At 70.0% G+C, this 56,946-nt stretch carries 50 protein-coding genes and 1 tRNA gene (2 of these 51 cut by a window edge); 32 read left to right on the forward strand and 19 right to left on the reverse strand.

The genetic code is table 11. The annotated features are described in order from the left end of the window. Positions 1–222, forward strand: partial view of an ArnT family glycosyltransferase gene (locus ABT254_RS26950; RefSeq protein ID WP_351475080.1) — the 3' portion only. It extends 2,052 nt beyond the left edge of the window; 222 of the gene's 2,274 nt are visible here — the last part of the coding sequence; the start codon falls outside the window, past its left edge; the stop codon is at positions 220–222. A 136-nt stretch (positions 223–358) separates the two neighbouring features. After that, on the forward strand, positions 359–1,162 hold the full coding sequence (locus ABT254_RS26955; protein ID WP_351475083.1) for an endonuclease I family protein: 804 nt from the start codon (positions 359–361) through the stop codon (positions 1,160–1,162). A gap of 83 nt (positions 1,163–1,245) precedes the next feature. On the opposite strand, the gene ABT254_RS26960 is transcribed toward ABT254_RS26955, so the two are convergent. From ABT254_RS26960 to ABT254_RS26975, 4 genes are all read right to left on the reverse strand, one after another. Then, the gene (locus ABT254_RS26960; protein ID WP_351475086.1) at positions 1,246–1,374 is read right to left on the reverse strand and encodes a hypothetical protein; all 129 of its coding nucleotides are present in this window, start codon (positions 1,372–1,374) and stop codon (positions 1,246–1,248) included. A gap of 32 nt (positions 1,375–1,406) precedes the next feature. After that, positions 1,407–3,092 (reverse strand): thiamine pyrophosphate-binding protein, encoded by a 1,686-nt coding sequence (locus ABT254_RS26965; RefSeq protein ID WP_351475089.1) that lies wholly within the window; start codon positions 3,090–3,092, stop codon positions 1,407–1,409. Continuing rightward, complete coding sequence (speB, locus tag ABT254_RS26970) at positions 3,089–4,057, reverse strand: agmatinase (RefSeq protein ID WP_093721207.1); 969 nt, start codon at positions 4,055–4,057, stop codon at positions 3,089–3,091. Before speB ends, ABT254_RS26965 begins: the two co-directional genes overlap by 4 nt. 66 nt (positions 4,058–4,123) lie before the next feature. Beyond that, positions 4,124–5,584 carry a sodium:solute symporter family protein gene (locus ABT254_RS26975; RefSeq protein WP_351475092.1) on the reverse strand — a complete coding sequence of 487 codons (1,461 nt, stop codon included), beginning with the start codon at positions 5,582–5,584 and terminating at the stop codon, positions 4,124–4,126. A 122-nt stretch (positions 5,585–5,706) separates the two neighbouring features. Here ABT254_RS26975 and ABT254_RS26980 point away from each other — a divergent pair, with 122 nt between their 5' ends. Then, positions 5,707–7,179, forward strand: a complete 1,473-nt coding sequence (locus tag ABT254_RS26980) for a PucR family transcriptional regulator (RefSeq protein ID WP_351475095.1) — start codon at positions 5,707–5,709, stop codon at positions 7,177–7,179. Positions 7,180–7,287: 108 nt separating this feature from the next. Here ABT254_RS26980 and ABT254_RS26985 read toward each other — a convergent pair whose 3' ends face one another. Continuing rightward, positions 7,288–8,520 carry an RNA-guided endonuclease InsQ/TnpB family protein gene (locus ABT254_RS26985; RefSeq protein WP_351475097.1) on the reverse strand — a complete coding sequence of 411 codons (1,233 nt, stop codon included), beginning with the start codon at positions 8,518–8,520 and terminating at the stop codon, positions 7,288–7,290. Positions 8,521–8,930: 410 nt separating this feature from the next. Here ABT254_RS26985 and ABT254_RS26990 point away from each other — a divergent pair, with 410 nt between their 5' ends. The 4 genes from ABT254_RS26990 (at position 8,931) to ABT254_RS27005 (ending at position 13,384) form a co-directional block, all read left to right on the forward strand. Beyond that, positions 8,931–9,719, forward strand: a complete 789-nt coding sequence (locus ABT254_RS26990) for a phosphatase (protein ID WP_351475100.1) — start codon at positions 8,931–8,933, stop codon at positions 9,717–9,719. Between the two features lie 216 nt (positions 9,720–9,935). Then, a complete protein-coding gene (locus ABT254_RS26995; protein ID WP_351475102.1) occupies positions 9,936–10,346 on the forward strand; it encodes a hypothetical protein in 411 nt (136 codons plus the stop codon). A gap of 57 nt (positions 10,347–10,403) precedes the next feature. Beyond that, the gene (locus tag ABT254_RS27000; RefSeq protein WP_351475105.1) at positions 10,404–11,096 is read left to right on the forward strand and encodes an ABC transporter ATP-binding protein; all 693 of its coding nucleotides are present in this window, start codon (positions 10,404–10,406) and stop codon (positions 11,094–11,096) included. After that, entirely contained in the window at positions 11,093–13,384 is a 2,292-nt protein-coding gene (locus tag ABT254_RS27005) for an FtsX-like permease family protein (protein ID WP_351475108.1), read from the forward strand. The genes ABT254_RS27000 and ABT254_RS27005 overlap by 4 nt, the downstream gene beginning before the upstream one ends. Before the next feature lie 219 nt (positions 13,385–13,603). Here ABT254_RS27005 and ABT254_RS27010 read toward each other — a convergent pair whose 3' ends face one another. The 3 genes from ABT254_RS27010 to ABT254_RS27020 all read right to left on the reverse strand — a co-directional run bounded on the left by ABT254_RS27010 (position 13,604) and on the right by ABT254_RS27020 (position 16,387). Then, on the reverse strand, positions 13,604–14,479 hold the full coding sequence (locus tag ABT254_RS27010) for an acyl-CoA thioesterase (protein ID WP_351475111.1): 876 nt from the start codon (positions 14,477–14,479) through the stop codon (positions 13,604–13,606). A 46-nt stretch (positions 14,480–14,525) separates the two neighbouring features. Then, positions 14,526–15,683 carry an acyl-CoA dehydrogenase family protein gene (locus ABT254_RS27015; RefSeq protein ID WP_344402751.1) on the reverse strand — a complete coding sequence of 386 codons (1,158 nt, stop codon included), beginning with the start codon at positions 15,681–15,683 and terminating at the stop codon, positions 14,526–14,528. 107 nt (positions 15,684–15,790) lie between these two features. After that, a complete protein-coding gene (locus tag ABT254_RS27020) occupies positions 15,791–16,387 on the reverse strand; it encodes an SACE_7040 family transcriptional regulator (protein ID WP_351475115.1) in 597 nt (198 codons plus the stop codon). A 95-nt stretch (positions 16,388–16,482) separates the two neighbouring features. Here ABT254_RS27020 and ABT254_RS27025 point away from each other — a divergent pair, with 95 nt between their 5' ends. From ABT254_RS27025 to ABT254_RS27070, 10 genes are all read left to right on the forward strand, one after another. Next, positions 16,483–18,099 carry a carboxyl transferase domain-containing protein gene (locus tag ABT254_RS27025; RefSeq protein ID WP_351475118.1) on the forward strand — a complete coding sequence of 539 codons (1,617 nt, stop codon included), beginning with the start codon at positions 16,483–16,485 and terminating at the stop codon, positions 18,097–18,099. An 11-nt stretch (positions 18,100–18,110) separates the two neighbouring features. After that, on the forward strand, positions 18,111–20,039 hold the full coding sequence (locus ABT254_RS27030) for an acetyl/propionyl/methylcrotonyl-CoA carboxylase subunit alpha (RefSeq protein WP_351475121.1): 1,929 nt from the start codon (positions 18,111–18,113) through the stop codon (positions 20,037–20,039). Further along, positions 20,036–20,959 (forward strand): hydroxymethylglutaryl-CoA lyase, encoded by a 924-nt coding sequence (locus tag ABT254_RS27035; protein WP_351475123.1) that lies wholly within the window; start codon positions 20,036–20,038, stop codon positions 20,957–20,959. The genes ABT254_RS27030 and ABT254_RS27035 overlap by 4 nt, the downstream gene beginning before the upstream one ends. 8 nt (positions 20,960–20,967) lie before the next feature. Further along, complete coding sequence (locus tag ABT254_RS27040) at positions 20,968–22,128, forward strand: acyl-CoA dehydrogenase family protein (protein WP_351475125.1); 1,161 nt, start codon at positions 20,968–20,970, stop codon at positions 22,126–22,128. Positions 22,129–22,277: 149 nt separating this feature from the next. Continuing rightward, positions 22,278–23,324: an ABC transporter substrate-binding protein gene (locus ABT254_RS27045; protein WP_351475128.1), complete on the forward strand. Its 1,047-nt coding sequence runs from the start codon at positions 22,278–22,280 to the stop codon at positions 23,322–23,324. Between the two features lie 141 nt (positions 23,325–23,465). Continuing rightward, on the forward strand, positions 23,466–24,299 hold the full coding sequence (locus tag ABT254_RS27050; RefSeq protein WP_351475131.1) for a siderophore-interacting protein: 834 nt from the start codon (positions 23,466–23,468) through the stop codon (positions 24,297–24,299). 115 nt (positions 24,300–24,414) lie between these two features. Continuing rightward, positions 24,415–25,857 (forward strand): lysine decarboxylase DesA, encoded by a 1,443-nt coding sequence (gene desA / locus ABT254_RS27055; protein ID WP_351475134.1) that lies wholly within the window; start codon positions 24,415–24,417, stop codon positions 25,855–25,857. Then, a complete protein-coding gene (locus ABT254_RS27060; protein WP_351475137.1) occupies positions 25,841–27,124 on the forward strand; it encodes a lysine N(6)-hydroxylase/L-ornithine N(5)-oxygenase family protein in 1,284 nt (427 codons plus the stop codon). Before desA ends, ABT254_RS27060 begins: the two co-directional genes overlap by 17 nt. Next, the gene (locus ABT254_RS27065; RefSeq protein ID WP_351475140.1) at positions 27,121–27,663 is read left to right on the forward strand and encodes a GNAT family N-acetyltransferase; all 543 of its coding nucleotides are present in this window, start codon (positions 27,121–27,123) and stop codon (positions 27,661–27,663) included. The genes ABT254_RS27060 and ABT254_RS27065 overlap by 4 nt, the downstream gene beginning before the upstream one ends. Next, entirely contained in the window at positions 27,660–29,429 is a 1,770-nt protein-coding gene (locus ABT254_RS27070) for an IucA/IucC family protein (protein ID WP_351475143.1), read from the forward strand. The genes ABT254_RS27065 and ABT254_RS27070 overlap by 4 nt, the downstream gene beginning before the upstream one ends. Before the next feature lie 131 nt (positions 29,430–29,560). On the opposite strand, the gene ABT254_RS27075 is transcribed toward ABT254_RS27070, so the two are convergent. Next, the gene (locus ABT254_RS27075) at positions 29,561–31,147 is read right to left on the reverse strand and encodes a beta-N-acetylhexosaminidase (protein WP_351475146.1); all 1,587 of its coding nucleotides are present in this window, start codon (positions 31,145–31,147) and stop codon (positions 29,561–29,563) included. Positions 31,148–31,207: 60 nt separating this feature from the next. On the opposite strand from ABT254_RS27075, the gene ABT254_RS27080 reads away from it, so the two are divergent. Next, entirely contained in the window at positions 31,208–32,071 is an 864-nt protein-coding gene (locus tag ABT254_RS27080) for a DUF4429 domain-containing protein (RefSeq protein ID WP_351475149.1), read from the forward strand. 51 nt (positions 32,072–32,122) lie between these two features. Here ABT254_RS27080 and ABT254_RS27085 read toward each other — a convergent pair whose 3' ends face one another. After that, positions 32,123–33,688 (reverse strand): purple acid phosphatase family protein, encoded by a 1,566-nt coding sequence (locus tag ABT254_RS27085; protein ID WP_351475265.1) that lies wholly within the window; start codon positions 33,686–33,688, stop codon positions 32,123–32,125. 176 nt (positions 33,689–33,864) lie between these two features. Between ABT254_RS27085 and ABT254_RS27090 the strand changes: the two genes are divergently transcribed. Next, a complete protein-coding gene (locus ABT254_RS27090; RefSeq protein ID WP_115908018.1) occupies positions 33,865–34,122 on the forward strand; it encodes a hypothetical protein in 258 nt (85 codons plus the stop codon). A gap of 12 nt (positions 34,123–34,134) precedes the next feature. After that, positions 34,135–35,952 (forward strand): glutamine--fructose-6-phosphate transaminase (isomerizing), encoded by a 1,818-nt coding sequence (gene glmS / locus ABT254_RS27095; RefSeq protein WP_351475152.1) that lies wholly within the window; start codon positions 34,135–34,137, stop codon positions 35,950–35,952. A 174-nt stretch (positions 35,953–36,126) separates the two neighbouring features. On the opposite strand, the gene ABT254_RS27100 is transcribed toward glmS, so the two are convergent. Together ABT254_RS27100 and ABT254_RS27105 are read right to left on the reverse strand one after the other, a co-directional pair. Then, on the reverse strand, positions 36,127–36,693 hold the full coding sequence (locus ABT254_RS27100; protein WP_123965337.1) for a GPR1/FUN34/YaaH family transporter: 567 nt from the start codon (positions 36,691–36,693) through the stop codon (positions 36,127–36,129). Positions 36,694–36,843: 150 nt separating this feature from the next. Then, positions 36,844–37,371, reverse strand: a complete 528-nt coding sequence (locus tag ABT254_RS27105; protein WP_115908015.1) for a universal stress protein — start codon at positions 37,369–37,371, stop codon at positions 36,844–36,846. 333 nt (positions 37,372–37,704) lie between these two features. Between ABT254_RS27105 and ABT254_RS27110 the strand changes: the two genes are divergently transcribed. The 4 genes from ABT254_RS27110 (at position 37,705) to ABT254_RS27125 (ending at position 40,539) form a co-directional block, all read left to right on the forward strand. After that, entirely contained in the window at positions 37,705–38,037 is a 333-nt protein-coding gene (locus tag ABT254_RS27110; protein ID WP_351475157.1) for a hypothetical protein, read from the forward strand. Between the two features lie 377 nt (positions 38,038–38,414). Next, a complete protein-coding gene (locus ABT254_RS27115) occupies positions 38,415–39,650 on the forward strand; it encodes a helix-turn-helix domain-containing protein (RefSeq protein ID WP_351475160.1) in 1,236 nt (411 codons plus the stop codon). Between the two features lie 109 nt (positions 39,651–39,759). Next, positions 39,760–40,362 carry an oligoribonuclease gene (gene orn, locus ABT254_RS27120; protein ID WP_115908012.1) on the forward strand — a complete coding sequence of 201 codons (603 nt, stop codon included), beginning with the start codon at positions 39,760–39,762 and terminating at the stop codon, positions 40,360–40,362. A 104-nt stretch (positions 40,363–40,466) separates the two neighbouring features. After that, positions 40,467–40,539, forward strand: a tRNA-His gene (locus ABT254_RS27125). 228 nt (positions 40,540–40,767) lie between these two features. On the opposite strand, the gene ABT254_RS27130 is transcribed toward ABT254_RS27125, so the two are convergent. Then, positions 40,768–41,808, reverse strand: coding sequence for a LacI family DNA-binding transcriptional regulator (locus tag ABT254_RS27130; RefSeq protein WP_351475162.1), 1,041 nt, complete (start codon positions 41,806–41,808; stop codon positions 40,768–40,770). A 356-nt stretch (positions 41,809–42,164) separates the two neighbouring features. Between ABT254_RS27130 and ABT254_RS27135 the strand changes: the two genes are divergently transcribed. From ABT254_RS27135 to ABT254_RS27150, 4 genes are all read left to right on the forward strand, one after another. Then, positions 42,165–43,487, forward strand: coding sequence for an ABC transporter substrate-binding protein (locus ABT254_RS27135; RefSeq protein WP_351475165.1), 1,323 nt, complete (start codon positions 42,165–42,167; stop codon positions 43,485–43,487). After that, positions 43,484–44,515 (forward strand): carbohydrate ABC transporter permease, encoded by a 1,032-nt coding sequence (locus ABT254_RS27140; protein WP_351475167.1) that lies wholly within the window; start codon positions 43,484–43,486, stop codon positions 44,513–44,515. The genes ABT254_RS27135 and ABT254_RS27140 overlap by 4 nt, the downstream gene beginning before the upstream one ends. Next, a complete protein-coding gene (locus tag ABT254_RS27145) occupies positions 44,505–45,407 on the forward strand; it encodes a carbohydrate ABC transporter permease (protein WP_351475170.1) in 903 nt (300 codons plus the stop codon). Before ABT254_RS27140 ends, ABT254_RS27145 begins: the two co-directional genes overlap by 11 nt. 167 nt (positions 45,408–45,574) lie before the next feature. After that, complete coding sequence (locus tag ABT254_RS27150; RefSeq protein ID WP_351475173.1) at positions 45,575–47,014, forward strand: GH1 family beta-glucosidase; 1,440 nt, start codon at positions 45,575–45,577, stop codon at positions 47,012–47,014. Between the two features lie 91 nt (positions 47,015–47,105). On the opposite strand, the gene ABT254_RS27155 is transcribed toward ABT254_RS27150, so the two are convergent. The 3 genes from ABT254_RS27155 to ABT254_RS27165 all read right to left on the reverse strand — a co-directional run bounded on the left by ABT254_RS27155 (position 47,106) and on the right by ABT254_RS27165 (position 50,799). Next, entirely contained in the window at positions 47,106–48,554 is a 1,449-nt protein-coding gene (locus tag ABT254_RS27155; protein WP_351475176.1) for a glycoside hydrolase family 18 protein, read from the reverse strand. A gap of 170 nt (positions 48,555–48,724) precedes the next feature. Beyond that, a complete protein-coding gene (locus tag ABT254_RS27160) occupies positions 48,725–50,098 on the reverse strand; it encodes a sensor histidine kinase (protein WP_351475179.1) in 1,374 nt (457 codons plus the stop codon). Continuing rightward, positions 50,095–50,799: a response regulator transcription factor gene (locus ABT254_RS27165; RefSeq protein ID WP_351475182.1), complete on the reverse strand. Its 705-nt coding sequence runs from the start codon at positions 50,797–50,799 to the stop codon at positions 50,095–50,097. The genes ABT254_RS27160 and ABT254_RS27165 overlap by 4 nt, the downstream gene beginning before the upstream one ends. Positions 50,800–50,910: 111 nt before the next feature. Here ABT254_RS27165 and ABT254_RS27170 point away from each other — a divergent pair, with 111 nt between their 5' ends. Beyond that, entirely contained in the window at positions 50,911–51,426 is a 516-nt protein-coding gene (locus ABT254_RS27170; protein WP_351475185.1) for a hypothetical protein, read from the forward strand. Between the two features lie 12 nt (positions 51,427–51,438). Here ABT254_RS27170 and ABT254_RS27175 read toward each other — a convergent pair whose 3' ends face one another. Both ABT254_RS27175 and ABT254_RS27180 read right to left on the reverse strand, forming a co-directional pair. Then, positions 51,439–52,308, reverse strand: a complete 870-nt coding sequence (locus tag ABT254_RS27175) for a spermidine synthase (protein ID WP_351475188.1) — start codon at positions 52,306–52,308, stop codon at positions 51,439–51,441. Between the two features lie 60 nt (positions 52,309–52,368). Further along, positions 52,369–52,806 (reverse strand): hypothetical protein, encoded by a 438-nt coding sequence (locus tag ABT254_RS27180; RefSeq protein ID WP_351475191.1) that lies wholly within the window; start codon positions 52,804–52,806, stop codon positions 52,369–52,371. 288 nt (positions 52,807–53,094) lie between these two features. On the opposite strand from ABT254_RS27180, the gene ABT254_RS27185 reads away from it, so the two are divergent. Then, the gene (locus ABT254_RS27185) at positions 53,095–54,561 is read left to right on the forward strand and encodes an NsdA family TPR-like regulatory protein (RefSeq protein ID WP_351475194.1); all 1,467 of its coding nucleotides are present in this window, start codon (positions 53,095–53,097) and stop codon (positions 54,559–54,561) included. Positions 54,562–54,673: 112 nt separating this feature from the next. Here the strand turns inward: ABT254_RS27185 and ABT254_RS27190 are convergent, their stop codons facing one another. Continuing rightward, on the reverse strand, positions 54,674–55,273 hold the full coding sequence (locus ABT254_RS27190; protein ID WP_351475197.1) for a histidine phosphatase family protein: 600 nt from the start codon (positions 55,271–55,273) through the stop codon (positions 54,674–54,676). A gap of 193 nt (positions 55,274–55,466) precedes the next feature. Between ABT254_RS27190 and ABT254_RS27195 the strand changes: the two genes are divergently transcribed. After that, complete coding sequence (locus ABT254_RS27195) at positions 55,467–56,414, forward strand: phosphatase PAP2 family protein (RefSeq protein WP_351475200.1); 948 nt, start codon at positions 55,467–55,469, stop codon at positions 56,412–56,414. Continuing rightward, positions 56,365–56,946, forward strand: partial view of a hypothetical protein gene (locus tag ABT254_RS27200; RefSeq protein ID WP_351475203.1) — the 5' portion only. Its footprint extends 558 nt past the window's final position; the window shows 582 of its 1,140 coding nt (coding positions 1–582); its start codon is at positions 56,365–56,367; the stop codon falls past the right edge of the window. Before ABT254_RS27195 ends, ABT254_RS27200 begins: the two co-directional genes overlap by 50 nt.

Genomic DNA, 56,946 nt, shown 5'->3' on the forward strand with positions numbered 1-56,946 from the left:
ATCCAGATCGGCAGCGCAGGCATGGGCGGCGGCCCCGGTGGCGGCAGCAACCTCAGCACCGAGGTGTCGAACTGGGTGCAGCAGCACGGCACGGCGGTCAAGGAGAGCGCCTACAGCAAGAGTTCGACCTCGAACGCGACCCCGAACACGAACTCCTCGTCGTCCTCGTCCGGTTCGAACTCGTCGTCGCTCTATCGCCTGGACCCGTCGGACGTCAGCTGACGGACTCCGACACCGAGGGGCCCCGGCCACATTGGCCGGGGCCCCTTTTTACGTCCCGTTTACCTGCTTGACCTCATGTCCATGTCACCCTCCTTCTTGCCGCCTCCATTCAACCCGCGTAGATGGGAACCCCCACATGACGGCGACACGCACCCGCCGCTGGAAGTCGGTGGCCTGGGCCACCGCGGCCGTCCTGGTCGGCCTCACCGCCCCGGCCCTGACGGCGACTCCGGCCGGCGCCACGACGGCCGACTACGACTCGACGTACTACAAGAACGCGATCGGAAAGTCGGGCGCGAGCCTCAAGTCGTCCCTGCACACGATCATCAGCAGCCAGACGAAGATCTCGTACTCCGCGGTCTGGAACGCGCTGAAGGTCACCGACCAGGACCCCAACAACAGCAACAACGTGATCCTGCTGTACAGCGGCGTCTCCCGCGCCAAGTCCCTGAGCGGCGGTGACGTCGGCGACTGGAACCGCGAGCACGTATGGGCCAAGTCCCACGGCGACTTCGGCGAGGTGACCGGGCCCGGCACCGACCTGCACCACCTGCGCCCCGCGGACGTCCAGGTCAACAGCACCCGCGGCAACCTGGACTTCGACGAGGGCGGCAGCGCGGTCACGGGCGGCGGCGGCAGCAAGGTCGACTCCGACTCCTTCGAGCCGCGCGACGCGGACAAGGGCGATGTCGCCCGCATGATCCTCTACATGGCCGTGCGCTACGACGGCGGCGACGGCTTCGCCGACCTGGAGCCCAACGAGAAGGTCAACAACGGCAGCAACCCGTACATCGGCAAGCTCTCGGTCCTCAAGCAGTGGAACGACGAGGACCCGCCGAGCGCCTTCGAGGAAAAGCGCAACCAGGTCATCTACGACACCTACCAGCACAACCGCAACCCGTTCATCGACCACCCGGAGTGGGTGGACGCGATCTGGTAGTCAGGCCCGAGCGGCCCCGGTGGCGGCGAGCCTGATCCGGGACCGGGACCGCTCCGCCCCGTCCGTCCAGCACTGCCGGATCACTACGGGACCGAGACGCCGTATCGCCGCAGCAGTCCGTCTACGTACGCCTCCAGGCGCTCTTCCACGAACTCCCGCACCAGCGGACCAAGCCGTTCACCGTCGTGGCCGTGTGTGAAGTCGAAGAGCATGTCTCCATTCACTCACGTCACTCAGCCTGCTCTCAGCCCAGATGCGTCGCCGCGAACATCCGCAGCACCGCCGGCAGAACCACCACGGACGGCCCGGCTGACGCCAGCGCCTTCGCCAGGTCCGTCTCGAGGGTCTCCGGCGTCGTACGCATCCCCGGCACCCCGAAGGACTCCGCCAGCGCGACATAGTCCGGCCGCGACAGCTCCGTCGCCGTCGCCTGGCCGAACGTGTCCGTCATGTACTCGCGCAGGATGCCGTAGCCGCCGTCGTCGACGATCAGCCAGGTGACGTTGAGGTCGTACTGGCGGGCCGTCGCCAGTTCCGCGATCGAGTACAGGGCGCCGCCGTCGCCCGAGACCGCCAGGACCGGTCGGGTCGGGTCGGCCGCCGCCGCGCCCAGGGCCGCCGGGAAGCCGTAGCCGAGGCCGCCGGCACCCTGGGCGGAGTGCAGGAGGTTGGGGCCCTTGGCGTCGAAGGCCGACCAGGCCCAGTAGGCGAGGATGGTCATGTCCCAGAAGGACGGGGAGTCGGCGGGCAGCGCCCGGCGGACGGAGGCCAGCACGTCCTGTTCCAGGGTGAGTTCCTGGGCGGCGATGCGATCGGTGACCTTCGACAGGACCGTACCGACCCGCTCCGGCGCCGTGGGGTCGGTGCGCTCCGACACCGTCTCCAGCAGCGCCTGCAACGCCAGGCGCGCATCCGCGTGGATGCCCAGCGCAGGGTGGTTGGACTCCAGTTTGCCGAGGTCCGCCTCGATCTGGATGACCCGGCCGCGGGGCTTGAACGTGTGGTAGTTGGAGGAGAGTTCGCCCAGGCCCGAGCCGACCACCAGCAGGACGTCCGCGTCCTCCAGGAAGTCCGTCGTGTGCCGGTCCTCAATCCAGGACTGGAGGGACAGCGGATGCTTCCAGGGGAAGGCCCCCTTGCCGCCCGGTGTCGTCACCACCGGCGCCTGCAACACCTCCGCCAGCTGCCGCAGCTTGCCCGAGGCGTCCGCCCGTACCACTCCCCCGCCCGCGATGATCGCCGGGCGTTCGGCGCGCGACAGCAGGTCGGCGGCCACGGCCGTCAGCTCGGGGCGCGGCACCACGTCCTCCGGTGTCGCGTCCACCCCCGTCACCACCGGCAGCGAGGTCTGCGCCAGCAGTACGTCCTGCGGGATCTCCACCCACACCGGTCCGTGCGGGGCGGTCAGGGCCGACTTCCAGGCCGCCGCGATCGCGGACGGGATCTGGGACTGGGTGCGGACCGTATGGACCGACTTCACCACGCCCCGGAACGAGGCCGCCTGGTCCGGGAGTTCGTGCAGATAGCCGTGCCTGCCGCCGCCCAGCCCCGCCGTCGGGATCTGGCTGCTGATCGCCAGCACGGGCGCCGAGGCCGCGGCCGCCTCCTGCAACGCGGCCAGGGAGGTCAGGGCTCCGGGGCCGGTCGACAGGAGCAGCGGTGCCGCCTCGCCCGTGATCCGGCCGTACGCGTCCGCCGCGAACCCCGCGTTGTTCTCCACCCGCAGGCCCACGTACCGCAGCGCCGACCGGCGCAGCGCGTCGAACATGCCCAGCGCGTGCTGGCCGGGCAGGCCGAAGACCGTCGTAGCGCCGAGTCCGGCGAGCGTCTCCACGACCAGGTCTCCGCCGTTGCGGCCGGGAGGAGGGTTCAGAGCGGCGGAGATCTGCGCCTCGGTCGGGCGGAGCTCCAGGTCGTGGTCGTGGGTCACTTCGCGCGGGCCTCGGCAATCTGGCGGGACATGATCGTGGTCAGTTCGTACGCCGTGTGGGACGCGGCCACCGACGTGATCTCCGCGTGATCGTACGCGGGGGCCACCTCGACGACGTCCGCCGAGACCAGGTTGCAGGAGGCGAGGCCGCGCAGGATCTCCAGCAGCTCGCGGGAGGTCATGCCGCCCGCCTCCGGGGTGCCCGTGCCGGGTGCGTGGGCCGGGTCGAGGCAGTCGATGTCGATCGAGATGTACAGCGGGCGGTCACCGATGCGCTGCCGCAGCTGGTCGGCGACCTCGTCGGCGCCCCGGCGGTAGATGTCCGCCGAGGTGACGATGCCGAAGCCCATCTTCTCGTCGTCGGTGAGGTCCTGCTTGCCGTAGAGCGGGCCGCGCGTGCCCACGTGGGAGAGCGCGGACGTGTCGAGGATGCCCTCCTCCACGGCCCGCCGGAACGGGGTCCCGTGCGTGTACTCGGCGCCGAAGTACGTGTCCCAGGTGTCGAGGTGGGCGTCGAAGTGGAGCAGGGCGACCGGGCCGTGCTTCTTCGCCACCGAGCGCAGGAGGGGCAGCGCGATGGTGTGGTCGCCGCCGAGGGTCATCAGACGGGCGCCCGTCCCCAGCAGCTCGTCCGCCGCGGCCTCGACGGTCTCCACGGCCTCGTTGATGTTGAACGGGTTCACCGCGATGTCCCCGCCGTCCGCCACCTGCGCCAGCGCGAACGGGGACGCGTCCTGCGCCGGGTTGTACGGCCGCAGCAGCCGGGACGCCTCACGGATCGCGTTGCCGCCGAAGCGGGCGCCCGGCCGGTACGAGACGCCCGAGTCGAACGGCACGCCCACCACGGCGACATCGGCGCGGCCGACCTCGTCGAGGCGGGGCAGCCGGGCGAAGGTCGCGGGTCCGGCGTACCGCGGGATGCGGGAGGAGTCGACGGGTCCGCGGGGCGTCTCGTTGCTGCTCATGACCTGATGCCTTCTTTCCTACGCTTCATCGCGTATGGAGTGATAAGTAATGATTCTCGTACGACTCTACTGGGCAGCCGGGACCGGTTCGGACGCGAGTTCGGAGGACCGTCCCGCGAGACGCTCGCGCCAGGTGGCGAGGACAAGCTCGTCCGTGGGCTTCGTCCCCAGGGAGACCGCCACATATGCGACGAGGGACGACAGAAGGCCGTAGTAGACGGGCTCGTTGGCGAGGATGCCGTAGCCGGCCATCAGGCCGATGACCGCGAGGCCACCGACGACCACGGAGGCGAGGGCGCCCTGCACGGTGCCGCGCTTCCACAGCAGGCCGCCCAGGATGGGCACGAGAAGCCCGCCGACCAGCAGGTTGTACGCCACCGTCAGCGCCTCGACGACGTTGTTGAGCGCGATCGCCGTACCGATCACCGCGAGGCCCATGATCAGGATGAAGGCGCGGTTGCCCTTGACCTCGTCGTGCTCGCCGTCGGACCTGCGTACGGCTCCCCGCAGCCGCGACCAGATGTCGTTGTTGGCCACGGTCGCGCAGGCGATCAGCGCGCCGGACGAGGTCGACATCACGGCGGCGAGCGCGGCGGCCAGCACCAATCCCCGCACACCGACGGGGAGTTCGTCCTTGACGATGGTCGCGAAGGCGTCGTCCGGGCTGCCCAGCTTCGGGTACAGCACCTTGGCGGCCGTACCGATGACGGCGCCGGCGAGGGCGTACGCCAGACAGTAGGTGCCCGCGACCGTGCCGCCCCACTTCGCGGTCGTGTCGCTGCGGGCGGTGAAGACGCGCTGCCAGATGTCCTGCCCGATGAGCATGCCGAACGTGTAGATCAGGACATAGGTGAAGATCGTCTCGCCTCCGATGCCCAGCGGGTCGAAGTACGCGGTGGGCAGCTTGGCCTTCATCTCGGAGAAACCGCCCGCCTTGACGACCGCGATCGGCAGCAGGAGCAGCAGCACGCCGATGGTCTTCACCACGAACTGCACCATGTCGGTGAGCGTGATCGACCACATGCCGCCGAGCGTCGAGTACGCGACCACGATCGAGCCGCCGAGGATGATCGCGACCGTGCGGTTCATGTCGAAGAGCACGTCGAAGATCGTGGCGTACGCGATGGTGGACGTCACCGCGAGCATGAGCGTGTACGCCCACATGACCACACCTGAGATGACGCCCGCGCGGCCGCCGTACCTGAGATCCAGCATCTCGGAGACGGTGTAGACCTTCAGGCGGGCGATGCGGGCGGAGAAGAAGACGGACAGGGCGAGCAGCCCGAGGCCGATGGTGAAGACCATCCAGGCGCCGGAGAGGCCGTACTGGTAGCCGAGGCCCACGCCGCCGATGGTGGACGCGCCGCCGAGGACGATCGCGGCCATGGTGCCGGAGTACATGGCGGGCCCGAGGCGGCGCCCCGCGACCAGGAACTCGCTCTTCGACCTGGCGCGGCGCATGCCCCACCAGCCCATGGCCAGCATTCCGGCCAGATAGACGACGATCACTGTGTAGTCGATGGCCACGGGGCCCTCCTTCGCTCGGTCTCGCCGGCGGGTGATGAGCACTGACACTAGGTGGCTGAAAAGCGACTGCGAAGTGTACGTTTCATCCATTCGAGCCGTACGGGGTGGAGGGAGCGCACACCATGCCGGACTCCGCGGTTCCCGCCACGCCACCCACGCCACCCGTGCCTCTTTCGGCACTCCTGGCCCGCGAGGACCTGGCGCTGCGGCAGATCGCCGGGCCGGCCGACCCCGGCATCGTCATCCACTGGGCGCACACCTCGGAGATGGCCGACCCGTACCCGTATCTGCTGGGCGGGGAGCTGCTGCTGACCGCCGGGGTCCATGTCCCGGAGGCCGCCGGTTCCGGCACGTACTTCGACGACTACGTGGCGAGGATCGTGGCGGCGGGCGGCGCGGCCCTCGGCTTCGGCCTGGCTCCCGTGCACGACACGGTGCCGCGCGCCCTGGTGGCGGCGTGCGACGCGCACGGGCTGCCGCTCGTCGAGGTCCCTGAGCAGACCACGTTCTCCGGCATCGCCCGTGCGGTCTGGCAGCTGATGGCCCAGGCCCGCCTCGCCGAACTGCGCCGGGTGACGGAGGCCCAGCAGAGCCTCGCGGCGGCGGCCTCCCGCCCGGACCCGGTGCCGTCGGTGCTGCGGCAGCTGGCCCAGCGGGTGAGCGGCCGGGCGGTGCTGTACGGGCCGGAGGGAACGGAGATCGCCTCCGTGGGGCGTCCGGTGGAGACCGGCGTCCGGGAGGCGCTGGCCCGGCTCGCGGAGGTCGTACGCCCCTCCGGTCCGGGGACGCCCACCTCCGCCACCGACACGGCCGCCGGCACCCACCTCGCCGCCTACGCCCTCGGTGCCGGGCAGGGTTTCGTGCTCGGGGTCGCCGCGCCGCAACGGGAACCCGGCGATCACACCATCGCCTCCGTGGCCACGGTCCTGCTCTCCCTCCTCACCGGCGAGCACCAGAGCGGCACGGGGGCGGCGCGGTCGTCCGCGCTGGTACGGCTGCTGCTGGGCGCACCGCCCGCCGAGGTGGCCGCCCTCCTCGGGCCCGGCCCCTGGCTCGTGGTGCACGCCCGGCCGGACGCCCAGGCACCCGACCCGGTGGCCGCCTCGGCCCTGGGCGCCGCCCTGGGGTCGCCGCTGGTCGACCTGGCCGACGATCTCGTACGGGTCCTGGTGCCCGCCGACCGCGAGCCGGCCGCGCAGCCGGGCTGGACGCTGGGCGTCAGCGCCGCCTCGGCCCCGTCCGGGTGGCCTGCCGCCGACACCCAGGCCGCCCGCGCGCTGGCCCGCGCCCGCGCCACCCGCGCGGCCCTGGTCCGGCACGGCGACCGGGCGGGCCTCGCCGACCTGGTGCCGCCCGAGGAGGCCGCGGCACACGCCCGGACGCTCCTCGCCCCGATCGCGGGCACCCCCGCGCTCGCCGAGACCCTGCGCGCCTGGCTGTCCCTGCACGGCAGTTGGGACCGTACGGCCGTCGCGCTGTCCGTGCACCGCAACACGGTCCGCCAGCGCATCGCCCGCTGCGCCACGCTCCTCGACACGGACCTGGACGACCCGGACGTACGCATGGAGCTGTGGTTCGCGCTGCGGCGGCAATAAACGCAGCAATGGCCCCGGAGGCAATAGGTACGCAGGTCAGGCAGGCAAGGGCCCCATGTCGCTGAGTACTTGAATCCTCCCCCCTCGTAAACGAGGGGGATTCCTGGCTCAGGCTGCCTCCGGGAGCGGCGCTCCCGGGGGTCTTACGCCGTCGGCGCCAGCCGGGTTGAGACCAGCCCGGACGAGCATCACGCGGGCGGAGTTCTTGTCCCGGGGGGACACGGTTCCGCACGCGGTGCAGGTATATGTTCGTTCCGACAGCGGCAGGGCGTGCTTGGCTCTCGCTCCGCAGTGCGCGCAGTCCATGGTGGTGTGGGCCGGGTGCACCAGGTGGACGATCCGGCCGTGCTTGCGGGCCATCTCCAGCAGGGCCTGTTTGGTGGCGCCAATCGCCGCGTCAGCGGCCTTGCGGGCCAGCTTCGACTTGGCGAGGAACCTGGGCCGGAAGTCCTCCACCGCCATCGCGTCGTGGTCGGTCACCACGCGCTTGGCCCATTTGCGGCTGGTGTCCTGCCGCTGCCGGGCGATCTTCGCGTAGGTCTTCGCTCGCCACTTCTTCGCCTCCCGGTAGCCCTTCGATCCGGCCTGCCCCTTCTTCGGCTGGCGGCGGGCCATCATCCGGTCGTAACGCTCCAGCTTGGCCTGGGCCTTCTTGCCGTGCTGGACGTGCGGGAGGTCGTGGACGTCGGAGGTGGTGGTCGCGGTCTGTTTCACGCCCCAGTCGATGCCGATCACCTGGCCGGTCTCCGGCAGCGACTGCACCTCGGCGGGGACCACGAACGAGCAGTACCAGTGCCCCAGCGTGTCCTGGTAGACACGCACCGAGGAGGCCTCGGCGGGCAACTCCCGCGACCACACCGGCGTCAGGACGATGCCCCCGGCCAGGTGCAGACGGCCGTCCTTCAGACGGAAGCCACGCTTGGTGTAGTTCAGGCTCGGCAGGGCCTCGCGCTTCTTCTTCCACCCCGGCATCCCGGCCCGCTGCCGCTGAGGAAGGCACTCGCGGATGTCCTTCTGCGCCTTCGCCCTGGACTTCCCGAAGTCGCGAATGACCTGCTGCTGCGGCACTGAGCTGCCCTCACGCAGCCACGGCGTCCCGGCGCGGGCCCCGGTCAGCATCTTGTCGAGCTGCGCCGGACCGCACGTCTCCTTGCCAGCGCCTTCGGGCCGGGTCTTGTTCCGGGCGTGGACCTGCTGAGACTTGGCCACGGACTCGTTCCACACCCACCGGCACCGGTCCCACTCGTCCAGCAGCCGGGCGAGCGCGGTGGACGACACGCGCAGGCGGAACGTCCACCGCGCATGCCCGGCTTCCTCCGTGACCGCCCCCACTACCGCCACACCCTCACCCCCTCTACGTCCCTCGAACCGAACGTCCGCAGCCCGCCGACGCCTTGCGATAAGACCGTACGTACGACAACCGCACGCCCGTACCCCGATAGCGCGTCCACCACTCCAACCAGCGACTACCGGTACACACGTTCGTATTTCCCCGGGTCCGTCAAGCAGCCATGCGGGTGCTCCGCGCCCACAAATCAGTGAGATCGTGCACCTGCTCGAGGTCGCGTGCGGCGCTCCCGTGACAGACGCCGGATCGCCCGGCGGCGATCCAGCTACCCCTGCCCCCCACGCGGGAAGCCGGATTCCTCCCCGGCGTGAAGGCCAGGGCATCCGCCGGTCACAAGGTGACGCGCGTCCCAGCGCGCCGGACGCCAGGGAATCGCGCAGGCGACTGCCTCACAATGGGTTTCATGCCGATACCCGGGACACCCAGCCGCGCCGAGCTCCTCGAGCACCTTGTGAAGACCCGCATCGCGGGCGACGTCGCCACCCCGCGCGAGAACAACCTCTCCCACTACCGACAGCTCTCGAACGGCGTCCGCAACTACTGGCTCGGACTGGAACTCGGCGACCGGTGGACCGACGAGCAGGACGTGCTCGCGGTGATGGCGGAGCGGGTGGGGGTGAACGACGACCCCGAGTACCGGTACGGCCAGGACACCATCGACCCCGAGCTGACGGTGGGCGGCCTGGAGCGGATGGCGGCCCGGCTGCGCAAGGCGGCCGAGGGGCAGCAGCGGGTGCTGTTCGCGACCGGCCACCCGGGCGGCCTGCTCGACGTGCACCGCGCCACGGCCGCCGCACTGCGCAAAGCCGGCTGCGAGATCGTCGTGATCCCGGAGGGCCTGCAGACCGACGAGGGCTACGTCTGGCAGCTCGCGGACGTGGCGGTCCTGGAGCACGGCGCCACCCTGTGGCACACGCACTCCGGCGAGCCGATGAAGGCCATCCTCACGGCACTCGAGGAGCAGGGCCGCCCGCTGCCGGACCTGGTAGTCGCCGACCACGGCTGGGCGGGCTACGCCGGCCAGCACGGCGTCGACTCCGTCGGCTACGCCGACTGCAACGACCCGGCACTCTTCCTCGCCGAGGCCGAGGGCACCGTACAGGTGACGGTCCCCCTCGACGACCATGTGCCGAGCCCGCGCCACTACGACCCGATGACGGCGTATCTGCTGGCGGAGGCGGGCCTGCAGTGACCCCCGGTCAATGATCATGTTCCGGCCAAGCGAAGGCAAGATCACCGCAAAGCCTTGAGCGGCATACCGGAATCAAAGAGGGCATATCTTCCGCTATTTCATCCCCCTCGGTGTTCGCAGTCGTTATTTTCGACGCGGCCCTGACACGACCGATCCAGGGCCGCACCTCGGCCTGACCCGCCGGGGCGCACAACCGAACACAAAACGGGAGAAAAAATGCGGAAGCTGGCAGTGGGCGCCTTTGCGGCGGCCCTCTTCGCCACGGGGGCAGGAACCGCTTTTGCCGCCTCTTGGCACACCATTCCGACGCTCAGCACCGGTGGGGCGGAGTTCAACTCGGGGCATTACACGTTCTGGCCCGCGAGCAAGAACCACGGTGGCTTCGAGTGGTACGGCAACCTCAATGACACCGACCACGGAGACGGGCACAACGTCTACATGCAGGTGAAGATCGAGGGCTACGACTGGAACCGTTACAACGGCAAGCAGAAGGCGTCGGTTCCTCTCGACTACATCAACTGGACCGGTGACGAGCAGTATGTCGAGGACGCGCACATACGTGTCTGCCGGGACAGGGGTTCGTTCCACCCTGACAACTGCTCCGTGACCAAGGAGTACAAGCGGTAGCAGACGCCGCACCGGCGAGATCCCGGGCCCAGGTGCGAACCTGGGCCCACCCGCTTCTTGGGGGAAGTCATCACTACGTCAGAAATCCTCTCCGCCACGGGAGTCGACCTCTCCTACGGCAACCAACCGGCCGTCCGCGACGCCCACCTCTCCCTCGCCCGCGGAGAAGTCGCCGCGGTCACCGGCCAGAGCGGCTCGGGCAAGTCATCGCTGCTCTACTGCCTGGCCGGCGTACTCCCTGCCACCCGCGGGCAGGTGCGCTTCGAGGGCCGGAATCTCGGCGACCTCGACGACGAGGAGATGAGCGCGCTGCGGCGGGAGCGCTTCGGATTCGTCTTCCAGTACGGCGAGTTGCTGCCCGAGCTGACCATCGAGGAGAACGCCGCCCTGCCGCTGCGCCTCGCCGGGCAGCGCAAGAAGCCCGCGCTGGCGGCGGCCGGTACGGTCCTGGACCGGCTGGGCCTCGGTGAGTTGCGTGAGCGCCGTCCCTCGCAGGTGTCGGGCGGTCAGAATCAGCGCGTGGCGGTGGCCCGCGCCCTGGTGCACCGTCCGGCCGTCGTTTTCGCGGACGAACCGACGGGGTCGCTGGACAGCGGCAATGCCTCCACCGTGCTGAAGGAGTTCCTGGACCTCGCCCGTTCCCAGGGCACCGCCGTCGTGCTGGTCACGCACGATCAGGCCGTCGCCGCGCAGGCCGACACCCACTACACGATGGCCGACGGCGTGCTCACTCCGCGGGGTGCGGCGTGAGGGAGTTCCTGCTCGGTCTGCGCCTGCTGTTCGGCGCCGGACGCGGCAACCGCGTCCGTTTCTTCCTGATGGCGGCCGGCGGGTCGCTCGGCGTCTGCTGCCTCGCCCTCGTCCTCACCATCCCGGCGATCCTCGACGCGCACGACGGACGGGCCGCCGCTCGGGAACCGAAGGCCACGTCGCGTCTCCAGGCGAATGCGACGCTCGTCCTCAAGCGGACGGATCCACATGGCTCCACGCCGTTCACCAGGGTCTTCATCGCCAAGGGCAGCAAAGGCGCCCAGCTTCCTCCGCCCGGCCTGAGTGAACTGCCGGGCCCCGGCGAGGTGTTCGTCTCCCCGCGCCTGCACGACCTGCTGCGTTCCGAGCCCCCGCTCAAAGGGCTGCTGCCGGGCCTTGAGAAGGGCCTGATCGGCAAGTCCGGCCTCACCGACCCCGACGAGCTGTATGCCTACGTCGGAACCACCCGCGACAAGGTCGCCCACGACAGCGACACAGGGACGCTGAAGTCTTTCGGCTACAGCTACGCCGCCACCCCCGCCGTGGACCCCTCCACGCTCACCAACCTGCGCTTCGCCCTGGCCACCCTGGTTCTGCTGCCGCTGGCCGTCTTCCTCTCCGTCTGCGCCCGGCTGTCCGCCGCAACCCGCAACCGCCGTCTCGCGTCTCTGCGGCTGCTGGGCCTGAGCACCAAGGGCACCCAGCGGGTGAACGCGGCCGAGACCGTGGTCGCAGCCCTGCTCGGCGCGGTCCTGGGCCTGGGCGAGTACTGGGTTCTCAATCAGGTGATGTCCCGCACCGGTCTGCCCGCCCTGCGCTGGTACCCGGCCGACGGTGCGCTGTCCTGGAGCACGGTCGCCGTCTGCCTGATCGGCAGCCCGGCACTGGCCTGGTTCGTCGGCCGGGCCAGTGCCCGGGGCGCGGCCGCCAATCCACTCGCGGTGCGGCGTACAGCCGTCGCGAAGCCGCCGAAGGTGTGGGGAGCCCTGGTGCTGGCCACGGGCCTTGGCATCGTCACAGGATTCTGTGCGACCGGCCTCACCAGCCATCCCCTCTCCGACACGGGCCCGTACGGCGTCCTTCTCATGGCCGGGCTGCTGTTCACCGGCACAGGGCTGGTGCTGACCCTGCCGTGGCTCTCGTATCTCCTCGCCCGCAAGGTGGCCCGAACCACCCAGTCCCTGACCCTCAGCCTGGCGATGCGCCGCAACGAAGTGGAACCGGGCAGCACCATGCGGGTCGTCACCGGTCTGGTGCTGCTCGTCTTCGCCGCTTCGCTCGCCCAGGGTGTGCTGATCGAGTTCGAGGAGGTCAGCAAGCCGAGCAGCCCCACTCAGGACTACTCCATATCGTTGTCGGCGATCAATGGACGGCAGCAGCGCCAACTCACCGATGTACCTGGCGTACGTGCGCATGCTCTGACCATGGACTCCTGGGTCGATCCGAACCACGACGGCCCCGACTTCCAGACCCAGGTCACCGCTCTGGTCGCCACCTGCACCCAGCTCGCCGAGTTCGTACGGCACTCCGAAGGGTGCGTGGACGGCAAGGTGCTGCGGCTCGTCAACCCCAATTCCAGCTCCGACCCGGGCGTTCACGTCGGGGCCTCCTTCCCCTACCGCTTCCGGCAGGACGGCCACCGCAGGACGTTGAACATCACGCTTCCGTCCGCAAAGGTCACGTACAGCGCGTACGAGCCGTCCGCAGCCGGTACCGCGGAGGTCCTCATCCCGCCGTCCGCCCTGCCCGCCTCGGTCCGCCCCGACTCGGCCCAGTACATCCTCACCAGCAGCTCCGACCGCCATGTCGTCCGGAAGGTCCTCGACGGCATCGGAGGCGTCGCGCCGACGGCCTCCGTCGACCCGATCGGCGTCAATGTCGACTCGCTCCAGCAGATCGCGGTGATCGAGACCCTGCTGGTCCTCGGCATGATCATGGGCATGGTCATCGGCGTGGCGGCATTCCTGGTCTCCGTCACCGACCGAGCAGTAGAGCGCCGCCCTCAAGTCACCGCGATCACCCTGATCGGCGCTCGGGCGAGAACCCTGCGCGCGGTCCAGAGCACCCAAGTCGTGCTGCCACTGGCCATCGGCCTCGCCCTGGCCCTGGTGACCGGCAAGCTGGCCGAGTCCAGCTACCTCATCGGCGGCGGCGGCGCGATCTTCTGGGACTTCTCCGGCATCCCGGTCCTGGCGTGTGCCGCACTGGGGGTGGTGGCCGTCGCCACGATCGGGACGCTTCCCCTGGTCGGCCGCCGCATCGACCCGGAACTCATCCGCCGGGACTGAATCCCACTGGCCGGTCCAACACCGTCGATCGATCCGGGGGCGCGCTCCACACGGGCGAGCCCCCGTACGACGTCCACGACGACGTGACGGCGGCCGGCGAGGCGTGCGAGCGGCTCGAAGAGCGGCGCGGTCACGTGCGGGGCGCGCTCCGGCCGGAACAAGTGCCCGGCGGGCTCGGCGAGCAGTTCGGCACGGTGTCCGCCGCCTCGGAGAGGCGTATCAACCGTGTTGGCGCGGGACCCGGACCAGACCTTCCTGGATCACCGAGATGGCCAGCCGGCCGTCCTGCGTGTAGATCCGCGCCTGGCCGAGCCCGCGGCCGCCGTGGCTCGTGGGCGACTCCTGGTCGTAGAGCAGCCATTCGTCGGCGCGGAAGGGCCGGTGGAACCACATGGCGTGGTCGAGCGAGGCGCCGACCACGTCGCCGACGGCCCAGCCGCCCCGGCCGTGCGCGAGCAGGATCGAGTCGAGCAGGGTCATGTCGGAGACGTACGTGGCGAGGACGACGTGCAGCAGCGGGTCGTCGTCCAGCTTGCCGTTGGTGCGGAACCACACCTGGGAGTGCGGCTCGCGCGGCTCGCCGAACTTGCCGTACGGGGGCTCCTCGACATAGCGCAGGTCGACGGCCTCCCGTGCCTCCAGGAACTTCTCCACGACCTCGGGCGCGATGTGGTCGTAGCCGCGCAGTCGCTCCTGGGATGTGGGCAGCGTGGCCGGGTCGGGCGCGGGCGGCATCGGGGTCTGGTGGTCGAGGCCGTCCTCGTGGACCTGGAAGGACGCCGACAGCGCGAAGATCGGCCTGCCGTGCTGGACCGCGATCGCCCGGCGGGTGGTGAAGGAGCGGCCGTCACGGATGCGTTCGACCGTGTACACGATGGGCGCGCCCGGGTCCCCGGGACGCAGGAAGTACGCGTGCAGGGAGTGGGCGTGCCGGTCCGCGGGGACCGTGCGCCCCGCGGCGACCAGCGCCTGGGCCGCGACCTGTCCGCCGAAGACGCGGGGGACGACGGCGGACCGGGACTGGCCGCGGAAGATGTTCTCCTCGATCTGCTCGAGGTCGAGCAGATCGAGGAGACCCTGTAGTGCCTGGCTCATGGCAGACAGTTGTACCCGCCAGTGATTTCTAGGGGTTTCCCGGGTCTTACAGGCCCATGTCCTTGGCGATGATCGTCTTCATGATCTCGCTGGTGCCGCCGTAGATGCGGTTGACGCGGTTGTCCGCGTACAGACGGGCGATCGGGTACTCGTTCATGAAGCCGTAGCCGCCGTGCAGCTGGAGGCAGCGGTCGATGACGCGGTGGGCGACCTCGGTGCAGAACAGCTTGGCGGAGGCGGCCTCGGCGGGCGTCAGCTCACCGGCGTCGAGGGCCTCAAGGGCGCGGTCGGCGACGGCCTCGGCGGCGTCCACCTCGGCCTGGCAGGCGGCCAGCTCGAACTTGGTGTTCTGGAAGGCGGCGACGGGCTTGCCGAAGACGGTGCGCTCCTGGACGTACTCCTTGGCGAACCGCACGGCGGCCTTGGCCTGCGCGTAGGCGCCGAAGGCGATGCCCCAGCGCTCGGAGGCGAGGTTGTGGCCCAGGTAGTAGAAGCCCTTGTTCTCCTCGCCGAGCAGGTCCTCGACCGGGACCTTCACGTCGACGAACGCCAGCTCGGCGGTGTCCGAGGTCTTCAGGCCCAGCTTGTCCAGCTTGCGGCCGATGGAGTAGCCCTCGGACTTGGTGTCCACGGCGAACAGGGAGATGCCGAAGCGGCGGTCCTCGGCGGTGGGCGCCGAGGTGCGGGCGCAGACGATCACACGGTCGGCGTGGACGCCACCGGTGATGAAGGTCTTGGCGCCGTTGAGGACGTAGTGCGTGCCGTCCTCGGAGAGCTTGGCGGTGGTCTTCATGCCCGCGAGGTCGGAGCCGGTGCCCGGCTCGGTCATCGCGAGGGCCCACATCTCCTCGCCGGAGACGAACTTCGGCAGGAAGCGCTTCTTCTGCTCGTCGGTGGCGAGCATCTTGATGTACGGCAGGCCGAGCAGCACGTGCACACCGGAGCCGCCGAACTGCACGCCCGCGCGCGCGGTCTCCTCGTACATCACGGCCTCGAACTTGTACGAGTCGATGCCGGCGCCGCCGTACTCCTCGTCCACGCGGATGCCGAAGATGCCGAGCTCGGCCAGCTTGTAGTAGAAGTCGCGCGGCGCCTGGCCGGCGGCGAACCACTCGTCGTAGACCGGGACGACCTCGGCCTCGATGAAGGCGCGCAGGGTCTCCCGGAACGCCTCGTGGTCCTCGTTGAACACCGTACGGCGCACCGCCGCCACCTCCACCTGGTCCTTGGGTCCATGTCTAAGCGCTTGCTCAGAACACCAAGGTACCGGCGGGTAAGGAGAGGCGTCCAGAGGTGATCCCGTAACGCTCGTCACTCCGCCGCGGCCGCCGCGAAGGCCCCCCGCGCCATCCGGTGCAGCAGCTCCGCCGTCGCCCCGCGGCCCGGGAGCGAGCCGGGGCGGCCCAGGTGCGGGGTCGAGTTCAGGAGGCCGAAGACCGAGTGCACGGCGGAGCGGGCGGCGGGTTCCGCGATGCCCGGATAGACCTTCCGCAGCACCTCCACCCACAGCTCGACGTACTGCCGCTGGAGCTGGCGCACCAGCTTGCGGTCGCTGTCCCGGAGGCGGTCCAGCTCGCGGTCGTGCAGGGTGATCAGGGGGCGGTCGTCGAGCGCGAAGTCGATGTGCCCTTCGATGAGCGAGTCGAGGACCGCGTCCGCGTCACCCCCGTCCGCCTCCGCCAGGCGCCGCTTGGCACCGGTCAGCAGCTGGCCGCTGATGCCCACCAGCAGCTCCGCGAGCATCGCGTCCTTGCCCGCGAAGTGGCGGTAGAGGCCGGGGCCGCTGATGCCGACGGCGGCTCCTATCTCGTCGACTCCGACCCCGTGGAAACCGCGCTCGGCGAACAGCCGCGCGGCCTCCTTGAGGATCTGCTCGCGGCGGGTGGGGGCGTCGGTTCTGGTGGCCATGAAGGTAATTCTAGACAGGGAGGTTAGCGGTCGTTAACCTGAAGGAAATGGTTAACGCTCATTAACAGTCGACCACTGGGTGAGGGGACCGCAGGATGCACGAGGCACCGGAGCTGACGAGCGCGGCAGACCCCGCGTCGGAGGCCTGGCGGGCCAACGAGGCGGCGCACCGCGCGCTCGTCGAGGAGCTGCGCGGCAAGCTGGCCGCGGCGCGGCTCGGCGGCGGCGAGAAGGCGCGGGCCAGGCACACCGCGCGCGGGAAGCTGCTGCCGAGGGACCGGGTGGACACACTGCTCGACCCGGGCTCACCGTTCCTGGAGCTGGCGCCTTTGGCGGCCGACGGGATGTACGAGGGGGCCGCCCCGGCCGCCGGGGTCATCGCGGGCATCGGGCGGGTCAGCGGGCGTGAGTGCGTGGTCGTCGCCAACGACGCCACCGTCAAGGGCGGGACGTACTACCCGATGACGGTGAAGAAGCACCTGCGCGCCCAGGAGGTGGCCCTGGAGAACCGCCTGCCGTGCATCTACCTGGTCGACTCCGGGGGCGCCTTCCTGCCCATGCAGGACGAGGTCTTCCCGGACCGTGAGCACTTCGGGCGGATCTTCTACAACCAGGCCCGGATGTCCGGGGCCGGGATCCCGCAGATCGCCGCGGTCCTCGGGTCCTGCACGGCCGGCGGGGCGTATGTCCCGGCGATGAGCGACGAGGCGGTCATCGTCCGCGGCCAGGGGACCATCTTCCTGGGCGGGCCTCCCCTGGTGAAGGCCGCCACCGGCGAAGTGGTGACCGCCGAGGAGCTCGGCGGCGGCGAGGTGCACTCCCGGGTCTCCGGTGTGACGGACCACCTGGCTCAGGACGACGCGCACGCGCTCAGGATCGTGCGGAACATCGCCGCCACGCTGCCCGCGCGCGGGCCGCTGCCCTGGGAGGTCACGGCGGCCGTGGAGCCCAAGGTGGATCCGTACGGCCTGTACGGCGCGGTGCCGGTCGATCCCCGCACCCCGTACGACGTCCGCGAGATCATCGCGCGCGTGGTCGACGGCTCCCGTTTCGCCGAGTTCAAGGCGGAGTTCGGGCAGACCCTGGTCACCGGCTTCGCCCGGATCCACGGCCATCCGGTCGGGATCGTCGCCAACAACGGCATCCTGTTCTCCGAGTCCGCCCAGAAGGGCGCCCACTTCATCGAGCTGTGCGACCAGCGCGGCATCCCGCTGCTGTTCCTTCAGAACATCTCCGGCTTCATGGTCGGCAAGGACTACGAGGCGGGCGGCATCGCCAAGCACGGCGCGAAGATGGTCACCGCCGTGGCCTGCACGCGCGTACCGAAGCTGACGGTCGTGGTCGGCGGCTCGTACGGCGCGGGCAACTACTCGATGTGCGGACGGGCCTACTCCCCCCGCTTCCTGTGGATGTGGCCCGGCGCCAAGATCTCCGTCATGGGCGGCGAACAGGCCGCCTCCGTCCTCGCGACCGTCAAGCGGGACCAGCTGGAGGCCCAGGGCCAGGACTGGCCGACGGAGGACGAGGAGGCCTTCAAGGCACCGATCCGGCAGCAGTACGAGCGCCAGGGCAACGCCTACTACGCCACCGCCCGTCTCTGGGACGACGGCGTGATCGACCCGCTGGAGACCCGCCAGGTGCTGGGTCTCGCGCTGACCGCCTGTGCCAACGCGCCGCTGGGTGAGCCCCGGTTCGGCGTCTTCCGGATGTGAGGAGGGGACCCATGTTCGACACAGTGCTCGTGGCCAACCGGGGCGAGATCGCCGTCCGCGTGATCCGTACGCTCCGCTCGCTGGGCGTGCGCTCGGTGGCCGTCTTCTCCGACGCCGACGCCGACGCACGGCACGTCCGCGAGGCCGACACGGCGGTACGGATCGGCCCGGCGCCCGCGGCGGAGAGCTATCTGTCGGTGGAGCGGCTGCTGGAGGCCGCCGCCCGCACCGGCGCGCAGGCGGTGCACCCGGGATACGGCTTCCTCGCGGAGAACGCCGGCTTCGCGCGCGCGTGCGCCGACGCCGGGCTCGTCTTCATCGGGCCGCCCGCCGAGGCCATCTCCCTCATGGGCGACAAGATCCGCGCCAAGGAGACGGTGAAGGCGGCCGGGGTGCCGGTCGTGCCCGGCTCCAGCGGCAGCGGGCTCTCCGACGCCGAACTCGCGGGCGCCGCCCGGGAGATCGGGATGCCGGTGCTGCTGAAGCCGTCGGCCGGCGGTGGTGGCAAGGGCATGCGGCTGGTGCGGGACGCGGAGCGGCTGGCGGACGAGATCGCCGCCGCCCGCCGCGAGGCCCGCGCCTCCTTCGGCGACGACACGCTCCTCGTGGAGCGCTGGGTGGACCGGCCCCGGCACATCGAGATCCAGGTCCTGGCGGACGGCCACGGGAACGTGGTGCACCTCGGCGAGCGCGAGTGCTCGCTGCAGCGCCGGCACCAGAAGATCATCGAGGAGGCGCCCAGCGTGCTCCTCGACGAGGAGACCCGGGCGGCGATGGGCGAGGCGGCGGTCCAGGCGGCCCGCTCGTGCGGGTACCGCGGCGCGGGCACGGTGGAGTTCATCGTGCCGGGCGGGGACCCCTCCTCGTACTACTTCATGGAGATGAACACCCGCCTCCAGGTCGAGCACCCGGTCACCGAGCTGATCACAGGACTCGACCTGGTGGAGTGGCAGCTGCGGGTGGCGGCGGGTGAGCAACTGCCGTACAAGCAGGGCGACATCACACTGACCGGGCACGCGATCGAAGCACGCGTGTGTGCCGAAGACCCCGCGCGAGGGTTCCTTCCCTCCGGTGGCACCGTGCTGCTGCTGCGCGAGCCGCAGGGCGACGGCATCCGCACCGACTCCGGGCTCAGCGAGGGCACTCAGGTCGGTTCGCTGTACGACCCGATGCTGTCCAAGGTGATCGCGTACGGGCCGGACCGGGAGACGGCGATCCGCAGGCTGCGGGCCGCCCTCGCGGAGACGGTGACGCTGGGCGTGCACACCAACGCCGGGTTCCTGCGGCGGCTGCTGGCCCATCCGGCCGTCGTCGCGGGCGAGTTGGACACCGGGCTTGTGGAGCGGGAGGTGGACGGCCTCGTCCCCACCGACGTGCCGGAGGAGGTGTACGAGGCGGCGGCGGCCGTACGGCTGGAGGCCCTGGAGCCGCGCGGGGAGGGCTGGACCGACCCGTTCTCGGTGCCGAGCGGATGGCGTCTGGGCGGGGCGCCGAAGCCCCTCGGCTTCCACCTCCGGGTGCAGGACCCCGTGGAGTACGTGCCACGCGGCAGCCACACCCTCACCGACGACACCGTGTCCGTCACCCTCGACGGCGTCCGCCACACCTTCCACCGCGCCGCCGACTGGATCGGCCGCGACGGCGACGCCTGGCACGTGCGCGACCACGACCCGGTCGCCGCCTCCCTCACCGGCGCGCGGCATGCGGGTGCCGACTCACTCACCGCCCCCATGCCCGGCACGGTCACGGTGGTGAAGGTCGCCGTCGGTGACGAGGTGAGCGCCGGACAGAGTCTGCTGGTCGTCGAGGCGATGAAGATGGAGCACGTCATCTCCGCCCCGCACGCCGGCACGGTCGCCGAACTGGACGTCACCCCGGGCACGACGGTCGCCATGGACCAGGTGCTCGCGGTCATCACGCCGGCCGAGGAGGAGAAATGACGCTGCCCATGGTCGTACCTGCCCCGGACCTGCCCTCCCGCGTCCGCATCCACGAGGTCGGCGCCCGTGACGGCCTGCAGAACGAGAAGTCGACGGTGCCGACTCAGGTGAAGGCGGAGTTCGTCCGCCGCCTGGCCGACGCGGGGCTCACGACGATCGAGGCGACCAGCTTCGTACATCCGAAGTGGGTGCCCCAACTCGCCGATGCCGAGCAGCTGTTCCCGCAGATCAGCGATCTCCCGGTGGACCTGCCGGTCCTCGTGCCCAACGAACGCGGCCTGGATCGCGCCCTGGCGCTCGGCGCCGGTCGTGTCGCGGTGTTCGCCAGCGCCACCGAGTCCTTCGCCAAGGCCAACCTCAACCGCACCCTGGACGAGGCGCTGGCCATGTTCGAGCCGGTGGTGGCCCGTGCCAAGTCCCAGCAGGTCCATGTCCGCGGCTATCTCTCCATGTGCTTCGGCGACCCCTGGGAGGGTGCGGTCCCGGTCCCCCAGGTCGTCCGTGTCGCCAGGGCCCTGCTGGACATGGGCTGCGACGAGCTGAGCCTGGGCGACACGATCGGGGTCGCGACACCGGGCCACGTACGCGCCCTGCTGACCGAACTGGACGTCCCCGTCGAGCAGGTCGGTGTCCACTTCCACGACACCTACGGCCAGGCCCTCGCCAACACCCTGGCCGCCCTCCAGCACGGCGTCACCACCGTCGACGCCTCCGCCGGCGGGCTCGGCGGCTGCCCGTACGCCAAGTCCGCCACCGGCAATCTCGCCACCGAAGACCTCGTGTGGATGCTTCAGGGTCTCGGCATCGACACCGGAGTCGACCTCGGCCGCCTCGTCGCCACCAGCGTGTGGATGGCCGAACAACTGGGCCGGCCCAGCCCGTCCCGCACCGTCCGAGCCCTCTCCCACCAGGAGCAGTGATCACAGCCATGGACTACCGACTCTCACCCGAGCTGGAGGAACTCCGCCGCACCGTCGAGGAGTTCGCACACGACGTCGTGGCGCCCAAGATCGGCGAGTTCTACGAGCACCACGAGTTCCCTTACGAGATCGTCCGCGAGATGGGCCGCATGGGCCTGTTCGGTCTGCCGTTCCCGGAGGAGTACGGCGGCATGGGCGGCGACTACCTGGCGCTGGGCGTGGCGCTGGAGGAGCTGGCACGCGTGGACTCGTCCGTGGCCATCACCCTGGAGGCCGGGGTCTCCCTGGGCGCCATGCCGGTCCATCTCTTCGGCACCGAGGAGCAGAAGCAGCAGTGGCTGCCCCGCCTGTGCTCGGGCGAGATCCTCGGCGCCTTCGGTCTCACGGAGCCGGACGGCGGCAGCGACGCCGGAGCCACCCGTACCACGGCCCGTCTGGACGAGGAGACGGACGAATGGGTGATCAACGGCACCAAGTGCTTCATCACCAACTCGGGCACGGACATCACGGGATTGGTCACGGTCACGGCGGTGACCGGCCGCAAGCCCGACGGCAAGCCCCTGATCTCCTCGATCATCGTCCCGTCCGGCACCCCGGGCTTCACGGTGGCGGCCCCGTACTCGAAGGTCGGCTGGAACGCCTCGGACACCCGTGAGCTGTCCTTCTCGGACGTCCGCGTCCCGGCCGCCAACCTGCTGGGCGAGCTGGGCCGCGGTTACGCCCAGTTCCTGCGCATCCTCGACGAGGGCCGGATCGCCATCGCCGCGCTCGCGACCGGCCTGGCTCAGGGCTGCGTGGACGAATCCGTGAAGTACGCGAAGGAGCGGCAGGCCTTCGGCCGTCCCATCGGCTCCAACCAGGCCATCCAGTTCAAGATCGCCGACATGGAGATGAAGGCCCACACCGCCCGTCTCGCCTGGCGCGACGCGGCCGCCCGTCTCGTGAGCGGCGCCCCCTTCAAGAAGGAGGCCGCGCTCGCGAAGCTCTACTCCTCCACCATCGCCGTCGACAACGCGCGGGAGGCCACTCAGATCCACGGCGGCTACGGGTTCATGAACGAGTATCCGGTGGCGCGGATGTGGCGCGACTCCAAGATCCTGGAGATCGGTGAGGGCACCAGCGAGGTCCAGCGGATGCTGATCGCACGGGAGTTGGGACTGGTGGGCTGACCGCGGCCGTCGCGTCGCGGCCCCTGTTCACAGGCTGCTGACAGGCTCGGGACCGGAGCGCCCGCACCCTGGACATCGAGTGAGGTTAGGCTAACCTACATTCCACGTTGTCCGGCGGGCGTTCCGCCCCGTTCGAAAGCAGCCACAGCATGTCCAACGCCAGAGCCACCCACCTGACCCGACGCGGCATCCTCGCCGCGGGCGGCGCCCTCGGCCTCGGAGCCGTGCTCGCGGCCTGCGGCGACGACGACGCGAAAAGCGGCGGCTCCGGCAACGGGACGACCGCCGCCAAGTCCGGCCCCTGGTCCTTCAAGGACGACCGCGGCACCACGGTGAAGCTGGACGAAGTGCCCGCGAACATCGTCGCGTTCACCGGTGTCGCCGCCGCTCTCCACGACTACGGCATCAGCGTCAAGGGCGTCTTCGGCCCGACGAAGACCGCGGACGGCAAGCCCGATGTCCAGGCCGGCGACATGGACATCAGCAAGGTCACGATCCTCGGCAACGTCTGGGACCAGTTCAACGTCGAGAAGTACGCGGCGCTCGCGCCCGACCTGCTCATCTCCACGATGTTCGACGACGCCGGCACGCTCTGGTACGTCCCCGAGGCCTCCAAGGACAAGATCGCCAAGCTGGCCCCCAGCGTCGGCATCTCCGTCTACGACCGCCAGCTGACCGGGCCGCTGCAGCGCATGTGGGCGCTCGCGGAGTCGCTCGGCGCGGACATGAGGACGGCCAAGGTCACCGAGGCGAAGCAGAAGTTCGAGGCGGCCGCCGCCCGGCTGCGCAAGGCCGCGAAGGCCAAGCCCGACATCAAGGTGATGGCCGGTTCCGCGAGCGACGCGCTCTTCTACGTGTCCGGCACGAACCTCTCGATCGACCTGGAGTACTTCAAGGCGCTCGGCGTGAACTTCGTCGAGCCGCCGGAGAAGGCGAAGGCCAAGGGCGGGGGCTGGTTCGAGTCGCTGAGCTGGGAGAACGTCGACAAGTACAAGGCTGACGTCATCATGATGGACGACCGGTCCTCGACCATTCAGCCGGCCGACATCACCAAGGCGACCTGGAAGAAGCTGCCGGCGGTGAAGGCGGGGCAGGTCATCTCTCGGTCGCCCGAGCCGATCTTGTCTTACGACAAGTGCACGCCGCTGCTCACGAATCTCGCCGAGGCGCTGGAGAACGCCAAGAAGGTCAGTTGACGTTTGAGGCCGTGGGTATCTGCGGGTCCATTGTGGCTGGTCGCGCCCACGCGGCGGAGCCGCATATCGATGCAGCCCCGCGCCCCTCAAGCCTGGTGCCCCTGCCCCCACTTACCACCTGACGGCAACTCAGGAGCCCATATGACCACCGCCATAGCCGCCCCGTTCCGTTTCTTCTCCCTCCAGGTCTTGCGGACGAGGCGGCTCGGGCCGTCTCTGGTGCGGGTCACCTTCGGTGGGGACGACCTGCAGGCATTTCGTTCCGACGGACAGGACCAGTCCCTGTCCCTCTTCCTGCCGCACCCCGGCCAGAGCGAGCCCGCCGTACCGTACGAACTCGGGGACGGGTGGTGGCAGGCCTGGCGTGAACTGCCGGACGACGTACGGGCGGTGATGCGGTCGTACACATTGCGGAGCCTGCGCCGCGACCCCGACGAGATCGACATCGACTTCGTGCTGCACACCCCCGCCGGCCCCGCCTCGCGGTGGGCCGCGAAGGCCGCCGCCGGTGATCGTGTCGTGCTGCTCGGGCCGGCGGTCGCGGACAATCGTGCGATCCGCTTCCGGCCGCCCTCGGACACCGATCTGATGCTGATCTGGGGGGACGAGACCGCCCTTCCGGCCGTGTCGGCGATCCTCGAGTCACTGCCGGCCGGGGCCCGCGCCCGGGTCTGGCTGGAGGTGCACGACGCCGGGGACATCCAGGACCTGGTGACCGCGGCCGACGCCGAGATCACCTGGCTGGTCCGGGACGCAGGCGCCGTCGAGGGGTCCCCCATGGCCCTCGACGCCCTGCGTACCGACCGACTGCCGCCCGCCGAGCATCCGTACGCCTGGATCGCGGGCGAGAGCGGAAGCGTGAAGCAACTGCGGCGGCACCTCGTCGGGGAGTGCGGCATCGACCGTCGGCGGGTCACCTTCGTCGGCTACTGGCGACAGGGCCTGAGCGAGGAGCAGTTGCGCGAACAGGAGTGACGGCGGTCACGGGAGGGGCAGGATCAACCCCAAATAAGTTAGGTTAGGCTTACCTAAGTTAATCGGGCCACCCTCGCTTCCGCCCGCACGGACTGTCCCCACCGGAGGACCCCCAATGCGCTCGCACCTGCTCAATGACCTGACCGCGGAGCACTACCGCCGCTCCGTGACCGAAGGAGTCGAGCGGGTGGCGGCCAAACTCGCCACCACCGACCGTCCGTTCACCGGTGTCACCGTCGACACCCTCGCTCCCCGGATCGACGCCATCGACCTCGACCGGCCACTCGGCGACACCGGCGCGGTCCTGGACGAGCTGGAGGACGTCTACCTCCGCGACGCGGTCTACTTCCACCACCCCCGCTACCTCGCCCACCTCAACTGCCCGGTCGTCATCCCGGCGGTACTCGGCGAGGCCGTCCTGTCCGCCGTCAACTCCTCCCTGGACACCTGGGACCAGTCGGCCGGCGGCACCCTGATCGAGCGCAAGCTCATCGACTGGACCACCGCCCGTATCGGTCTCGGCCCCGCCGCGGACGGTGTGTTCACCTCCGGCGGCAGCCAGTCCAATCTGCAGGCGCTGCTGCTGGCGAGGGAGGAGTCCAAGACCGACTCCCTCGCCAGACTGCGTGTCTTCGCCTCCGAGGTCAGTCACTTCAGCGTGAAGAAGTCCGCGAAACTGCTGGGCCTCGGGCAGGAGGCGGTGGTCTCCATCCCCGTCGGCCACGACAAGCGCATGCAGACCGTCGCCCTCGCCCGTGAGCTGGAGCGCTGCCGGAAGGACGGCCTGGTCCCCATGGCCGTCGTCGCCACCGCGGGCACCACCGACTTCGGCTCCATCGACCCGCTGCCGGAGATCGCCGAGCTGTGCGCCCAGTACGGCACCTGGCTGCACGTCGACGCCGCATACGGCTGCGGGCTGCTCGCCTCCCTCAAGTACCGGGACCGTATCGAGGGCATCGAACGTGCCGACTCGGTCACCGTCGACTACCACAAGTCCTTCTTCCAGCCGGTGAGTTCGTCCGCCGTGCTGGTACGGGACGCCTCCACCCTGCGCCACGCGACCTACCACGCGGAGTACCTCAACCCGCGCCGGATGGTCACCGAGCGCATCCCCAACCAGGTCGACAAGTCCCTGCAGACCACCCGCCGCTTCGACGCCCTCAAGCTGTGGATGACGCTGCGCGTGATGGGCGCCGACGGCATCGGCGAACTCTTCGACGAGGTCTGCGACCTGGCGGCGGAAGGCTGGAAGCTGCTCGCCGCCGACCCCCGCTTCGACGTGGTCGTCCAGCCCTCCCTCTCCACCCTCGTCTTCCGCTGCATCCCGGCCACCGTCACCGACCCGGCCGAGATCGACCGCGCCAACCTGTACGCCCGCAGGGCCCTGTTCGCCTCCGGTGACGCGGTGGTCGCGGGCACCAAGGTGGGCGGCCGCCACTACCTGAAGTTCACCCTGCTCAACCCCGAGACGACGACCGACGACATCGCCGCCGTCCTGGACCTGATAGCCGGCCACGCCGAGCAGTACCTGGGAGAGTCCCTTGACCGCGCGTCCTGAAAACCCGACCGGCACATATGACTTCGTGGGGATCGGGCTCGGCCCGTTCAACCTCGGCCTGGCCTGTCTGACCGAGCCGATCGCCGAGCTCGACGGTGTCTTCCTGGAGTCGAAGCCGGACTTCGAGTGGCACGCGGGCATGTTCCTGGACGGCGCCCATCTCCAGACCCCGTTCATGTCGGACCTGGTCACCCTCGCCGACCCGACCTCGCCGTACTCCTTCCTCAACTATCTGAAGGAGAAGGGCCGGCTGTACTCGTTCTACATCCGGGAGAACTTCTACCCGCTGCGCGTCGAGTACGACGACTACTGCCGCTGGGCCGCGAACAAGCTGAGCAGCGTCCGCTTCAGCACGACGGTCACCGAGGTGACGTACGACGAAGGCTCCGGGCACTACCTCGTCCGCACCGAGGGCGGAGACCTCCACCGGGCCCGCCACCTCGTCCTCGGCACGGGCACCCCGCCGCACATCCCCGAGTCCTGCCAGGGCCTGGGCGGCGACTTCATCCACAACTCCCGCTATCTGCAGCACAAGGAGCGGTTGCAGCGCAAGGGGTCGATCACGCTGGTCGGCAGCGGCCAGTCCGCCGCCGAGATCTACTACGACCTGCTCAGCGAGATCGACGTCCACGGCTACCGGCTGAACTGGGTCACCCGCTCGCCGCGCTTCTTCCCCCTCGAATACACCAAGCTCACCCTGGAGATGACCTCCCCGGAGTACATCGACTACTACCGGGAGCTGCCGGAGGCCACCCGCTACCGGCTCACGGCCGAGCAGAAGGGCCTGTTCAAGGGCATCGACGGCGACCTGATCAACGAGATCTTCGACCTGCTCTACCGGAAGAACCTCGGCGGCCCCGTGCCCACCCGTCTGCTCACCAACTCCTCGCTGACCGGCGCCCGTTACGAGAACGGCGCGTACACGCTCGCCTTCCGCCAGGAGGAGCAGGAGAAGGACTACGAGATCGAGTCCGAGGGGCTGATCCTGGCGACCGGCTACAAGTACGCCGAGCCGGAGTTCCTGAAGCCCGTACGCGACCGGCTGCTCTACGACTCGCACGGCAACTTCGACGTCGCCCGCAACTACGCCATCGACACCACCGGCCGGGGCGTCTTCCTGCAGAACGCCGGCGTGCACACCCACAGCATCACCAGCCCCGACCTGGGCATGGGCGCCTACCGCAACAGCTACATCATCCGCGAGCTGCTCGGCACCGAGTACTACCCGGTCGAGAAGACCATCGCGTTCCAGGAGTTCACCGCATGAGCCCGACGACCTTCACCTTCCGCCCCCTCGACCCGCTGTCCGACGCCGAACTCCTGCACAGCTGGGTCACCCACCCCAAGGCCGCGTTCTGGATGATGCAGGACGCCAGACTGGAGGACGTCGAGCGCGCCTACATGGAGATCGCCGCCGACGAGCACCATCACGCGCTGCTCGGACTCGGCGGGGACGGCGAACCCGCCTTCCTGATGGAGTACTACGACCCCGCCCACCGCGAACTGGTCGGCCTGTACGAGCCGCAGCCGGGCGACATCGGCATGCACTTCCTCACCCCCGCCACCGACACACCCGTGCACGGCTTCACCCGGGCCGTCATCACCGCTGTGATGGCACGCCTCTTCGAGGACCCGGCGGTACGACGCGTCGTCGTCGAGCCGGACGTCTCCAACACGGCCGTCCACGCCCTGAACGAGGCCGTCGGGTTCGTGCCCGAACGCGAGATCCAGAAGCCGGAGAAGACGGCCCTGCTGAGCTTCTGCACCCGCGAGCAGTTCTCCGCCACGACGGGGGTGCCCGCATGACCCTCGCCGACACCGTCGCCCACCTCTCCCCCGAACGCTGGGAGCAGGCCAACCGCCTCCTGGTCCGCAAGGCCCTCGCCGAGTTCGCGCACGAGCGCCTGATCACGCCGGAGCAGCAGGACGGCCGCTACGTCGTCCGCAGCGACGACGGCCTGACCCGGTACACCTTCACCGCGGTGATCCGCGCCCTCGACCACTGGCAGATCGACGCCGGCTCGATCACCCGCACCCGCGACGGCGCCGAACTCCCCCTCGCCGCCCTGGACTTCTTCATCGAGCTGAGGACGGCGCTGGGCCTGAGCGACGAGATCCTCCCCGTCTACCTGGAGGAGATCTCCTCCACCCTCTCCGGCACCTGCTACAAGCTCACCAAACCGCGGATCCCGGCCGCCGAGCTGGCCCGCTCCGGTTTCCAGGCGATAGAGACCGGTATGGCCGAGGGCCACCCCTGCTTCGTCGCCAACAACGGACGGCTCGGCTTCGGCATCCACGAGTACCTCTCGTACGCCCCCGAGACGGCGAGCCCGGTCCGTCTGGTGTGGCTGGCGGCCCACAAGTCGCGCGCCGCGTTCACGGCCGGGGTCGGGGTCGAGTACGAGGCCTTCCTGAGGGAGGAGCTGGGAAGTGTGACGCTGAACCGTTTCCGCGACACACTTTCCGAACGGGGCCTCGACCCGGACGACTACCTCCTCATCCCCGTCCACCCCTGGCAGTGGTGGAACAAGCTCACCGTCACCTTCGCCGCCGAGATCGCCCGCCGGCACCTGGTGTGCCTGGGCGAGGGCGACGACGAGTACCTGGCGCAGCAGTCCATCCGGACCTTCTTCAACAGCTCGCACCCCGAGAAGCACTATGTGAAGACCGCGCTGTCGGTCCTCAACATGGGCTTCATGCGCGGGCTGTCGGCCGCCTACATGGAGGCCACCCCCGCCATCAACGACTGGCTGGCCCAGCTCATCGAGGGCGACCCGGTGCTGAAGTCCACCGGCCTGTCGATCATCCGCGAGCGGGCCGCCGTCGGCTACCGGCACCTGGAGTACGAGAAGGCCACGGACCGCTACTCGCCGTACCGCAAGATGCTCGCGGCCCTCTGGCGCGAGAGCCCGGTCCCCGGCCTCCGGGACGGCGAGTCGCTCGCCACCATGGCCTCCCTCCTCCATGTCGACCACGAGGGCGCGTCCTTCGCGGGCGCGCTGATCGAGCAGTCGGGCCTGACGCCGACAGAGTGGCTGCGGCACTACCTGCGGGCGTACTTCACGCCCCTCCTGCACAGCTTCTACGCCTACGACCTGGTCTACATGCCGCACGGCGAGAACGTGATCCTGGTCCTGAGGGACGGGGGCGTGCAGCGGGCGATCTACAAGGACATCGCCGAGGAGATCGCGGTCATGGACCCGGACGCGGTGCTGCCGCCGGCCATCGAGCGGCTGCGCGTGGACGTCCCGGAGGACAAGAAACTCCTGTCGGTCTTCACGGACGTCTTCGACTGCTTCTTCCGCTTCCTCTCCGCGAACCTCGCCGCCGAGGGAATCCTGGAGGAGGACGACTTCTGGCGGACGGTCGCGGAGGTCACCCGCGAATACCAGGCGTCGGTGCCCGAACTCGCCGAGAAGTTCGAGCGGTACGACATGTTCGCCCCGGAGTTCGCCCTGTCCTGCCTCAACCGGCTCCAGCTGCGCAACAACCGGCAGATGGTCGACCTGACGGATCCGTCGGGCGCCCTCCAACTGGTCGGAACCCTCAAGAATCCCGTCGCGGGGCTCTGAATCAAGGCGGACGGGCACCCCCGGAGTACGGTCCTCCGGGGGTGCCCGTCGGGCTTTTAGGGGCGCGGGGCTGTATCAATTTGCGGCTCCGCCGCGTGGGCGCGACCAGCCCCCACCGGCCCGCAGGCGCATCACCGCGCGGAGGCCCATGGAACCTGCGGCGACCGGTAGTAGCCGATCCCCAGCGCATCCCACCGCGCAGCCTGCGCGGCAAGCCGCACCTTGTAGGCGTCCCAGTCGTGCGTGTCCGCCGGCGACCAGCCGAGCTCGGCCGCCCCCGCGAGCCGCGGGAACACCATGGAGTCGAGGTCGGCGTCCGTCACGATCGTCTCGGTCCACAGCGGGGCCTCGACGCCCCGGATGGCCGAACCGGGCGCTCCCGCGAGGTAGTTGCCGGGATCCCAGTCGTACGACCGCTTCACCTCCACCAGGCCGGCCCAGTCCTGCCCGAGCGGGGTGTCCTCGGTGTACTTCATGTCGAGGTAGATCCGGTCGGCGGGCGAGAGGATCAGCCCGGTCCCGTTCTGCGCGGCCTTCACGACCTGCGCCTTCTCCGCCGCGTCGGTGTCGTCCAGACCCCAGTACTGGGCCAGGGCCCCCTTCGCCGGGTGCGCGCCGGTGATCTGGTGCCAGGCGATCACCGTCTTGCCGTACTCGGCGACGACCGGCTGCACCCGGTCCATGAACTTCACATAGTCCTCGTGGCTGGTGGAGTGCGCCTCGTCGCCACCGATGTGGAGATAGCGGCCGGGCGTGATCGCGGCCAGCTCACGGATGACGTCGTCCACGAAGTCGTACGTGACGTCCTTGCCGACGCACAGGGAGCTGAAGCCGACTTCGGTGCCGGTGTACAGCGGGGGTGCCGTGCCGTTGCAGTTCAGTTGGGCGTACGAGGCGAGGGCCGCGTTGGTGTGGCCGGGCATGTCGATCTCGGGGACGACCTCCAGATAGCGGGAGGCGGCGTACCGGACGATCTCCTGGTAGTCGGCCTTGGTGTAGTAGCCCCCCTCGCCGCCGCCCACCTCCGTGGAGCCGCCGTAGGTCGCGAGCCGCGGCCAGGAGTCGACGGCGATGCGCCAGCCCTGGTCGTCGCTGAGGTGCAGATGCAGTTTGTTGATCTTGTACAGCGCCAACTCGTCCACGTAGCGCTTGACCTGGGCCACGGTGAAGAAGTGCCGGGAGACGTCGAGCATGGCGCCGCGGTAGGCGTAGCGCGGGCTGTCCTTGATCGTGCCGCCGGCCACCAGCCAGGGGCCCGGCTGCACGGAGTCCTTCTCGACCGCCGCCGGGAGCAGCTGGCGCAGGGTCTGGACGCCATGGAAGAGGCCGGCGGGCTCGGTGGCGGTGATGGTGATGCCGCCCTCTGAGCTGTCCAGGCGGTAGCCCTCCGCCCCGGGCCCGCCCTTCGTCTTCTGCTCCAGCCGCAGTCGGATGCCGCCGTGGCCCCGGTGGACCAGGGGCAGCCGGTAGCCGGTCGACGGGCGCAGGATGTCCGCGAGGTACTCGCCGATCCGGCGCACCCGCGGGGAGTCGTCGATGCGGATGGCGGTGGCGCCGGTGATGCGGTAGGGGGAGCCCCAGGCCTTGACGGACGCGGGCGCCGGAACCACCCGGCCGAGCGGGGTCGGGCTCGCTTTCGTCAGCATGGTCGCTCCTGACGTGAAAGTGCCGGCGGCCGCGACGAGCAGCAGCGACACCAGAACGCGGTGCAGTCTCACATGCGCTCCCTCCGATTGGTAGAGACCACTCTCCCGCAGATCCGATGAAACAATCCCCCCATGGCGGAAATCATCCAGAGGGACGGCACGTGGGTCTTCGACGGCGATGCCCTTCGACTGACGCCCGGGCGGGACAGAAACGTCAGCCTGCTCCGCCGCACGCTGGGTGAACTCGTCGTCCCGCTGGGCGCGTTGGCGGGGATCTCCTTCGAGCAGGGCAAGAAGTCGGGACGGCTGAGGCTGCGACTGCGCGACGGCGCCGACCCGCTCCTGCACGCCTCCGGAGGCCGCCTCACCGAGCCCAACGACCCCTATCAACTGCTGGTCGAGTCCGACCGCTACGGCGTCGCCGAGTACTTCACGGACGAGGTCCGAGGCGCCCTGCTCCTGGACGAGGTCGCGTCCGACCCGGTGGACGAGTACCTGCTCCCCGGCCCGTCCGTCCCGCTCTCCGTGTCCGCCGGGGACGGCACCGCCGGCTTCGACGGTGAGCACATCCGCCTGGAGTGGAACTGGAAGACGGAGGACGCCAAGGCCGCCGCGGGCGCCCGTACTCTGGCCGTCACCGATGTCGTCGCCGTGGAGTGGCAGCCCGCGGTCGGCCTGGAGAACGGGTATCTGCGCTTCACCGTGCGGGGCGCGGCCACCAAGGCGCCGCCCAAGTACGACCCCAACTCCGTGGAGCTGTGGGGCTTCAAGAAGGACCCGCTGATGGCGCTGGTCGCGGCGGCCGTGCAGGCCCGGCTGCCGCATCCCTCGGCGGCCCCCATGGACGTAGGGCCGAAGCCGTTGGAGGAGCCGCCCCGGGACGACCACGACGCGCTGCTGCGGCGGCTGCGGGAACTGGGTGAGCTGCACCGCACGGGAGTCCTGACGGACGAGGAGTTCACGATGGCCAAACAGGCGGTCCTCAAGCGCCTGTAGCGCCGGTGAGGGCCGCCTGTGACATGTACGCCCTGCCTTCGGGGTGTACGCCTACTTGGCCTTGCGCGCCACGGTGAAGTGGTCGATGCGGTCACCGGTCTCGGCGATGCCCGACACCTTCAGCTTGGCGTAGTGGCCGCGCGGCGCGGGCTCGACGTCCACCCGCAGGAAGGAGTAGTTGAGGTAGCGCACCCGGGACCAGGCGACGGTCTCGTTGACCTTGCCGTCCTTGGTGTTGATGAACGAGGCGACGGAGTCGACCTCGTGCTCGTGCCCCTCGTAGGAGTCCGGCGCGGTGAACGCGTACAGGCTGCGGCCCGCGGCGCCCGCCGTCACGTACACGACACCCTCGGTCTCGGGGTAGGCGGTCTCGCCGATCGGCAGCTTCTTGGCGACCTTGTCGCCCTTGATGACGTCGGTGCGCTCGTACTGGTGGTTGTGGCCGTTGATGACCAGGTCCACCGTGTACTTCTCGAACAACGGCACCCACTCCTGGCGCACGCCCCCCTCCGAGGCGTGCGCGGTGGAGGTGCAGTAGGCGCAGTGGTGGAAGAACACGACGATGAAGTCGATGTCCTTCGACGCCCGGAACTTCTTCAGCTGCGCCTCGAACCACTTGGTCTGGGTGCCGCCGGAGATGCCGAGGTTGGCGGGGATCTCGTACGACACGTCGTTCGGGTCGAGCGAGATGATCGCGGTGTTGCCGTGGACGAAGGAGTAGACCCCCGGCAGGTTCGCCTTGTCCGGCCCGTTGTCGGGGAGGGTGAAGCGGGCCTCCTCGCCGCCGTAGCCGTTGGGCGAGTACCAGGCCTCCATGTCGTGGTTGCCGTAACTCACCATCCACGGCACGGACTTGGCGACCGACTCGGTCTGGTACAGGAACTGGTCCCACACCCGTGAGTCGAAGCCGGTGTCTGCGGTCTTGCCCGCGCCGGCCGGGTCGGCGTAGGCGATGTCGCCGGCGTGCAGGTGGAAGGACGGGTTCTGGCCGAGGATCAGGCTGTCGTTGGCCAGACCGTGGTAGCTGACGCCCTGGTCGCCGAAGGCCGTGAAGGTGAACCGCTCCTTGCGGGAGGGCGCGGTGGTGAAGGTGCCCAGGGTGCCGAGCAGGTGCGGCTCGGCGGGGTCGAAGCCCTGGTGGCCGACGCCGTAGTAGTACGTCTTGCCCGGGCGCAGGTGGGTGAGCTTGGCGTGGATGTAGTACTGCGTGTGGTCGCCGCTGGCGCCGACACCGGCCGGGGTGTAGAGGCTGCGGACCTCGGCCTCGATCTTGCGGGAGAGGTCCCAGGGGTGGGCGCCGATGCGGATGAAGGGCTTCTTCACCGCGACCGGCACCTGCCAGGAGACGGTCATCTCGGTCCTGGCGTCGTTGCCGTAGGCGAGGTGGCGGCCGAACGGCGCGACGAGCGAGCCGTCGACCGTCTCTGTGGCGGGGGCGGTCCGCTGCGTGGGTACGGCGGCCTGGGCCACCGCACCCGGCACGAACGCGCCACCGGCGACGGCGCCGATCGTCACGGCGCCGCCTCTCATCAGGTTGCGCCGTGAGAATCTGGCGCGCAGGTACTCGTGCTGCTCGGCCATGCTCATGCGCTCGGCCAGCTGCTCCGGTACTCCCATACGAGGTATGTCCATGGCGTCTGAAACTCGTCCACATGAGCGACGGGGCACAAGACTCAGGATGGACAGTCCGCAAACAGAGATTCATAAGAACACCAAAGAGCCGCATCAGCAGGCCTGCCCGATATCGGGCAGGATTCTTGCGAAACGGCCTTCGGTACCTCAGGATCTACCGGGTGCACGAGGAACTTGTCGATCATCTGACGCGGTCCACGCCCCTCAGCAGGGGCGAGGCGCTGCGGGTGATCCAGGACGTGCTCGCCTACTTCGACGAGACGACCGAGGAGTACGTCCGTCGCCGCCACCGCGAGCTCCAGGCCCAGGGCCTGGTGAACGCGGAGATCTTCGAACGGATCGAGGCGGACCTGAAATACCGGGCGGTCGCGCCGCCGGAGCTTACGCTCAGGCAGTTGCGCCGCATCGTCTACGGCTAGGACTACGTATATATGTGCGGAATCGTCGGATACATCGGGAAGCGTGATGTGGCCCCCCTCCTGCTGGAGGGCCTGCAGCGCCTCGAATACCGCGGCTACGACTCGGCCGGCATCGTCGTGACGTCCCCCAAGACGGCCGGCCTGAAGCTGGTCAAGGCCAAGGGGCGGGTCCGCGACCTGGAGGCCAAGGTCCCGGCCCGCTTCAAGGGCACGACCGGCATCGCCCACACCCGCTGGGCCACCCACGGCGCCCCCTCCGACGTGAACGCGCACCCGCACCTGGACGCCGAGGGCAAGGTCGCCGTCGTCCACAACGGCATCATCGACAACGCCTCCGACCTGCGCCGCAAGCTGGAGGCCGACGGCGTCGAGTTCCTCTCCGAGACGGACACCGAGGTCCTCGTCCACCTCATCGCCCGCTCCCAGGCCGAGACGCTGGAGGAGAAGGTCCGCGAGACCCTCCGGGTCATCGAGGGCACCTACGGCATCGCGGTGATGCACGCCGACTTCCCGGACCGGATCGTGGTGGCCCGAAACGGCTCCCCGGTGGTCCTCGGCATCGGCGAGAAGGAGATGTTCGTCGCCTCGGACATCGCCGCCCTGGTCGCCCACACGCGGCAGATAGTGACTCTCGGCGACGGCGAGATGGCCACCCTCAAGGCCGACGACTTCCGCACGTACACCACGGAGGGCACCCGCACCACGGCGGAGCCCACCACCGTGGAGTGGGAGGCCGCCTCCTACGACATGGGCGGCCACGACACCTACATGCACAAGGAGGTCCACGAGCAGGCCGACGCCGTGGACCGCGTGCTGCGCGGCCGCATCGACGACCGCTTCTCCACCGTCCACCTCGGCGGCCTCAACCTGGACGCCCGTGAGGCCCGCCAGATCCGCCGGGTGAAGATCCTCGGCTGCGGCACCTCGTACCACGCGGGCATGATCGGCGCCCAGATGATCGAGGAGCTGGCCCGTATCCCCGCGGACGCCGAGCCGGCCTCCGAGTTCCGCTACCGCAACGCGGTCGTGGACCCCGACACCCTCTACGTGGCCGTCTCCCAGTCGGGTGAGACCTACGACGTGCTCGCGGCCGTCCAGGAGCTGAAGCGCAAGGGCGCCCGGGTCTTCGGCATCGTGAACGTGGTGGGCTCGGCGATCGCCCGCGAGGCGGACGCGGGTATCTACGTCCACGCGGGCCCCGAGGTCTGCGTGGTCTCGACCAAGTGCTTCACCAACACCACGGTCGCCTTCGCCCTGCTCGCCCTGCACCTGGGCCGCACCCGCGACCTCTCGGTCCGCGACGGCAAGCGGATCATCGAGGGCCTGCGCAAGCTGCCCGCCCAGATCACCGAGATCCTGGCGCAGGAGGAGGAGATCAAGAAGCTGGCCGAGCAGTACGCCGACGCCCGCTCGATGCTCTTCATCGGCCGCGTCCGGGGCTACCCGGTGGCCCGCGAGGCCTCCCTCAAGCTCAAGGAGGTCTCGTACATCCACGCCGAGGCCTACCCGGCCTCCGAGCTCAAGCACGGCCCCCTGGCCCTCATCGAGCCGGCCCTCCCCACGGTCGCGATCGTCCCCGACGACGACCTCCTGGAGAAGAACCGCGCCGCCATGGAGGAGATCAAGGCCCGCAGCGGCCGCATCCTCGCGGTGGCCCACCAGCACGAGGAGAAGGCCGACGAGACGATCGTCGTCCCGAAGAACGAGGACGAACTCGACCCCATCCTGATGGGCATCCCCCTCCAACTCCTCGCCTACCACACGGCTTTGGCCCTGGGCCGCGACATCGACAAGCCCAGGAACCTCGCCAAGTCGGTGACGGTCGAGTAGGAAGTCCCTGCGACGGCCGAAGCGATAATTGAGTAACCCCTACGGCGAGCAACCACGTCCGCGAGAGCGGCGCCGGTTTAGGCGCAAAAAGGGGAACGGACCCCCACGTGATGCCACCAATCACGGGGGGTCCGCTCCATTCGCCGGGGGCCGCCCAACCCCCGGCCTGCGCAGCTAGCCGGTGGCCGTCACGCCCCGACCGGCAGCACGCCGAGGAAGCACCGTCGGCCAGTGAGCCAACGCCGCCGTAGCCGCATACCAGGCAACCGCCCCGGCGGCCACGGCGAACCAGCCGCCCACCTTCGCGAGCGACCCGCTGGTCGCGAACTGCGCGATGGCGAGAAGCACCAGGGAGACGAAGAACAACCCGTAGGTGCCCTGCGTGAGTTGGTCCCCGCCCGCGAGGGTCAACGTCAGGGCCACGAGGGCGAACAGGGCCAGGAACAGCCCCGCCGCGTTGGCGGACATCGAGTTGCCGGCCGTCACGGCCCAGGTGAACCACAGCGCGCCGAGCGCCGAGTACGCCGTACCGTTGACGGAGTCACCGTCGCGGAAGGCGAGGAGTCCGGCGACGAAGAGCGCAACGCCGCCTACGTAGTGGGCCAGTGATACGGCGTCAGCGGCCGACACGCCATTGATCACGTCGGTGTATCCGAGTCCGAACGCCAACAGGGTGATACCCAGGGCGAGTCGGCCGACCACGGTAGTGGTTCCGCTTCCCGCGGAGACGTCGTTGTCCACGGCGGGCTCCCTTCATGCATGTGCAGTTGTGCGGTGACCGATATATGCCCTTCACAAAGGCACAAACACCTCTACGCGCGAGTAGCTTTGCGCGCTGCACAAAGGGATCAGTCCGTTCCCGGATCGCATCTCACCTGGGAGAACGAGGAGTTACGGAATGACAACGACGGGCCGCTTCGCCCGCTTGGCGAGCCGCCCCGCGACGGAGCCGAAAATCCGCCCCACGATGCCCTGCGTGGAGCCGACGACGATCGCGTCCGCCTCGTACTCCCGCCCCACCTCTTCGAGTTCGTGGCAGATGTCGCCGCCGCGCTCGACCAGGATCCAGGGCACCTCGGCCAGATAGTCCGCACAGGCGAGCTCGAGCCCCAGCACCTCGGTGCGGTGGTCCGGCACGTCGACGAAGACCGGCGGCTCACAGCCGGCCCACACCGTGGTGGGCAGTCGGTTGGCGACGTGCACGATGATCAGGCCCGATCCGGAACGGTGGGCCATGCCGATCGCATAGGCGAGGGCGCGCTCGCTGGACGTGGAACCGTCGAAGCCGACGACCACGCCGTGCTTGAAGGCTGGATCGCAGGAATGGCGTGGCTCTTCCGCCGCCTGGGGCTCGGCCGCCGTGGGATCGGCGACGGGGCGCTTGCGGTCCGCGGGTTCGAAGAATTCGTGACCGGCCATGGCTGTCTCGGCGTTTTGATCCTTTATCGGAGGGCCCGCGAGCGGAGCTCACTGATGGATGCGGTCGTGTGCGGCGGAGCTGTGTCCGGGAATCATCTTCCCAACCCCATACCCCCAAGGGTACGGCGGCACGCCTCCTTAGCCCAGATCCCGCCCACGGTGCGTGGGGGTTCCAGGGAGCATGCACGAGGTGCGCCCGTAACGCAATGGTTGCTGCCCTGTACAGGCGGTTTGCACAGGGTTCACTTGTCCGGGGGCCGGTGGCGGCGGCGCACAGTGACCGCCCGGTCGAACACGCGTTGAACACCGAGACCCAGGCACCAGGGAGCACGCATGTCCGGACCGCACCCCACCCCCGAGACTCCCCGCGCGACCGCCCCGCCCCAGGACACCGTGACCGATGTCGTCCGCTGGGCGGCGTTCAGCTGTGTCCTCGTCCCGGTGGTCCTTCTCTGGTACGGCACCTCGCTGGCCGGCGCCGCGGGCACGGCGTTCGGCCTCGCCGCCGTCACCGCGGTGTGCCGGCTGCTGCTGCGCCAGTCCGAGCGCGTGGCGGCCCGCCCGCGGAGCGAGGAATCACCCTCCCGTCGGGGCCGCCATCACAGGAGCGGCACGGGTGCTCACAGAGGGAGGCGTCACACTGGGGGAAGTACACCGGTCGGCTGACCGGTTTCCGCGCACGCGTCCGACGCTTTTCAGCCAACTTCTTGACCCGGTGCATCCCTTGTCCCGACCACCCCCCAACCCCCGTTCCACCTGCAGAGAAAGGGGTGCGGGGGCCCGGCGTACCCTACGTGGATTGGCCACTGCGACAAGGCGCACTTCCCTGCACGGCCCACGAGTGCAACGCTTCGTGATCGAATGCTTCACGCCAAGTTGCCATGTCGACATTGTGCCGGTTGCCGAACTGGTCACACCGGCACCGCGCGACACAGTAGATTCGATCTTGACGTCTTACGGCGGGGGACTCGTGCAGGACCGAGGGGAAACGTGCAGGAGCGACACAACCGAGGAGCCGCGACCACCGAGGGGGGCTTAGCAGTATGAGCCACGACTCCACTGCCGCGCCGGAAGCCGCGGCCCGGAAACTTTCCGGGCGACGCCGCAAGGAGATCGTCGCGGTGCTGCTGTTCAGCGGCGGCCCCATCTTCGAGAGTTCCATACCGCTGTCGGTGTTCGGGATCGACCGCCAGGACGCCGGCGTGCCGCGCTACCGACTGCTGGTGTGCGGCGGCGAGGAAGGCCCACTGCGGACCACGGGGGGCCTGGAACTCACCGCGCCACATGGCCTGGAGGCGATATCGCGCGCCGGCACGGTCGTCGTGCCGGCCTGGCGCTCGATCACGTCTCCGCCGCCGGAGGAGGCGCTCGACGCACTGCGCCGGGCGCACGAGGAGGGCGCCCGCATCGTCGGGCTGTGCACCGGCGCCTTCGTGCTGGCGGCGGCGGGCCTGCTGGACGGCCGCCCCGCGACGACACACTGGATGTACGCACCGACGCTGGCCAAGCGCTACCCGTCGGTGCACGTCGATCCGAGAGAGCTCTTCGTCGACGACGGCGATGTGCTGACCTCCGCCGGTACGGCGGCCGGAATCGACCTCTGTCTCCACATCGTGCGGACGGACCACGGCAACGAGGCGGCGGGCGCACTGGCCCGGCGTCTGGTCGTGCCGCCGCGCCGGTCGGGCGGTCAGGAGCGCTACCTCGATCGGTCTTTACCGGAGGAGATCGGCGCCGACCCGCTCGCGGAGGTCGTCGCCTGGGCGCTGGAGCACCTTCACGAGCAGTTCGACGTGGAGACCCTCGCCGCGCGTGCGTACATGAGCCGGCGCACCTTCGACCGCCGGTTCCGCTCGCTCACCGGCAGCGCCCCGCTGCAGTGGCTGATCACCCAGCGGGTGCTGCAGGCGCAGCGCCTCCTTGAGACGTCGGACTACTCGGTGGACGAGGTCGCGGGCCGCTGCGGCTTCCGTTCGCCGGTGGCCCTGCGCGGTCACTTCCGCCGTCAGCTGGGCTCGTCCCCGGCGGCCTACCGTGCCGCGTACCGCGCTCGCCGTCCACAGGGCGACAAGCCCGCCGACGTGGAAGGTGCGAGCGGGGCGCCGGGACCTGCGCCCCTGCTGCATCCGGAGGGGCCGGTTCCGCTGCAGAGCCGGCGCGCCGCGGCGAGTGCCCTCGGCTCGGGTCCGTCGCTTTCCGCCGCGACCGCGGCGGAGAACGGCCGCGAGGCCTATGTGACGAGCCGGGCGAGCCTGCCCGGGCAGCGCAGCGGTACATGACGGCGAGGAGGGGGCGGGTGACCGAGGCCACCCGCCCCCTCCCCCCGCACCCCTGCTCCTCGAACACCAGAGGGGCGGATTTTGCGGGCGCCAGCCTTAGGGTGGTCGCATGAACGATCGCATGGTGTGGATCGACTGCGAGATGACCGGCCTCTCGCTGTCCGACGACGCTCTCATCGAGGTGGCCGCCCTCGTCACCGACTCCGAGTTGAACATCCTCGGCGAGGGGGTCGACATCGTCATCCGTCCGCCGTCCAAGGCACTGGAGACGATGCCGGAGGTGGTGCGTCAGATGCACACCGCGTCCGGGCTGCTGGACGAACTCGCCGGCGGCACGACGGTGGCCGACGCGGAGGAACAGGTCCTCGCCTACGTCCGCGAGCACGTGAAGGAACCCGGCAAGGCCCCGCTGTGCGGCAACTCGGTCGGCACCGACCGCGGCTTCCTGCTCCGCGACATGCCGACGCTCGAGGACTATCTCCACTACCGGATCGTCGACGTGTCGAGCGTCAAGGAGCTCGCCCGGCGCTGGTACCCGCGGGCCTACTTCAACAGCCCCGAGAAGAACGGCAACCACCGCGCCCTCGCCGACATCCGCGAGTCCATCGCGGAACTGCGCTACTACCGCGAGGCGATCTTCGTGCCGCAGCCCGGCCCCGACTCCGACACCGCCAGGTCCATCGCCGCCAAGCACGTCCTGCCTGCGGAGTAACGCCCCCGAGAGGGCGCGGCAAAAGGCGTGCGCGAGCACCCCTTCGGACCCTGTACACTTTTTCTCGGCCGGTCGGAAAACCACGAAGTAAACCGCCGGTCGTGGTGGGTGTAGCTCAGCTGGTAGAGCACCTGGTTGTGGTCCAGGATGTCGCGGGTTCGAGTCCCGTCACTCACCCTGAGTAATCAGCCGGTGACCCTGAAGACAGGGTCACCGGCTGATTCGTTTCCGGTTCCGCTTCCACGTCTCGCACACCGACGGGATGGCTGCCCTCGACCGCGGCCGTGGCCTGTGCGGCCGGGCTTCTCCCGACGGGCGAGGAGCAGGAAGGCAAGCACTAACGCCGAAAGCGGCGGTCTCCCGCCCGCCCCCCTCCGACGTGCAGACGCACAGCCCGGGCGGAGCTCAGGACGACGTACGCGGCACCAGTTCCGTCGCCAGGACCACCTGGCGGCGTTCCAGGTCGCGGGAGACGGCCGGGCGGCGGTCGGCGATCTCGCCGAGGAGGAGGTCGATCATCCGGCGGCCCATTTCCTCGATGGGCTGGCGGACGCTGGTGAGGGGCGGGTCCATGTGGCGGGCGATGGCCGAGTCGTCGTAGCCGACGAGCGCCACGTCGTCGGGGATGCGGCGGCCCTCCTCGCGCAGGACCTGGCGGGCGCCGGCCGCCATCACGTCGGAGCCAGCGAAGACCGCGTCCAGGTCGGGGCAGCGGGCGAGCAGCCTGGTCATCGCCCGGCGGCCGCCCTCCTCGGTGAAGTCGCCCGGTTCGATGAGGAGTTCGTCGGCCTTTTGGCCCGCGTCGCACAGGGCGTCGCGGTAGCCGTCGACGCGGCGCTGGGCGCCGTAGACGTCGAGGCGGCCGGTGATGTGGGCTATCTTGCGGCGGCCCCGGGAGAGCAGGTGCTCCACCGCCGAGCGGCCACCGCCGTAGTTGTCCGAGTCCACCGAGGTCAGGGTCTCGGCGGCCGACCGGGGACCGCTGATCACGGCGGGGATCTCCAGCTGCGAGAGCAGGTCGGGGAGCGGGTCGTCCGCGTGCACCGAGACCAGCAGGACGCCGTCCACGCGGTGGGCGGCGAGGTACTGCGCGAGGCGGCGGCGCTCACGGTCGCTGCCCGCGAAGATCAGCAGGAGCTGCATCTCCGTCTCGGACAGCTCGGCGCCGACACCCTTCAGCATGTCCGAGAAGTACGGCTCCGCGAAGAAGCGGGTTTCCGGCTCGGGGACGACCAGGGCGATCGCGTCTGTGCGGTTCGCCGCGAGGGCGCGAGCGGCCGTGTTGGGGACGTATCCGAGTTCGGCCACCGCCGCCTCGACCGCCGCGCGGGTCGCGTCGCTGACGCGCGGCGAGCCGTTGATCACCCTCGAGACCGTGCCGCGGCCCACGCCGGCGCGGGCGGCAACCTCTTCGAGGGTGGGTCGACCACCGCTCCGGTTCCGCATCTGGCTCCGCCTTCCGCCGTTATTCCAGCTGGCCTGGAATCTAACAGTCCCGGGGGATCCGTGAACGTCCCCGGGGGCTACCGCCCCGGGCCCCAAGCCGATGGGCGCCGGGGCCCACGTACCGGACTCCTCTCGTCCAGTTAACGTCCCGATAACTGAACGCATCTCGCCACGTCGACTCCCTTGACACCCCCGCTCGAACCCGCGAACCTTCAACACATCACTTGTGGGAGCGCTCCCACAGTACCTGACACATACACATCCCGCACGTTCCCCGCCCGAGCCGCAGCGAGAATGAACGGGCCCAACAATGCAGTTGGCCGGGGGGTCGGCACGTCAGGCAACAGGAGGACGCAATGCGCACGAGTACCCGCCGGTCCCACCGGCTGATGGCCCTCGCGGCCGTCGCCGCGCTGACCACGGGACTGCTGGCCGGCTGCTCCAAGGACTCGGACAACAGCTCGTCGAACGACAGCGGCGGCAACAGCAAGGGCAAGACGACACTGACCATCGGCACCTTCGGTGTGTTCGGCTACAAGCAGGCCGGTCTCTACGACGAGTACATGAAGCTGCACCCGAACATCAGCATCAAGGAGAACGTCACCACCCGTACCGACGTGTACTGGCCGAAGGTCCTCACCCGGCTGCAGGCGGGCTCCGGCACCGACGACATCCAGGCGATCGAGGTCGGCAACATCACCGAGGCCGTGCAGACGCAGGGCGCCAAGTTCGTCGACCTCGGCAAGGACGTCGACAAGTCCCAGTGGCTGGACTGGAAGAACGCGCAGGCCACCACCAAGGACGGCAAGCTGATCGGACTCGGCACCGACGTCGGCCCGATGGCGATCTGTTACCGCAAGGACCTCTTCAAGAAGGCCGGCCTGGAGACGGACCGCACCAAGCTGGCCGCGCAGTGGAAGGGCGACTGGGCGAAGTACGTGGCCCTCGGCAAGGAGTACATGAAGAAGGCGCCCACGGGCACCAAGTTCGTGGACTCGGCCTCCTCCGTCTACAACGCGGCCCTCGGTGGCGGGTCGGAGCGCTACTACGACAAGGACGGCAACGTCGTCTGGGACAAGTCCGACGGCGTGAAGAAGGCTTGGGACGTCGCCATGACCGTGGCGACCAGCAACATGTCGGCGAAGCTGAAGCAGTTCGACCCGACCTGGGACCAAGGCTACGCCAAGGGCACCTTCGCGACGGTGGCCTGCCCGGCGTGGATGATCGGCTACATCGAGCAGAAGTCCGGTGCCTCCGGCAAGGGCAACTGGGACGTGGCGGCGGCCCCGACCGCGTCCAACTGGGGCGGCTCCTTCCTCGGCGTGCCGACGGCGGGCAAGCACCAGAAGGAGGCCATCGCCCTGGCGAAGTGGCTGACCGCGCCCGAGCAGCAGGCGAAGGTCTTCGCCAAGCAGGCCAGCTTCCCGTCGACCCCGTCGGCGTACGCGAGCCTGAAGCCGGCCGCGGACACCACGGCGTACTTCTCGAACGCGCCGATCACGCAGATCTTCGCCGACTCGGCGAAGACCATCCCGGTCCAGTACTTCGGCATCAAGGACCAGCCGATCAACACGGCGATCACCGACGTCGGCATCCTCCAGGTCGAGCAGAAGGGCAAGAGCCCGACGCAGGGCTGGGACGCGGCCAAGAACGAGGTCAAGGACGTGCTCGGCCAGTGACCAGCTCCCAGCAGGCTCTCGCGCATTCCGCGTCGAGCGCCGAGGCCGCGCCCGGCACCCCGCCGGGCGCGGCCCGGGGCGCTCACGGTCGCGGTACACCGCCGGGCCCCGACTCATGGCGCAGCCGGCTGTACCGCTGGGACATGAAGGCGTCCCCGTACGCGTTCATCGCCCCCTTCTTCATCGTCTTCGGGGCCTTCGGGCTCGTCCCGCTCCTCTATACGGCCTGGTATTCGCTGCACAACGTGCAGCTGTCCGGTCTGGACCACCAGACCTGGGCCGGCCTGGACAACTACAAGCACCTGCTGTCCTCGGAGTTCTTCTGGAACGCCCTGGAGAACACGTTCACCATCGGCGTGATCTCCACGGTGCCGCAGTTGCTGATGGCGATCGGGATCGCGCATCTGCTCAACTACCGGCTGCGCGGCTCGACCCTGTGGCGGGTCGTGATGCTCACCCCGTACGCCACCTCGGTGGCGGCGGCGACGCTGGTCTTCACGCTGCTGTACTCGTGGGACGGCGGAATGGTCAACTGGTTGCTCCATTTCGTGGGGGTCCACCCGATCAACTGGCGCGAGTCCGACTGGGGCGGACAGTTCGCCGTCTCCACGATCGTGATCTGGCGGTGGACGGGCTACAACGCGCTGATCTACCTCGCGGCCATGCAGGCGATCCCCTCCGACCTGTACGAGTCGGCGGCGATCGACGGCGCGGGCCGCTGGCAGCAGTTCCGCCATGTCACGATCCCGATGCTGCGGCCGACGATCCTGTTCACGGTGGTGGTCTCCACGATCGGCGCGACGCAGCTGTTCGGTGAGCCGCTCCTGTTCGGCGGGGTCAGCGGCTCGAAGGGCGGTTCCGCGCACCAGTACCAGACACTCGGCCTGTACATGTACGACCAGGGCTGGGGCATCGGCAACCTGGGCAAGGCCTCCGCGATCGCCTGGACGATGTTCCTGATCCTGCTGATCGTCGCCGCGATCAACCTGCTGATCACCCGACGGCTGAGGAAGTCCCATGACCAGTGAACTGACCCTTCCTCAGGCAAAGGTGAAGGGCGGGGGCCGGAGCCCCGGACGCCGCCGGGTACTCGGCGCGGGCAAGCAGATGCACGCGGGTCCGGTCACCTATCTCGTCCTGACGCTCTTCGCACTGATCTCGCTGGCCCCGCTGGTCTGGACGGCCATCGCGGCGTCGCGCAACAACGAGCGGCTCGCGCAGTCACCGCCGCCCCTGTGGTTCGGCGCGAACCTGTTCAAGAACCTGCAGGCCGCCTGGGACCAGGCCGGGCTCGGCACCGCGATGGTCAATTCCACGATCGTCGCCGGGACGATCACCATCGGTACGGTCCTGTTCTCCACGCTCGCCGGGTTCGCCTTCGCCAAGCTGCGGTTCAGGTTCTCGAGCACCCTGCTGCTGCTGACCATCGGCACGATGATGATCCCGCCGCAGCTGGCGGTCGTACCCCTGTATCTGTGGATGGCGGACCTGGGCTGGTCCAACCAGCTGCAGACGGTCATCCTGCCCACCCTGGTCAGTGCCTTCGGCACGTTCTTCATGCGGCAGTACCTGGTGCAGGCGCTGCCCACCGAGCTGATCGAGGCGGCCCGGGTGGACGGCGCGAGCAGCCTGAGAGTGGTGTGGCACGTGGTCTTCCCCGCGGCCCGTCCCGCGATGGCCGTGCTGGGCCTGCTGACCTTCGTGTTCGCCTGGAACGACTTCCTGTGGCCGATCATCGCCCTCAACCAGCAGAACCCGACCGTGCAGGTCGCCCTCAACTCACTCGGCACCGGTTATGTCCCGGACCAGGCGGTGATCATGGCGGGCGCGCTGCTGGGCACGCTGCCGCTGCTGATCGCGTTCATCCTGTTCGGCAAGCAGATCGTGGGCGGCATCATGCAGGGCGCGATCAAGGGCTGACGGTTCGGCGTCCCGGCCGCGTTCCGGTTCCGCCGTAGTCGTCGTACGTCCCCCGGGGGCCGGGTCAGCGCCGCCTCGGCCCCTCTTCTCCCCGCCGTTCCTCCCCCTGTCCCTCCCCCACCCCCTCCAACTCTTCGGTCTCGACGACCACTTATGGGAGCGCTTCCATGTCTGAGTCCGCACAGCCGGCGACCCCGGTGACCTTTCCCCCCGCCTTCCTCTGGGGTGCCGCGACCTCCGCGTACCAGATCGAGGGGGCGGTGCGGGAGGGCGGTCGTACGCCCTCGATCTGGGACACCTTCAGCCATACGCCGGGCAAGACCGCCGGCGGCGAGCACGGTGACATCGCTGTCGACCACTACCACCGGTACCGCGAGGACGTGGCGCTCATGGCCGAGCTGGGCCTGTCCGCGTACCGCTTCTCGATCTCCTGGTCGCGGGTGCAGCCGACGGGCCGGGGGCCTGCCGTGCAGGTCGGACTGGACTTCTACCGCCGGCTGGTCGACGAGCTGCTCGAGCACGGCATCAAGCCGGCCGTCACCCTCTACCACTGGGACCTGCCGCAGGAACTGGAGGACGCGGGCGGCTGGCCGGAGCGGGACACGGCGCTCAGGTTCGCCGAGTACGCGCAGATCGTGGGCGAGGCGCTGGGCGACCGGGTGGAGCAGTGGATCACCCTGAACGAGCCGTGGTGCAGCGCGTTCCTGGGCTACGGCTCCGGGGTGCACGCGCCGGGCCGGACGGACCCGGAGGCGTCCCTGAGGGCCGCTCACCACCTGAACCTGGCGCACGGGCTCGGCACCTCGGCCCTGCGGTCGGTGATGCCGGCCCGCAACTCGGTCGCGCTCAGCCTCAACTCCTCGGTGGTCAGGCCCCTTTCGCCGCAGGACCCGGGGGATCTGGCGGCGGTGCGGAAGATCGACGACCTGGCCAACGGCGTCTTCCACGGCCCGATCCTGCACGGGGCGTACCCGGAGTCGCTGTTCGCGGCGACCGAGCCGATCACCGACTGGTCGTACGTCCTCGACGGCGACCTGCGCGCGATCCACCAGCCGCTGGACGCGCTGGGCCTCAACTACTACACGCCCGCGCTGGTCTCGGCGGCCGAGGCCGATCCGAGCGCCCCGCGCGCGGACGGCCATGGCGCGAGCGACCACTCCCCCTGGCCGGGCGCGGACGACGTCGCCTTCCACCAGACGCCGGGCGAGCGCACCGAGATGGGCTGGACGATCGACCCGACGGGCCTGCACGAGCTGATCATGCGGTACACCCGCGAGGCCCCGGGACTGCCGCTGTACATCACCGAGAACGGCGCGGCCTACGACGACAAGCCCGACCCCGACGGCCGCGTCCACGACCCCGAGCGCATCGCCTACCTGGAGAAGCATCTCGCGGCGGTGCGCCGGGCGATCACCGACGGCGCGGATGTCCGCGGGTACTACCTGTGGTCCCTGATGGACAACTTCGAGTGGGCGTACGGGTACGAGAAGCGCTTCGGGGCGGTGTACGTCGACTACGCCACGCTTACTCGTACGCCGAAGTCGAGCGCCCTCTGGTATGGGCAGGCGGCTCGCACGGGGACGTTGCCTCCCGTGGCGGCGGACTGACCGGGGCGGGAGCCGGCGGCGGGGGGACGCCGCGCCCCGGCCGGGTGGGGGGAGGTCCGGCCGGGGCGCGTCAACCCCCGTTTCGCGGTGGTCAGTTGAAGGCTCCGAACGCCTTCGAGAAGGCGAACTTGTCCTGGGTGATCGAGCTGCAGGTGGCGTCGGCGGTGGGCTTGGTGCCGCCGGCGCACTGCTTGTCGCGGGTCGCCGACCACATCGACAGGCCACCGAGGCCCTTGGTCTTGGCGAAGGCCGTCAGCTGGGTGGCGTCGTCGACCTTGAAGATCTCGGACGAGACGTCGTTGACACCGATCATCGGCGTGACCGCGACCGTCTTCCAGGCGGCGGCGTCGGAGAGGCCGAGCACGCTCTTGACCTGCGCCTGCGTGGCGGTGGCCGCCTGCTCGGCGTAGGTGCCCATGTCGCCGCTGTAGGAGGCGCCGTAGTCCATGGCCATGATGTTGACGGTGTTGATCTTCGCGCCGTTGGACTTGGCGTTGGAGAGGAGGTTCACCCCGTCCTGGGTGAGGCCCTCGGGCATGACCGGAAGGGTGAAGGAGACATCCAGGCCGGGGTGGGCCGCCTGGAGCTTGGCTATCGCCTTCGCGCGGTTCGTGTTCGCCGTGGTGTTGGGGAGCGCGCCGCCCTCGACGTCGAAGTCGACCTTGGTCAGCTTGAACTGATCCACGACCTTGCCGTACGCCGTGGCCAGCGCGTCCGCCGAGGAGCACGTCGTCGCCAGTTCGGAACCGGAGGCGCCGCCGAAGGAGACGCGCACGTCGCCGCCCTTGGCGCGCAGTGCGCCGATCTGGGATGCCACTCCGTCGCTGCCGAGGTCGGTCACACCGCCCCACTTGGGTGTGCAGCCGCCGCCGTCGGTGACGAAGGCGAGGTTGTAGTTCTTCACGCCGGTCGCGTCGGCGCTCGCGAGGAGGTCGAAGGCGGGGTAGAGGGAGGTGTCGACGTAGGGGGCGAAGCCCGCGCTCGCCGTGGTGCCGGTGCCGGAGCTCTGGGTCGGGGTGGGGGTGGCCGTGGGGGTCGCCGTCCTGGTGGGAGTGGGCGTGGCGGTGGGCGTCGGGGACTGGGTCGGGCGGCCGCTCGGCTCGGGCGTCGGGCCGTCGTCGGCGGAACACTTGGCCCCGTCGACGAGACAACTGCTCGGGTTGCCGGTGCCGTTGACGACGAAGCCGACGGTGACGGACTTGCCGGGCGCGAGGCCGTCGGTGTCCCACTTGGCCGGTGTCACGGTGACGTGCTGTCCGCTCACGCTGGACTCGGCGTTCCACAGCGAGCTCAGCCTGGCGCCGGAGGGCAGGTCGAACTCCAGCTTCCAGCTCTTCTCCGTCTGCGCGGTGTTGTTCGTGACGACGTACTGCGCGGTGTAGCCGGTCGACCAGTCACTGGTCTTCGTGTACGCGGCGGCCACTCCTGCCGCCTGCGCGGTTCCGGTGAGCAGGAGCGCGCCGCCACCGATCACGGCCGCGGCGACCGCTCCGCCGATCGCCTTGTTCCTGCCACTGATCCTGCGCCGGTGCGTGCTCATGCGCGTGCCTGCCTTCGCTGTTCGCGGGGATTCACGGGGTGACCCGGGGTGGGTGCGGCAGCACGCTAGCGAGCCGGAATCGGGCAAAGTGCCTGATCCGGACGGGGGTTGAGGATCTTAGGGTGCGCTTAAGGAAGGGATCGGGGACGGTTAAAGGTAGAGACCAATTTCTAGACGAGTTTCTTCTGCCTGCGTCGCCGTACGGAGCGGTGACCCCGTCCGGGCGTCCGCTCCCGACCGTCCAGCTGGATCCAGATCCGCACCTCGGTCCCGCCGAGCACCGAGGACCCGATCCGCACGTCACCGCCGGTCGACTCGGCGAGCCGGCGCACGATGTCCAGGCCGAGCCCGGTGGATCCGTCGCTGCCGGAGCCCCGCCCGCGGGCCATGGCGGCCTCGGGGTCCTGGATCCCGGGGCCGGCGTCGGAGACCAGCACGATCACCGCGTCCTCCCCGTTGTGCAGGTCGACCGCGAAGGCCGTGCCCTCGGCGGTGTGCCGGAACACGTTGCCGAGCAGGGCGTCCAGTGCGGCCGCGAGGTCCGCCCGGGCCACGGGTATGCGCACCGGATGGTCGGCGCCGGCCATCCGCCACTTGCGGCCCTCGTCCTCGGCGAGCGCCGACCAGAACGCCATCCGCTCACGGACCACCTCGGCCGCGTCGCATCCGGCGCCGGGGCCGGCGGCCGCGGTCTGCGGTTTGGCGTCCCGGGCGGTCCGGATGATGGTGTCGACCTCGCGCTCCAGCTGGGCGACGGCGGCCCGGGTCTGCTCGGCGGCCGGACCTTCGCCGAGCGAGGCCGCGTTGAGGCGCAGCACGGTCAGCGGGGTGCGCAGCCGGTGGGACAGATCGGCCGCCAGCTCCCGCTCGTTCGCGAGGAGTTGTACGACCTGGTCGGCCATGGAGTTGAACGCGACCGCCGCCAGCCGCAGTTCGGTCGGCCCTTCCTCCGGCACCCGTGCCCCCAGCTTCCCCTCCCCCAGCTCGTGCGCGCTCTCGACCAGCTTCTGCGCGGGCTGCACCATCCGCACGCCCAGCCGGTCGGCGACCGCCACGGATCCGACGATCAGGGCGATCCCGACCCCCGCGAGCACCGCCCACGCGGTACCGACGCCGTTGCTGACCTCGGACTCGGGGACGTACACCTCGACGACGGCTATCGCGCCGGTGCTCAGCGCGACCGGCTGGAGCAGTGTCGAGCCGCCGGAGACCGCGGTGGTGGAGGCCCGGCCCAGCTTGCGCACGGTCGCGATGTCCTCGCGGGCGGCGCGCTGCCGCCCGATGTCGACGGCGGACTGTCCGGCGGCCGCGGGTATGTGCACCGCCATCCCGGAGTCCGAGCCGGCGGAGGCGACGACCCGCTCCAGCTGGTCGCGGTCGGTGGTGATGGACAGCGCCGGGGCGACCGCGGCGGCCTGCCGCTCGGCGTTGGAGAACGCACGGTCCCGGGCCATCTCCTTGATGACGAGCCCGAGCGGCACCGCGAAGGCGACCACGACCATGGCGGTGACCGCCAGACAGACCTTGACCAGTGCCCATCTCATCGCGGCGGCTCCCCACCCGGCGGCTCCAGCTTCACGCCGACGCCCCGCAGCGTGTGCAGATAGCGGGGCCGCGCAGCCGTCTCGCCCAGCTTCCGCCGCAGCCAGGACAGATGGACGTCGATGGTCTGGTCGTCGCCGTACGACTGCTGCCACACCTCGGCGAGGAGTTCCTTGCGGGGTACGACGACGCCCGGCCGGCCGGCCAGGAAGGCGAGCAGGTCGAACTCGCGGCGGGTGAGGTCGAGCCGCATGCCGTCCAGTTCGGCCTGGCGGCGCAGCGGGTCGACGGTGAGGCCGCCGACCCGCAGGACGGTGGAGGGCGTGGCGTCCGAGGGGGCGGACCGGGACCGTCGCAGGACCGCGGACATGCGCGCGGACAGGTGCTCGACGGAGAACGGCTTGGTCAGGTAGTCGTCGGCGCCCGCGTTGAGCAGGCGGACGATCTCCGTCTCGTCGTCCCGCGCGGTGGCGATGATCACCGGCACGTCGGTGATACCGCGCAGCATCTTCAGGGCCTCGGACCCGTCCAGATCGGGCAGTCCCAGGTCCAGAATCACCACGTCGAAACGGAAGTGGGCAACCTCGCGCAGCGCCTCCAGCGCCGTCCCGACACTGCGCACGGTGTGCGCGGCATCGGTCAGGTGCCGGATCAGCGCCGAACGTACGAACTGGTCGTCCTCGACCACGAGCACACTTGCCATGCGCGGCACCGTACGCCATGCGGAAGAGCCGCATCGGAGCCTGTGGACAACTCTTCGCTTGTGGACAACGGACGGGACACCTGTGGGACGCGTGAGGCAGTATGGCCCGCGATGCGCAGAGGACTCGTACACGTACTGGCTTGGTCGCTCGCCACGGGCGCGGCGGTCACGCTGTCGTGGTGGGGTGTCCACACGGTGATGGCGGGCACGGCGTACGACCCGCCGCGCGCCCTGCCGATCACGGCGGCGGACGCGACCACGCAGGAGTCGCAGCCGCTGGCGTCGTCGACGAGGCGGCCGTCGCCGTCACCGTCCAGGAGCACGGCCCGCACACCCTCCCCCACGCCCACGCCCACGACGTCGACCGCACCGCCACCGAGCCCCACCCCGACCTCCACCGCGTCCGGCCAGGTCAAGAGCTACGACACCGACGGCGGGCGGGTGGTCTTCGATCTGGGCAAGGCCTCCGCGACGCTTGTGTCGGCGACGCCGGGTTCCGGTTGGTCGATGCAGGTGTGGAAGACGGAGACCTGGATCCGGGTGGAGTTCACCTCGGGCACCAACAAGGTCTCGGTGATCTGCACCTGGCACGACGGGCCGCCGCATGTGGAGATCGGGAACTACTAGTCTCCCTGCGGATCAGCGGAACACCGAGGGCGGCGGCGCCGGTGAGGCGACCGCCGCCTCGTCCGTCACCGCGGTCGCCCCGCCGGTGAAGTCGAGGAGCGCGCGGCCGTGTTCGACGCGGCCGGGGTGGGGGTCGGAGGCCGCCCGGCGGGTCAGTTCCGCGATCGGCAGCGGGGCGTCGGAGGCGACGAGGACCGCGTTGCCGAAGCGCTTGCCGCGCAGCACGGTCGGGTCGGCGACCAGCGCGAGTTCGGGGAAACGGGCGGCCGCGGTGGCGATCTGGCCGCGGAGGTGGGCGAGCGGCGGCCCGTCGGCGATGTTGGCGGTGTAGCAGCCGCCCGGCTTCAGGACCCGGCGGACGTCGTCGAGGAACTCGGTCGAGGTGAGGTGGGCCGGGGTGCGGGCCCCGCTGAACACATCGGCGATGACGAGGTCGGCCCAGCCGTCGAGCACCTTGGCGAGCCCTTCGCGGGCGTCGACGGAACGCACCCTGATCCGGGCGTTCGGGTCCAACGGCAGCTCACGGCGGACCAGTTGGACGAGCGCGGCGTCCCGCTCGACGGCCTGCTGGGTGGAGCGGGGGCGGGTGGCGGCGACATAGCGGGCGAGGGTGAGTGCTCCGCCGCCGAGGTGCACGGCGTGCACGGGCTTGCCGGCCGGTGCGACGAGGTCGATGACATGCCCGAGCCGGCGCTGGTACTCGAAGGAGAGGTAGGAGGGGTCGTCCAGATCGACGTGCGACTGCGGCGCCCCGTCGATCAGCAGCGTCCAGGCCCGCGCCCGGTCCCTGTCCGGCATGAGCTCGGCGAGCCCGCCGTCGACGGCCTCGACGACCGCCTCGGCGCCGCCGCTTCCGCGCCGGGGGTTCCTGGACTTTCCCATTGCACCATTATCGGCGGCGCCGGGCGGCCACGCCTGCACGGGGTGGCACGAGCAACCAGGTCAGCGGCAGTTGTCCGCGGCCTCGATGATCCGTGCCGCCTCGCCCAGGGCGGCGCGCAGAACCGCCGGGTCGGTCGCGAGCTCGGCCTCGCCGGGCGGGAGCAGCCAGTCCGAGCCCCCCACGGGCGGCTCGGGGTTCAGTCTCAGACCGCGGCCGTCGGTCTCCGTACAGGTGCTGCCCGGGACGTCCCAGGCGGCGGCCGTACCGGGCGGCACGACGAAGCCGAGGGTGTTGCAGTCGTCGTCGTGCAGGACGGGGCCGACCGCGTCGCCCGCGCCGCGCCGCAGGATGTCGACGGCCTCCAGCCCCTGCCGGGTGGGCACGGTGACGAGATCGCACGCGCCGTCGGGGAGAGGCGGTTCGCCGCGCACCGGGGCCGGGGCGTTCGCCACGGTCGCGGGCGGCGTACGAGGAACGACGCTCTGTCTGGTCTCCATCCCGGCCTCCACCACGGAACCCCTCCTTCAACGAAGCGGGTCGGGAGTCGGGCGGCTCCCGGTCCGCAGGGTTCAACGCGGCTGCCGCGTCAACGGCTACGGCGGAAGTCAGCCACAAAGGATGGCAGTTCATGGCAGATCCCGTATGAGATATCCGGTTTGTAGCCAAACACAGCGTGAGCGGTCCGGCACAGCAGGTACGTTCTTCCCCGCTGGAGACAGGGCTCTACACGGACAACCCACCCTGAATCCGGCATGGTTCGACGGTTCGCACGAGAGGACCCGGCCATGGCGTCGTCACATCTGACCTCGTCCCAGCCCACGCCCCCCAGGCCACCGCGGCCGAACCTCGTCTTCCGGCAGTTGCGCGGACAGCGCTCGCCGGCCGAGTTCGCCGCCGCGGTGCGCCGGGCCGCGCGCGAGATCGGGGAGCGGGTCAGCTGCGACGCGCGCTACATCGGCCGGGTCGAGGCGGGCGAGATCCGCTGCCCCAACTACGCATACGAACGGGTGTTCCTGCACATGTTCCCCGGCCGCACCCTCACCGACCTGGGCTTCGCGCCCCGCTCGTCCGTCCGCGGACGCCGGGCGCACACCACCGGTGAGACACCGGGGGCGTACGAGCCGTATGAAACGCAGGACAACCCGGACCCGCAGGTCCCTTACCACCCGCAAGTCCCTTACGACCCGCATGGCCGTCACGAGAGCCATGCGCTTCACGAGAACTACGAGGAGAGCGACGTGCTGCGTCGCGCATTCATGACCGGCGGTGGCGCCACGGTGGCCGCCGCCTCGCTGGGCCCCATCGGGCTCGCCTTCGACGCCGCGGCAGCGGGACGTCCCGTCCGCCGCCCCGGCGCGAACGACGCGTACGCACTCGAAGAGGCCGTACGCAGAATCCGGCTGCTCGACGACCGGCACGGCGCGGACGGGCTCTACCGGCGCGCGTCCGCTCCCTTGCGCGCCGCCTATGCGCTCCTGGACGCCGGGGCGACCCGGCAGACGACCGCCGACCGTCTCCACTCGGGCGCCGGTGAACTCGCCATCTCCGTGGGCTGGCTGGCGCACGACTCGGGGCGGTTCGACGATGCCCGCTCGCACTATGCGGAGGCACTCGCGACCGCCCGGATGACCGGCGACGACGCCCTGGAGGCGCACGCCTTCTGCAACACGGCGTTCCTCGCGCGCGACGCCGGACGCCCGCGCGAGGCGGTCCGCGCCGCGCAGGCCGCACAACGCGTCGCCCGCCCCCTGGGCTCCGCCCGGCTGATGTCGCTGCTCGCGCTGCGCGAGGCGGGCGGCTGGGCGGGGCTCGCCGACCGCACCGCCTGCGAACAGGCGCTCGTCCGCGCGCAGACCCTCTTCGAGCGAGGCCCCTCGGACGCCGACCCCGAGTGGATGAGCTTCTACGGGGAGGCCGAGCTGGAGGGCCTGGAGGCGCAGTGCTGGTCGACGCTGGGCGACTGGCCGCGCGCCGCACGCCACGCGCGCCGCGCGGCCCAGCTCCAGAACCCGCACTTCACCCGCAACATCGCCCTCTACACGGCGGAACTGGCGGACGACCTGGCCAGAGGCGGCCGCCCGGACGAGGCGGCGACAGCCGGGATGCAGGTACTGGACCTCCTGGACCAGGTCCAGTCCTCCCGAGTCCAGACGATGCTGGCAGGAACAGCGAGGGTGCTGCTTCCGCACCGCCGGGCATCAGGCGTGTCGGAGTTTCTGGAGCGTCACGCTTCGCAGCCGCGTACAGCCTGACTTGTCCCAGCCTGCGGGCAGTCGTGCCGCTGGGGCGGCGCCCGTCCCAAAGAGAGCGGCACCCCGCAAGCGCGGGCAAGCGAACCCTCGCACCTGCGGCACCGGGCACAGCTCACACCCCGGTCAAGTGCCCCAGGTCGTTCCAGCTCTCAATGGCAGGCTCGCCATAAGCCCACCCCAACACCGACAACGACGTCGGGTTCAACCGAATCCGCGCGGCAAAGTCCAACGGCAGCCCCAACCACCGAGCCCCGATCGACCGCAAGATGTGCCCGTGGGCGAACACCAGCACATCCCGCTCCTCAGCCCGCGCCCAAGCCACCACCTCATCCGCCCGCGAGGCCACCTCGGCCAGCGGCTCACCCCCGGGCACCCCGTCCCGCCAGATCAACCAGCCGGGTCGCACGGCCTGAATCTCCTCGGGCGTCATCCCCTCGTACGCCCCGTAGTCCCACTCCATCAACGTGTCCCACTCGGCCGCCCGCTCCCCGAACCCGGCAAGCTCACACGTCTCACGCGCGCGTGCCAGCGGACTGGTGCGGACGGCCACCCCGGGAAGCCCCTCGAACGGCCCCCGGTGCAGCCGCTCGCCGAGCAGCTTGGCGCCCCGCCGGCCCTCCTCCAGGAGCGGCACGTCGGTCCTGCCGGTGTGCTTGCCGGACAGCGACCAGGCGGTCTGTCCGTGCCGGGCCAGCAGAATGCGCGGTGCCATGAGCTGAAAGGCCTTCCGGGAGAAATCGCAGGCGGAACCAGTCCATCATCGCGCACGCTGGTGGCGGGCAACCCGGCGGGCGATCTCTGCGTCTTTGAGGGCCGGGGCGCCCGAAGCGGGCGCGCACGTACGCCGTAAAGTGGCACGACCGGCCCGCCGGGCGCCGCGCGAGAACGAAGGGGGAGGCGATCGGATGCCGAGGACCGAGACGACACCGGGCATCGAGGCAGCGACCCCGCAGACCCGCCTGCGCTGGTGGACCGAGCTCCCGCTGATCCTGCTGGTGTACGCCTGCTACTCGGCCGGCCGCCTCCTCGCCAGAGGTGACACCTCGGGCGCCGTCGACCACGGCGTGACGATCCTGCGCATCGAGAAGTTCCTGCACATCAACGCCGAGCACCCGCTCAACCGGCTCTTCACCCGCGAGGCATGGCTCGGCGTCCCGGCGGACTTCTGGTACGCGTCGCTGCACTATCTGGTCACACCGGCGATCCTGGTCTGGCTGTTCCGATCGCACGCCGTCCGCTACCGCGCGGCCCGCACCTGGCTGATGACATCCACCTTCTTCGGCCTGATCGGCTTCACCCTGCTGCCGACCTGCCCGCCGCGCCTGCTCTCCGCGGGCCACGGCTTCGTCGACACGATGGCGCATTACAGCTCGTACGGCTGGTGGGGCGGCGAGGCCAGCGCCCCGCGCGGCCTCGGGGGGATGACGAACCAGTACGCGGCCATGCCGAGCCTGCACGTGGGCTGGGCACTGTGGTGCGGGGTCATGCTGTGGCGGTACGGCAGGACGCGTACGACGAAGGCCGCCGCCGTCGCCTACCCGTTGCTGACGACGATCGTGGTCATGGGCACCGCGAACCACTACTTCCTCGACGCGGTCGCGGGTGCGGCCGTGATGGGCGTCGGGCTGGTCCTGACGCCGTACGTCATGCGGGGCGCGGACGGGATCAAGGAGCGGCTGTCCTTCGGCGCAGGGGGAGCTCAGGTCGCAGGTTCCTCAATTGTCAGTGCCGGATGCCAGACTTCCGCGGGTGAGCGAATTCCACGGCAGCGCGAGTCCCGGACCGGATCCGGAGCCGAGCCGGGTGCCTCTCCCACGGACGCGGGGGAAGGCGCTCCGGCAGCGGCTCGCTGAGCTGCGCGGTCCCGACGTACCGGCCAAGGCGCTGGACGCGCGCGCCCTGGCCGCCCTCGCCGCCAACCCCGGGTGCAGACGGCGCGCGATCCTGGACGGCGCCGGGGTGAACAAGGCGGCGGTGGCGAGCGCGCTGGGTTCCCCTTCGGTCTTCGGGCAGTCGCAGTTCGCGTTCACGCGGGGCAACGCCTTCGAGGCGAAGGTCAAGGCGGACGGCGGCGCGGAGCTGCTCAGGCTGGTGCACGAGAAGCTGGACCGGCGCGCGGAGCCGCCCGCCGAGGCGCGGGTGCCGGACCTCTCCGCGACCGGCCCGGAGGGCCGCGCGGCCCGTACGGCGCTGGCGCTGCGCGAGGCCACCGCGGCCGTCGGCGGCTGGACGCTCCTCGACCACCCGATGCTCGCGCTGGACGTGGCGGGCACCCCCGCGTTCCTGGAGCCGGACGCCGTGGTGGTGCACCCCGACGGCAGCTGGACCGTCGTGGAGATCAAGTCCTTCCCGATGCTGGACGGCAGCGCGGACCCGGCGAAGGTG

The organism is Streptomyces sp. NPDC001137, assembly GCF_040298885.1.
Classification (GTDB): Bacteria; Actinomycetota; Actinomycetes; order Streptomycetales; family Streptomycetaceae; genus Streptomyces.

Bases quoted from the DNA above. Each gene is read 5' to 3' on its own strand.
- ABT254_RS27145 (WP_351475170.1), top strand. From the start codon at position 44,505: ATGACCAGTGAACTGACCCTTCCTCAGGCAAAGGTGAAGGGCGGGGGC.
- ABT254_RS26955 (WP_351475083.1), top strand. From the start codon at position 359: ATGACGGCGACACGCACCCGCCGCTGGAAGTCGGTGGCCTGGGCCACC.
- ABT254_RS27185 (WP_351475194.1), top strand. From the start codon at position 53,095: ATGGCGTCGTCACATCTGACCTCGTCCCAGCCCACGCCCCCCAGGCCA.
- ABT254_RS27170 (WP_351475185.1), top strand. From the start codon at position 50,911: ATGCGCAGAGGACTCGTACACGTACTGGCTTGGTCGCTCGCCACGGGC.
- ABT254_RS27190 (WP_351475197.1), bottom strand. From the start codon at position 55,273: ATGGCACCGCGCATTCTGCTGGCCCGGCACGGACAGACCGCCTGGTCG.
- glmS (WP_351475152.1), top strand. From the start codon at position 34,135: ATGTGCGGAATCGTCGGATACATCGGGAAGCGTGATGTGGCCCCCCTC.
- ABT254_RS27010 (WP_351475111.1), bottom strand. From the start codon at position 14,479: ATGAGCCAGGCACTACAGGGTCTCCTCGATCTGCTCGACCTCGAGCAG.
- ABT254_RS27160 (WP_351475179.1), bottom strand. From the start codon at position 50,098: ATGAGATGGGCACTGGTCAAGGTCTGTCTGGCGGTCACCGCCATGGTC.
- ABT254_RS27030 (WP_351475121.1), top strand. From the start codon at position 18,111: ATGTTCGACACAGTGCTCGTGGCCAACCGGGGCGAGATCGCCGTCCGC.
- ABT254_RS26990 (WP_351475100.1), top strand. From the start codon at position 8,931: ATGCCGATACCCGGGACACCCAGCCGCGCCGAGCTCCTCGAGCACCTT.
- ABT254_RS27045 (WP_351475128.1), top strand. From the start codon at position 22,278: ATGTCCAACGCCAGAGCCACCCACCTGACCCGACGCGGCATCCTCGCC.
- ABT254_RS27070 (WP_351475143.1), top strand. From the start codon at position 27,660: ATGACCCTCGCCGACACCGTCGCCCACCTCTCCCCCGAACGCTGGGAG.
- ABT254_RS27025 (WP_351475118.1), top strand. From the start codon at position 16,483: ATGCACGAGGCACCGGAGCTGACGAGCGCGGCAGACCCCGCGTCGGAG.
- ABT254_RS27050 (WP_351475131.1), top strand. From the start codon at position 23,466: ATGACCACCGCCATAGCCGCCCCGTTCCGTTTCTTCTCCCTCCAGGTC.
- ABT254_RS27040 (WP_351475125.1), top strand. From the start codon at position 20,968: ATGGACTACCGACTCTCACCCGAGCTGGAGGAACTCCGCCGCACCGTC.
- ABT254_RS27105 (WP_115908015.1), bottom strand. From the start codon at position 37,371: ATGGCCGGTCACGAATTCTTCGAACCCGCGGACCGCAAGCGCCCCGTC.
- ABT254_RS26980 (WP_351475095.1), top strand. From the start codon at position 5,707: ATGCCGGACTCCGCGGTTCCCGCCACGCCACCCACGCCACCCGTGCCT.
- ABT254_RS27135 (WP_351475165.1), top strand. From the start codon at position 42,165: ATGCGCACGAGTACCCGCCGGTCCCACCGGCTGATGGCCCTCGCGGCC.
- ABT254_RS27020 (WP_351475115.1), bottom strand. From the start codon at position 16,387: ATGGCCACCAGAACCGACGCCCCCACCCGCCGCGAGCAGATCCTCAAG.
- ABT254_RS27150 (WP_351475173.1), top strand. From the start codon at position 45,575: ATGTCTGAGTCCGCACAGCCGGCGACCCCGGTGACCTTTCCCCCCGCC.
- desA (WP_351475134.1), top strand. From the start codon at position 24,415: ATGCGCTCGCACCTGCTCAATGACCTGACCGCGGAGCACTACCGCCGC.
- ABT254_RS27130 (WP_351475162.1), bottom strand. From the start codon at position 41,808: ATGCGGAACCGGAGCGGTGGTCGACCCACCCTCGAAGAGGTTGCCGCC.
- ABT254_RS27080 (WP_351475149.1), top strand. From the start codon at position 31,208: ATGGCGGAAATCATCCAGAGGGACGGCACGTGGGTCTTCGACGGCGAT.
- ABT254_RS27065 (WP_351475140.1), top strand. From the start codon at position 27,121: ATGAGCCCGACGACCTTCACCTTCCGCCCCCTCGACCCGCTGTCCGAC.
- ABT254_RS26995 (WP_351475102.1), top strand. From the start codon at position 9,936: ATGCGGAAGCTGGCAGTGGGCGCCTTTGCGGCGGCCCTCTTCGCCACG.
- ABT254_RS26960 (WP_351475086.1), bottom strand. From the start codon at position 1,374: ATGCTCTTCGACTTCACACACGGCCACGACGGTGAACGGCTTGGTCCG.
- speB (WP_093721207.1), bottom strand. From the start codon at position 4,057: ATGAGCAGCAACGAGACGCCCCGCGGACCCGTCGACTCCTCCCGCATC.
- ABT254_RS27175 (WP_351475188.1), bottom strand. From the start codon at position 52,308: ATGGGAAAGTCCAGGAACCCCCGGCGCGGAAGCGGCGGCGCCGAGGCG.
- ABT254_RS27085 (WP_351475265.1), bottom strand. From the start codon at position 33,688: ATGGGAGTACCGGAGCAGCTGGCCGAGCGCATGAGCATGGCCGAGCAG.
- ABT254_RS27115 (WP_351475160.1), top strand. From the start codon at position 38,415: ATGAGCCACGACTCCACTGCCGCGCCGGAAGCCGCGGCCCGGAAACTT.
- ABT254_RS27180 (WP_351475191.1), bottom strand. From the start codon at position 52,806: ATGGAGACCAGACAGAGCGTCGTTCCTCGTACGCCGCCCGCGACCGTG.
- ABT254_RS27165 (WP_351475182.1), bottom strand. From the start codon at position 50,799: ATGGCAAGTGTGCTCGTGGTCGAGGACGACCAGTTCGTACGTTCGGCG.
- ABT254_RS27035 (WP_351475123.1), top strand. From the start codon at position 20,036: ATGACGCTGCCCATGGTCGTACCTGCCCCGGACCTGCCCTCCCGCGTC.
- ABT254_RS27155 (WP_351475176.1), bottom strand. From the start codon at position 48,554: ATGAGCACGCACCGGCGCAGGATCAGTGGCAGGAACAAGGCGATCGGC.
- ABT254_RS27195 (WP_351475200.1), top strand. From the start codon at position 55,467: ATGCCGAGGACCGAGACGACACCGGGCATCGAGGCAGCGACCCCGCAG.
- orn (WP_115908012.1), top strand. From the start codon at position 39,760: ATGAACGATCGCATGGTGTGGATCGACTGCGAGATGACCGGCCTCTCG.
- ABT254_RS27110 (WP_351475157.1), top strand. From the start codon at position 37,705: ATGTCCGGACCGCACCCCACCCCCGAGACTCCCCGCGCGACCGCCCCG.